Below are 56285 nucleotides of genomic sequence, written 5' to 3'. Positions count from 1 at the left end.
CTCGCCCGTCTCGCGCGCGCTGCTCACCGCCTGGCTCGTCGGATGCCGCACCGGCGATGCACGGCTGCGCGCCGGCCTGCCGAAGGAGTGGCGGATCGGCGACAAGACCGGGTCCGGCGAATACGACACCGCCAACGACGTCGCCGTGATCTGGCCTCCGCGCCGGGCGCCCCTCGTCCTGACGGTCTACCTGACCGAAGCGAAGGCCTCGCCGGAGGCGCGCAGCGCCGCCATCGCGTCGGTGGCCCGCGCCGTCGCCGCGTCCGTGACCGGATGAGGCGCCGGCCTGCGTAAGCGTCCTTTAAGCGCCTGGCTGACAAGCCTCGGGAGGGATGAAGGTCGTGACGAGGGCGCAAGCGCGCCGTCGCCGCTTCACCCTCGGTTCGAAAGGGCGGATGATGAGTGAGGATCGTGGGCATCGCGTCGCTGTCGGACCGAGACGTGCGATGAGTTCGCGGCGTGCCGCTCTTGCCATCGGGATGGCGGTGATGAGCCTTCTTCCGCATCCGGCATCCGCCACCGAGCGGCCGCGCTATGATGCGTTCCATCAGGGCACCTTTCTGTCCTATCTCAACGCGCCGGAGAAAGGTGCCGACATGACGCGCTCGCCGCGTCTCGGCCTGTCCTTCGGCGGAGAGGTGCGGCCGGTGCTGATGGATACCGGCTCCACCGGCATCGTCGTCTCGGCGAGCCGGATCCCCGGCTTCGAGGCGATGCCGTCGCTGCCGGGGCGGCTCACCTACAGCAGCTCGGGGCGAATCATGATCGGGCGCTGGGTGACGCTGCCCGTCACCCTCGTCGGCCGCGACGAGGCCAGCGTCACCACCGCGCCGATCCCCGTCCTGGCGGTGACGCGGATCGAGTGCACGGACGGCGCGCGCGACTGCTCTCCGCAGACGATGCCGGAACACGTCGCGATGATGGGCGTCGGCTTCGGGCGGGAGGGCGATGCGCAGAGCCAGAGCACGCCCGACACCAACCCGCTCCTCAACCTCGCGCCGGATGGCCGGAGCCCCGTCCGCCGCGGCTACGTGGTGACGCGGGACGGTGTCCATGTCGGTCTCACCGGCGCCAATACGCGCGGCGACTTTCGCGTTCTGAAACTCGATCCGCACCCGGACATTCCCGGCGAATGGCAGGGCGTCCCCGTCTGCATCACGATCGACGGGCAGGCTCCCGGCGCCTGCGGCCGGGCGCTCGTCGATACGGGCGTGTCGGTCATGTACCTCACCCTGCCGAAGGACGGCGTGAGCGGCGCCGTCGCCGCCGATGACGATGGGCGGAATCGATTCCTGCCCGGCACCCGGCTCGGCTTCTCCTTCCCCGGGCAAGGCTCGGCGCCAGCGGCGGCCTACGACATCGTCGTCGGCGAGGATTCTCCGCTCGCGCCGGACAAGGTGACCCTCAATACCCGGCGCCCGGAGCCGTTCGTGAATACCGGCCTGCGCTTCCTCAACGGCTTCGACGTGCTTTACGATGCCGATGGCGGGTATTTCGGTTTTCGTCGGCGGTAGCGTGACGACCGGGCGATACTTTCCGCCGGCAACGATTGCCGAACGTATCCCGGATACCGGCCTGAAACAGACGATTACAATTCGACCCGCCCGGCCCCCTTCGAATCCCTCCGCTCCGGCGTCATAAACGGCCACCGGATGGACGAGACATGACGCAGACGAACTCCGCCACGCCCCACATCCTCGTGGTCGAGGACGACCGCGAGATCAGCGCCCTGGTGGCGCGCTATCTCCGTGCCAACGAATGCCGGGTCACCCTGGCGGGCGATGGCCGCGAGATGGACAAGGTGCTGACCGATGCGCGCGTCGACCTCATCGTGCTCGACCTGATGCTGCCGGGCGAGGACGGTTTGAGCCTGTGCCGGCGCCTGCGCGCGGGCTCGTCGATCCCGATCCTGATGCTCACCGCCAAGGCCGAGGAGATCGACCGGATCGTCGGCCTCGAGATCGGCGCGGACGATTACCTCGCCAAGCCGTTCAACCCGCGCGAGCTCCTCGCCCGCATCCGCGCGATCCTGAGGCGCGGCGCCGGCGCGGAGGCGGCCGGCGACGACGGCGCCCGCCGGCTGCGCTTCCTCGACTGGACCCTCGACGTGTCGCTGCGCCAGCTCCTCAGCCCGGACGACGCCCGTATCACCATCACCGGCGCGGAATTCGACCTGCTGCACGTGCTCTGCCTGCGCCCCGGCCGGGTGCTCTCGCGCGACCAGCTGCTCGACCTGACGCAAGGTCGTGCCGCCGGCCCGTTCGAGCGCAGCATCGACGTCCTCATCAGCCGGATCCGCCAGAAGATCGAGGCCGACCCGCGCAATCCGGAGATCATCCGCACGATCCGCTCGGGCGGCTACCTGTTCACCCCGGCGGTGACCCGCTCATGAGCACGCGCGCGAAAGGGCGCTGGCGGCGCCTCGTCGGTTATCCGCCGCGCAGCATCGCCGGCCAGATCGCGATCCTCAGCGTGGCCGCCATCGTCGTCACCCATGCGGTGGCGACCCTCGCATTCTTCCTGCTGCGCGAGCCCTGGAATCCGGAGAACCATCCGGGCGTCGCCGCGACCCGCCTCGCCACCATCGTCCGCCTGCTCGATGCCGCCACGCCGGAGGATCGGCCGCGCCTGTTGCAGGATGCAGCGCGCAGCATGCCCGCCCTGCAGATCGAACCGGCCCCGGCCATGTCCGAGCCGGCGACCGCGCCCGATCAGGCAGCCTCGCCCGGTCGGAACGGACGACACGACCATCCCATGGTCCAACGCATGCGCGAAGGGGTCGGCCGCCCCCTCACGATCACCCATCTGTCCCCTCCGCCCCGGGCGCCCGGAGCGGGAAGCAGCATCCGCATCGGCATCCTGACACCGGCGGGCGCGAGCCTGCGCGCGACGCTGCCGGACGACGACCGCCCCCCCTTCGGCGCCGTCCCCATCGTCTTCACCTTCGTCCTGCTCGGAATAACGCTGTCGCTCATGTCGATCTGGGCGACGCGGGCCCTGACCGCGCCGCTGGCGCAGCTCGCCGAGGCCGCCGACGCGTTCGGCACCGGCATGAACCTCGTGGCCTTGCCCCAGAACGGGCCGAAGGAGGTGATGGCCGTCTCCCGCGCCCTCGACACCATGCGCGGGCGCGTTCGCCGCCTGATCGACGACCGGACCCAGATGCTGGCGGCGATCAGCCACGATCTGCGCACCCCGATCACCCGCCTGCGCTTGCGGGCCGAATTCATCGAGGACGACCACGCCCGCACCATGACGCTGCGCGACCTCGACCAGATGAACGGGCTGGTGGAAGCCGCCCTGTCCTTCGTCCGCGATGGTCAGGCCGGTGGCGCGCAGACGCTCGTCGACCTCGCCTCCCTGGTCCAGACCGTCTGCGACGGGTTCGTCGATATCGGCGCCGACGTCCTCGTGGAACAGACGCGGCACGTCCTGGTGCGCGGGCGGGCGGACGATCTCCAGCGGGCCATCGTCAACCTCGTCGACAATGCGGTGAAGTACGGCGGCAGCGCGCGGCTGACGATGCACCCGTCCGAGCAGGGCGTGGCGTTGGAAGTGTCGGATGACGGCCCCGGCATCCCCGAGGCCGAGCGCGATGCCATGGTGCAGCCCTTCGTGCGCGGCGACAGGGCCCGGAACCTCAACGAGGCCAGCGGTTTCGGGCTCGGTCTGTCGATCGTGCTCGCCATCGTCGAGGGGCATGGCGGCCGGCTGACCCTGACGAACAAGCTCCCTCGCGGCCTCGTGGCCCGCATCGATCTCCCGCTCGCCGTCGCTCAAGGGGCACAGCAACGGGCAGCCGCCTCGGGGCATCGTCAGGCACCCGCACCGGCAGCATGACGATTTTCGCATCCGAATGTTTCGGAGGGGAGATCGGAAACATCGCGAAACTCTTGTGCCGGGCGCGGGAAAGGTCCGCTTAACCCTGAGAACCGCCTTCTGAGCTTCCGTCGACGGCCCCTCGCGACGGCATTCGATCGAGGCGACCGCGCCATGACTTCCGTCAGTTCCACCCAGACCTCCGCCCTGTTCCAGGCCCAGCGTCCGCCGCCGCCGAAGGGCAATCCCGTCGCGCAGGCCATCGCCAGCGAGGTGTCGACGGGCTCCATCAGCGCCACCGACGGCACCGCGCTTTCGAGCGCCCTCGATTCCATCGATTCGAGCCTGAAGAGCGGGAGCTCCAGTTCGTCCGGCAGCACGAGCACCCGCCTCGACCCGTCGCAGATCCAGGACAAGATCGGCGGCCTGATCGACGACCAGGTCTCGAGCGGCAGCCTCACCAGCGATCAGGCCGAGACGCTGAAGTCGCTGTTCGAGGCCAATGCGCCGGGCAAGGGCGGAACCAGCGGCCCCGGCGGCCCCGGAGGCCCCCCGCCCGGCCCGCCTCCGTCCGGCGACGACGGCACGAGCACATCGTCCTCCTCGACGGATTCCTCGACCAGCGTCAGCGACCTTCTCGACAGCTTCATGAAGTCGCTGCAGGCCTCTCAGACCAGCGCGTCGGGCTACGCCGCCTCCGGGACCACGGCGTCGAGCGCCAGCGCCAGCGCCCTGCTGTTCGACTTCAATACCTGACGAGCATCCTTCAGGCGGGTTGCGCACGCCCTCTCCCGGATGGGCGGAGCGTCAGCGAAACCCGATCCGGCGGGCATTCCGAGATGCCGCGACGCGTCGGAGCCTTTGCGCCGGCGAGGCGCGGCCCCTCAGAACTCCATGTCGAGTTCTTCGATCTCATCCGGCTCGGCTGCCGCCGCCTCGGTCCATTCCACCATGAGAGGCCAGGCGAGGATGGTGTCGCGATAGGCGGCGACCTTGCGCGGCAGCCAGACATCGTAGGTCTGGAACCGGGTGCAGACCGGGGCGAACATCGCGTCCGCGAGACTGGGGCGCTCGCCGAACAGGAACGGACCGTCGTAGCGGGACAGGCAATCCTCGACGATCGTGATGACCCGCTCGATATCGCCCTTGGCACCGTTGAAGATCTTGAAATCGGTGTGGCGGGCCTTGAGGTTCATCGGCAAGGCCGAGCGCAGATTGATGAAGCCGCCATGCATCTCGCCGGAGATCGAGCGGCACCGCGCCCGGGCCACGGGGTCCTTCGGCAGGAACCCGGCGTCGGGATACGTCTCGTTGAGATACTGGGCGAGCGCCAGGGTATCCCACACCTCGATCTCGCCGTGGACGAGACGCGGCACCAGAAAAGACGGCGACAGATGCAGCAACTCGGCCCGCGTGGATGCATCGTCACCCGACAAGACTTCGATCTCGAAATCGAGTCCGGCCATGCGGCAGACCAGCCATCCTCTGAGCGACCAGGACGAGTAGTTCCGGCTCGAAATCGTGAGCGTGGCGACTGGCATGTCCATCCCCTGTCTTCCTGTTCCCGGGCGATCATAGAAGTTCTGCCCGAGGAACTTCCAGGGGCATCCAAGTCTCGTGCCGCGCCGGAACGTCATTCACCGATAGAGATAATCCTTCCCTGTCGCGGGGATGGAACAGTGAGGCATTCTCACAACATTTATTATTGATCGTACTTTTCGGCGATTGCGTTGCGCGCAACCGTGGCCCAGCCTATCGGGCTGTGAGCGGCTGTTCGGGAGCGATCCCGGATCGACGTGCACATCAAAGCGAATGGCTCGCTATCTGATCGTTCGCGCAGGAGTTCGAGCTTCATGCTCTATGATGCCTTTGAAGTGCAGTCCGACCTCGCCGAGCGCACCCGCTCCTGGGGCAAGCTCGTCCATGATGCCGTGTCCCCCTGGGTCGGGTCGAGAAACGCGGCGCCGATGAACTGGTGGTCGGCCGGCGCCAAGATGATGATGCGCGCAGGCCTGACCTTCGCCCGTCCGGCTTTCGGCATCGACAGCGTCCAGGTCGGCAACCGCGAGGTTCCCGTCATCGAGGAGACGGCCTACGCGACCCCGTTCGGCACGCTGCTGCGCTTCAGGAAGGACATCGATTCCGAGCAGCCGAAGGTGCTCGTCGTGGCACCGCTCTCGGGCCATTTCGCCACGCTGCTGCGCGGCACGGTCCGCACTCTCCTCGCCGACCACGACGTCTACATCACCGACTGGCACAACGCCCGCGACGTCCCTCTCGCCGACGGTCCGTTCGGGTTCGACGATTACGTCGACCATCTGGTGACGTTTCTCGGCGTGATGGGCGAGGGGTCGCACGTGGTGGCCGTCTGCCAGCCGGCGGTCCAGGCGCTCGCCGCCGCCGCCGTCATGGCCCAGTCGAAGGACATCGCGCACCCGCGCAGCATGACGCTGATGGCCGGGCCGGTGGATTGCCGCATCAGCCCGACCGCGGTGAACAAGCTCGCCACCTCGAAGCCGATGTCGTGGTTCGAGAAGAATCTCATCGCCACCGTGCCCCAGCGCCATGCCGGTGCGGGACGGAAGGTGTATCCGGGCTTCATGCAGGTCTCGGCCTTCATCTCGATGAACGCCAAGCGGCACCAGCAGAGCCATGCCGACCTGTTCTGGCATTTCGCCAACGGCGAGACCGAGAAGGCCAACCAGATCGAGACCTTCTACGACGAGTATTTCGCCGTCCTCGACCTCGCGGCCGAATTCTATCTCGAGACCGTGCAGACGGTGTTCCAGGACTACACCCTCGCCAAGAACGAGCTGACCTATCGCGGCAACCCCATCGACATGCGTTCCATCCGCCGGACCGCGCTGATGACCGTGGAGGGCGAGCGCGACGACATCTGCGCCGTGGGCCAGACCATGGCGGCGCACGACCTGTGTACCGGCCTCGCGCCGCACATGAAGAGTCACCACCTCCAGGCGGGCGTCGGTCATTACGGCGTCTTCACCGGCCGCAAGTGGGAGGGCCAGACCTACCCGCTCGTGCGCAACTTCATTCAATCCCATGCGTGAGGTGCCTCGTTCTTGAGGTCGCTCCCGCGTGAGGCGGCACCGGCGCTTCGGCAGAGGCGCGTCGCTCGAACGCGATGACCCCGTTTCGGGCTCGGCGATTGGCGCGATGATTTAGCCGACAGCGGTTGGAACTCGTACCCGCTTGGTGTATGAGCCTGCCCCAAGTGAGTTTTCAGCGTCGATTCGAGACCGTCAGGTGAAAGGTCCCTCCCTGGAGCGATCCAGGGTATGGGGCTATTGGCGGTTTGCCCTCGTCGGACAGGCGGGGGCGTTCGGAGAGGGCGCCGTCCGACAAACATACGTCTCTAAAGGATCAATTCCGTTGCAGGTACTCGTTCGCGACAACAACGTCGACCAGGCACTCCGCGTTCTGAAGAAGAAGATGCAGCGTGAAGGCATCTTCCGCGAGATGAAGCAGCGCAAGGCCTACGAGAAGCCCTCCGTGCGCAAGGCACGCGAGAAGGCTGAAGCCGTGCGCCGCGCTCGCAAGCAGGCTCGCAAGACCGCCATCCGCGAGGGTCTGATCGCCGCTCCGAAGCCGAAGCCCCGTTTCGGTGCCGGTGCGCCGCGTCGTCCCGGTGGTTCGCCGTTCGCTCCGAGCGCCGCTCCCTCGACCAACACCGCTTCGTAAGACGGGTTTCGACGGTCGGCCTCGCGCCGATCGTCGTGTTCCTTTTCCAAGCCGACACGACTTCCAAGCCGACACGACGCCTGGCCGCCTAAGCGGCGCGGGCGTTGTTTCGTTGGTCGCTCAGGCGGCAGCGGCTCCTGCGGCGGCCGAGGCGTGTCCGGCTTCCACCAGGACGTCGAGGGCGCGCCACGGCTTCTGCATGTAGACCACCTGTTCGGGCAGGCGACCGGTGCTGCGCTCGTCGTAGCCCGAGGTCAGGACCATCCGCACGTCGGGCCAGCGGCGCTCCACCGTCCGGGCCAGGGCGATCCCGTCCATCGGGCCGCCGAGGCGGACGTCGGCGAACAGCAGTGCCACGTTCATGCCCTTGCGCTCCAGCACGCCGATGGCCGCCTCCGCGCTGTCACAGGCGATGACGTCGAGATCCGTCTCCTCCAGGATGGCGGTGGCGAGGTTGCGGACCGCTGCATCGTCCTCGACCACGAGAGCGAAAAGGCCATCGATCTGAGCCGGCAAGGCGGTATCGGCTGCGGTGAGGATGTCGCGATCCATGAGGTCTCCTTCTGGAAATGAGGGCCGGCGTGATGACGGCCATGCGGGCACCGGGCCCCGAGTTAATGATTCGTGTGTGCGAAAGGCTGCGCCGACTGACGGCTATCGGCAAGAGTTTCATCCGCGACAGCGGCCATGCGCGTCCCGCAACGAAATCGGTGGAACCGCCGCAAAACGGGCTATGTGACCCGCTAGGACCCGGAAGGCACTCGGGATGCGTGAGGTCGGCCTGCATGGAACGGAGCGTATTTGCGCATTGCCTGCGCAGACGCACAAGGTTCAGGCATGCTGCGCTGCATTAACGAACTGTTCACTGCAAAAGAACGAATGTTACAGTTCGAAGACCATCGAGCAGAAGTGTGGAACGGTTTCTGTTTCCCGGTCCGGGGATGGTTGCCGACAGAGGGGGTCGTTGCTCAGTCATGTGCCGCTTTCTCGCCTATAGCGGTGATCCGGTCTTCCTGACCGATCTCGTCTGCGCACCGACGCACTCGCTGGTGCATCAGTCGCTTCACGCCACGGAGGCGAAGACCGAGACCAATGGCGACGGTTTCGGCATCGGCTGGTACGGCGAGCGCGCCGATCCCGGCCAGTATCGCGACGTCTGCCCGGCTTGGTCGGACGAGAACCTCGTCAATCTCTGCCAGCAGGTTCGTGCGCGGATGTTCTTCGCCCATGTCCGCGCGTCCACCGGCACGGCCACCACGCGGGCGAACTGCCACCCCTTCGCCCATGGGCGGCACCTGTTCATGCATAACGGCCAGATCGGCGGCTATCACCGCATCAAGCGCCGGATCGAGGCGCTGATACCCGATTCGCTCTACGAGGCACGGCGGGGCACCACCGATTCCGAGGCGATCTTCCTGTTGGCGCTGGCCAACGGCCTCGCCGAGGACCCGGTCGGCGCCATGGCCGAGACCCTTGTCACCGTGCGCGACCTGATGCAGGCCGCCGGCATCACCGAGCCCCTGCGCTTCACCTCCGTCGTCACGGATGGCGAGACGCTGACGGCCTTTCGCTGGGCCTGCGACGGCCGCCCGCCGAGCCTGTATTACCGCCAGACCGAGAGCGGCCTCGTGGTGGTCTCCGAGCCCATAGACGATTGCAAGGATGGCTGGATCGTGATTCCCCGTGGCGGCACGCTCCAGGCGACGCGCGGCGGCACGGTGACGGTGAAGGGCGCCGACGAGGCGAGGGTTCGCATCGCCGCGTGAGACGGCGGGCCTGAATTGCGGCCACGAGGGTTGCGGCCGTTACGCGAAGGGCGGAAAACCCACGCTCCTTGAACAGCGTGAGCCGCCGATGACCTATCCGGACGTGACCCTTCACATCGCCGGGACCTGGACGCCCGGTTCCGATGCACGAACGATTCCCGTCCTCAACCCCGCCACCGGCGACACGATCGGCACCGTCGCGGTGGCGACCAAGGGTGATCTCGATCGCGCTCTGGAGGCCGCCCGGCGCGGCCTCGCGGAATGGCGCAAGGTGGCGCCGTTCGAGCGCGCCAAGATCATGCGCCGGGCCGCCGACCTCCTGCGCGCCCGCGTCGAGGACATCGCCCGGACGATGACGCTGGAACAGGGCAAGCCGCTGGCCGAAGCGCGGATGGAGACGCTGGCCGCCGCCGACGTCATCGACTGGTTCTCGGAGGAAGGGAAGCGCGCCTACGGCCGCATCATCCCGGCACGGTTCTCGGGCGTGACCCAGATGGTCCTGCGCGAGCCGGTGGGGGTCGTCGCCGCCTTCACGCCCTGGAACTTCCCGATCAACCAGGCCGTCCGCAAGCTCTCGGCGGCCCTCTGCACCGGCTGCCCGGTCATCCTGAAGGGCCCCGAGGACACGCCGGCCAGTTGCGCCGCCCTCGTCCGCGCCTTCCTCGATGCCGGCGTACCGGGAGACGTCCTATCCCTCGTCTTCGGCGATCCGGCCGAGATCTCGGCCTACCTCATCCCCCATCCGGTCGTCGCCAAGATCTCGTTCACCGGCTCGACCGTGGTGGGCAAGGAGCTCGCGGCACTGGCCGGGCGCCACATGAAGCGCGTCACCATGGAACTCGGTGGGCACGCCCCGGCCCTGATCTTCGCCGACGCGGATGTGGAGAAGGCCGTCTCGATCCTCGGCGCCAACAAGTTCCGCAATGCCGGCCAGGTCTGCGTCGCGCCGACCCGCTTCCTCATCCACGATTCCGTCTACGACCGCTTCGTCGACGGGTTCGTGGCCCATGCGCGAAGCATCAAGGTCGGCGACGGGCTCGACCCCGAGACCACGATGGGGCCGCTGATCCATGCCCGCCGGCGCGAGGCGATGGAATCCCTGGTGGCCGATGCCGTGGCGCAGGGGGCCGAGCTGCGCACCGGCGGCAAGCGCATCGGCAACCGCGGCAATTTCTTCGAACCGACCGTGCTCGCCGAGACGCCTCTCACGGCGCGGATCATGAACGAGGAGCCGTTCGGCCCCGTCGCCCTGGTCCAGCGCTTCTCAGACGACGAGGCCGCCTTCGCCGAGGCGAACCGCCTTCCCTATGGTCTGGCCGCCTACGCCTATACCCGATCGGCCTCCCGCGCGACGGAGATCGCCGCCCGCGTCGAGAGCGGCATGCTCGGCATCAACCACCACGGCCTCGCCTTTCCCGAGACCCCCTTCGGCGGCGTCAAGGATTCCGGCTACGGCAGCGAAGGCGGCTCGGAAGCGATCGAGGCCTACCTGACGACGAAGTTCGTCAGCCAGGCGAGCGCGTGAGCAAGTGAGCACATGAGAGCGACGCCGCAGGCCAACGACACGTTCAACGGTCCGGTCATCCTGTTCGATGCCGAATGCGTGCTGTGCTCGGCCAATGCCCGGTTCGTCCTGGAACGCGACAGGCACGCGGTGTTTCGTCTGGCCTCCATGCAGAGCGAGGTCGGACAGATGCTCTATCGCCAGCACGGCATGGATCCGGACGATCCGGTCAGCATGCTCGTCGTCGAAGGGGGTCGCGCGCGCCGGGACAGCGACGCCGTGCTCAGCATCTACGAGAAGCTCGGCTTTCCCTGGAGGCTGGCCGCGATCCTGAGGATCATCCCCGCCGCGATGCGCGATCCCGTCTACCGCTGGATCGCGCGCAACCGCTATCGCGTGTTCGGCGAGCGAGAAACCTGCTGGATGGCTCCGCCGCACTACAGGGACCGCATCCTGTGAGCCGACCGGATCGCGCAGGAGCCGCGACGCCGCCGCCGCACCGATGGAGCGATGACGACGCGCTGTTCCGCGATCGTGCCACCGTGTCGGGCTTCCGCGAGGACGATCGTGATGGCTCGCTCTACCGTCGGATTCTCGGCTCGGCCTTCGATGCGCTGCCGCCACGGGTCAGGGAACTGCATGACGCGTTCGAGACGCGCCGCTGGCGGGGCTCGGCGCGGGTAGAACGGGGAACCGGGTTTCTGGCGCGGATCATCGGAGTGGCGATGGGATTTCCCGACGCGACCGCCGACGTGCCCGTCACCGTGACGTTCGTGCCGGAGCGGGGAGGCGAGCGGTGGATTCGGGATTTCGGAGGAAAGGTCTTCACCTCGGTCCAGTCCGCCGGAGCGGGACGGGATCACTATCTTCTCGTCGAGCGGTTCGGGATCGTACGCGTCTCTCTCGCCCTGGTCCGGGATCGGCAGCGTCTGTTCTTCGTCCCACGGCGGTGGTCGGTCCTGGGCATTCCCATGCCCGGGCGCCTGCTGCCGTCGGGCGCGTCGTTCGAGACCGAGACGGACGGACGGTTCTCGTTCGACATCACCATCCAGGTGCCGCTCATCGGTCTGATCGTCGCCTATCGCGGCAGTCTGGAGCCATGACCGGGCCTGGATTGCCGCCTCGCGATGGGATGCCGATGTCGGCCTCTCAATACCGGACCGTCGCCCGCAAACCGAACACGGCGGCGTTCTTGATCCGGGCACCGTCGGGAACGCGCGGGTTGGGCACGCCGCCGCTCGGGCGGAAGATGTACTGGATGTCGGGCTGCACCGTCACGCCGGGCCCGAGCACGGCCTGGTAGGTCGCCTCGACCACCGCCTCGCTGCTACGCCGGGGTCCGCTGCCGCCGCCGAGGAGGATCGTATCGGTGTCGAATCCACGCGCGCTGTCCGAGATGCGGGCGAGCGCGAAGGCGATGCCGATCGTATCGTCGGACCGCCCCTTGAACAGGCCCTTATAGGCGATGCCCGCATCGGTGTAGAAATCGACGATGTTGCGGTCGGACGGTGATCCGGAGAGGCGCACGAACACGCTGGCGCCGTCGTTCGGGTCATCGGGCTCGCGGTAGATGGTCTGGTCGATGATGCCGTAGAGGCCGCTATCGCCGCGAAAGCGCCGGGCGATTCCGGTGGTGGACGGATCGGCCAGCGAGCGACCGGCATTGTCGAAGCGCTGGCTGTTGAACCGGCCGAAATGGTGCCAGCCGCCCAGGGTCACCGTGCCCGGATCGCCGACATCGCCCTGCGCGATATTGTACGCGTAGGCGGCCTCGGCGATGACCAGGGCGGGATCGCCGGTGCGGAAATTCGTGCCGGTGCGGTTGCGACGCTGCGGATCGAGATCGCTCGGGTTCGGCCCGGCCGGATCGCCGTCGAAGATGCCGACCTGCAGCGAGAAATTCTGGTTCGGCACGTATTTCGCCCGGATCGCCGGCACCGCCAGCGGATAGATCGGACCGCCGCTCGGCAGCACCTCGGCCATGATGTTGGGCCAGCCGAAGGTGGAGTTGATGAACAGCGTGCCGGTCTGGCTCACCGCGAATTCGGTATCGGCGGCGATCTGCCCGACCTTGAGCCCGAACTGCCCGTCGAAGAGCTTCTGCTCGATCCAGAGTTCGTAGAGCCGCGAGGACGGCAGCGCTTCGATGGCGCTCACCGTGATGAAGTTGTTGACGTAGTAGCGCGACAGGCCGGTGCCGTGGATGAGGTAGAGGTTGGTGTGGAAGGCCGCCCCCTGCCAGCCGAGCAGCGTGTCGAGATCGGCATCGAACTGGACGTCGAGGCGGCCCTCGTAGATCGCGCCGCGCCGCGCCCCGCCGGTCGCGTTGCCGAAGCTCTCGCCGATATAGGTGAGGCTGTACTCGATGCCCTTCGTCTTCAGGAACGAGCGCACACCGTAGGGGTCGCCATAGGGTCCGAGCGAATCCTGGATCGAGGTGTTGAGGTTGGCCGAAGGCTTGGCCGAGGTCACCGACTGCGCCACCGAGGTCTGCGGATCGCCGCCGGCGCCGCGCGCCGATCCGATGTCGAGCCCCTCGAGCGCCAGGCGCGCACGCCGCGCCGTGTCCTCCGCCGCGGTCTGGGCATGGGCTCGCGTAACGGCAAAGCCCATTATCAGCGCGGCGGCGGCGGTCGCGAGACGAAACGAGCGGCGCATCATCCCTCGGAAAAAGCGTGTTCCAGGGCGAGCTTTCCCCTCCTCGACCCCTATCATGAAGAACATGACAGGGCTGCAACCGGGCCGAGGGAGCAAGGCGACGGGTCGCTTTCCCGACCCGGTGTGTCGTGCTGCCCACATCCGCACCGGGGCGGAGCGCTTCGAAGAGCGCCTTATCTGGAAAAGCGCCTTACCGGCCGGTCCAGTTCGGCGGGCGCTTGGCGAGGAACGCCTCCATGCCCTCGCGGAAATCGGCGCTGGTGTAGCAGAGCAGGATGAGGTCGTCGTCCGGACGCTCATCCACGCTGTCCTCTTCGGCCGCGAGCCGGCGCAGACCTTCCTTGGTGGCGCGCAGGGTCAGCGGAGCGTGGCCGGCGATCAGGGTCGCGAGCTCCGAGGCCCTGGCGTGCAGGGCGGCGGCATCCTCCACCACTTCACCGACGAGGCCGGCCGCCAGCGCCTCCTCCGCGCCGAACAGACGGGCCGTGAAGATCATGTCCTTCACCCGAGCCGGACCGATGAGGCCGGACAGGCGCCGGAGGTTGGACATCGACAGGCAATTGCCCAGCGTCCGCGCGATGGGGAATCCGAACCGGGCATCGCGGGTGGCGATGCGCAGGTCGCAGGAGGCGGCGATGGCGGCCCCGCCGCCCGTGCAGGCCCCGGCGATGGCGGCGATGACGGGCACGCGCAGGCGTTCCAGCGCGCTGAGCACCCTGTCCATGAAGCGCTCGTAGCCGAGGGCATCCTCGGCGCCGGAGAAGCCGCGGAATTGGGCGATGTCGGTGCCGGCGGCGAAGGCTTTCTCACCGGCGCCGGTGATGACGACGACCTTGATCCGCTCGTCCGCCTCGATCGTCCCGCACAGGTCGATGAGGCCCTGATACATCGCGAAAGTCAGCGCGTTGCGCGCCTGCGGCCGGTTGAGAACGATGCGGGCGACACCGGCATCGTCGGTGTCGAACAGGATCTCGTCGGTGGCGTTCATGCGGGGTCCCATTGTCCGACCAGCCGGGGATCGGCCCGTTCGACAACGGGTTTTGCCGATACGGGCCGCTTTGGGCAACCGCGGCCACGGCGGGAAACTTTGCGCGGGTCCGGCCGACGATTCACCCCATCCGGTCAGAACAGGGCGGGGACGAACATCTCCGGCGCCACCGGCTGGCGCGCATAATCCTCGTGGCGCATGCGCTCGGGCAGATGCACCGGCGGGTGCTCCACGTCGCCGTAGGGGATCTGCGTCAGGAGATGGCTGATGCAGTTGAGGCGGGCCCTCTTCTTGTCCACGGCCTCGACCACCCACCAGGGCGCCTCTGGGATATGGGTGCGGGCGAGCATCACTTCCTTCGCCTTCGTGTAATCCTCCCAGCGTCGGCGGGATTCCACGTCCATGGGCGAGAGCTTCCACTGTTTCAGGGGGTCGTGGATGCGCATGTTGAAGCGCATCTCCTGCTCCTCGTCGGTGATCGAGAACCAATATTTGAGCACGATGATGCCCGAGCGCACCAGCATGCGCTCGAATTCCGGGGCGGATTGAAAGAACTCCTCGTACTGCTCCGGCGTGCAGAAGCCCATCACCCGCTCGACACCGGCCCGGTTGTACCAGGAGCGGTCGAACAGGACGATCTCGCCGCCGGCCGGCAGATGCGCGGCATAGCGCTGGAAGTACCATTGCGTGCGCTCGCGCTCGTTCGGAGCCGGAAGCGCGGCGACCCGACAGACCCGCGGGTTGAGACGCTGGGTGATCCGCTTGATCGCGCCGCCCTTGCCGGCGGAATCGCGACCCTCGAAGATCACGACCACTCGTAGCTTCTGCGCCTGGACCCAGTCCTGCAGCCGGACCAGCTCGTGCTGCAGCCGGAACAGCTCGCGAAAATACACCTTGCGATCCATCGTCGCCGGCCGCGCTTTCGTGCCGATCTCGCTGGCGAGCTGCTCAAGACGCTCGTCCTCGAGTTCCATCTCCAGCTCTTCATCGAAATCATCGGCCATTTCCCGACGGATGGCCTCGATGTCGAAAGGGCGTGTTCCGGCGCGGGTGCCGTCCATGGCGTGGTCTTCCTGAAAGTATGGAGATCGCCGGGATATTTAGACCACCCACATGACATTAGAGCGACCGCAATGGGCCACATGCGGCCTCTCCATATTCGTCCACCAAAATTTTGGCCCGACCAAAATGGCAGGATGATTGCTAGACTCATGATCAGGCGCCGAGTATCAGCTATTCATCAAGTTGTTACGACTCGGTGGGATAATAGCACATCCGGTATATGCAATATATCGTCGGTTTTCATTGCGAGAAGATCACGACGGTCGGTGGAGCGCAATTCTCAATTATTCCATCGCTGCCGATGGTCGTCACACCCGAAGGAAAATGCCATGGACCGTTATGTCGTCCGTTTTATCAAGCCCGTCGCTCTGGCCGTCGTTACCTTTTTCTCGGTCTACTTCCTGACGGAAAGTTCTTTCATCGGCTTGATCGTGAGCAGCATTCCGCTGTTGCTCGGATGGTTGGGAATCATGGAAGGTATCGCCTACGGCATGGTCGGTTCGGTGTTCATCTTCGCGGTCGTTTGGGCCGTCTTGCCGCCTCACATGAAGATCTTCGTCGGCAATCAGGCGACGGTTCTCGCGGATGAACTTCGCAAAGAGGCCGATAAGGGCATGCTCCCCCGGGATGCGGACAAGAGCGTCAAGGAAGCGGACAGGGGTTCGGTCGCCCGCTGAGAAAAGATTCCGGCCATCGATCGTCTGATCGCGGCCGTCGCACGCGGGATGTTGTCCGGCAGGTGCGTCCTGCCGTCATCACAGTGTCGCCCAGCGTTGCGATCCAGCGCGGCGGTGAGCCGGTATTTTGCCGGCCACGATCGCCGCGACCGCACCATGCCGCATCTCCTCATCGAGGAAGCGTCCCTTCCGGGACTGATCTTCGCCCTGCGCTTCACTGCGGACGGACAGGGAAGCCGTATCGAACCGGGGGACAACCTCCCCCCTCTCGAAGGCGACGATGACGGCTTCGTCTGGCTTCATTTCGATCTCGTCGATGCCCGCATCGAGGCGTTGATCGCCGAGGGACGCCTCGGTCCGCCTCGGCTCGCCGCGGCGACCTTCGCCCGCGACGATCATCAGCGCATCGTCGTCGATGGCCCTCATGCCGGATTCGTGATCGCGGATCGGGAGCGCGCCTTCGACGGCTCGTCGAGCGAGGAGCCGAACGGTCGCCTCCATTGCGTGCTCGGACCGCGCTTCCTCGTGAGCGGCCGTCGCCACGCAACGGCCTGTGCGGTGACCGCACGCGACGCGGTCCTGTCCGGCGCCCTCGTTCCGGGTCCGGCCAAGTTGTTGGAGCGCTTCGTCGGGAGCACCATCGAAGCCCTCACCGCGACGACCAATCGGCTGTCCTCGGCGCTCGATGCCATCGAGGACGACATGCTCGATGACGCCAAGGCCGACGATGCGAGGCCCCTGGGCCCGATTCGGCGCCAATCCGTGCGATCCCACCGCCAGCTCGCCGGATTGCGGGCGGTGTTTCACCGGCTCGAGGACGAGGCCGGCACGGAAGACGACCAATTGCCGGAGGCCATCGGCGCGATGGCCGCGCGGGTGGTCCAGCGCCTCGATTCGCTCCATCGCGACATGCATGTCCTGTCCGAGCGGTGTCGCCTGCTGCAGGACGAGATCGCCGCCCGCACGACGGCCTTGACCAACCGCCAGCTCTTCACGCTCTCGATCCTCACGGCCCTGTTCCTGCCGCCGACCCTGGTGACGGGCATCTTCGGCATGAACACCAAGGGGCTGTTCTTCTCGGAATCCGACAGCGGATCGCTGATCGCCCTCGGCATCGGCCTCGGCGCGGCGCTGGCCGTCTACCTCGTCATCCGCCGCCTCGGACTTTCCGGACGCCCCGGTTGATCCGGGGCGCGAACGCGCCCACACCGCCCTCCAACGACCCGACAATCCGGAGCCTACCCCCGCATGGACTTCTTTCGCCGCTTCACCGTGCTCATGTGCGCGCCGAATTTCGACCCGGACGATCTTGAGGGCGTACGCGTCCAACAGATCCTCACCTCCATCGAAAAGCTCGGCTTCGAGGTGGTGCGGGCACGGCGCGTGGAGGATGCGGCCATCGCGGTCCAGACCGATGCCGCCATCGGCTGCATGGTGGTGGATTGGGGCAAGCGCGGCCTCGACGGCAAGGCTGCCGCGCTGATCAACCTCATGAGGAAGCGCGGGCTCGAGATGCCCATCGTCATCATGGTCCGCCGCAAGCGCCTGGAGGACATCCCCGTCGAGGTGCTCGACTTCATCGACGGCTACATCTTCCTCGCCGAAGAGACCCCCGATTACATCGCCCGCGGCCTCGTGAGCCGGGTCAAGCAATATGCCGAGACCCTGAAGACGCCGTTCTTCGGCGCGCTGGTCGATTACGCCGAGCAGGGCAACCAGCTCTGGACCTGCCCCGGCCATAACGGCGGTATCTTCTACAATCGCTCACCCATCGGCCGCATCTTCGTCGAGCATCTCGGCGAAGCGGTGTTTCGCGACGATCTCGACAATTCCGTGCTCGATCTCGGCGACCTGCTGGTCCACGAGGGCCCCGCCCTGAAGGCGCAGAAGGAGGCCGCCGTCATCTTCGGCGCCGAGAAGACCTACTTCGTCCTCAACGGCACCTCGGCCTCCAACAAGATCGTGCTGTCGGCCCTGGTGGCCGAGGGCGACCTCGTGCTGTTCGACCGCAACAACCACAAGGCGGCGCATCACGGCGCCCTGTTCCTCGGCGGTGCGGTCCCGGTCTTCCTCGAGACCGACCGCAACTGTTTCGGACTGATCGGCCCGATGTACCACGAGGCCCTCGACGAGGCGGCCATCCGCGAGAAGATCCGCACCAACCCGCTGATCACCGACAAGGACGCGTGGAAGCGCGAGCGCCCGTTCCGCGTCGCCGTCGTCGAGCAATGCACCTATGACGGCACGATCTACAACGCGCAGATGATCATGGAGAAGATCGGTCACCTCTGCGACTACATCCTCTTCGACGAGGCCTGGGCGGGCTTCATGAAGTTCCACCCGCTCTTCGCCGGCAGATTCGCCATGGGCCTGAAGAATCTCGACGAGACCTCGCCGGGCATCATCGCCACGCAATCGACCCACAAGCAGCTGGCGAGCTTCTCGCAGGCGTCGCAGATCCACACCAAGGACAGCCACATTCGCGGCCAGACCCGGCGCATCGAGCACCGGCGCTTCAACGAGACCTTCCTGGTCCACGCCTCGACCTCGCCGTTCTATCCGCTCTTCGCCTCCCTCGATGTGGGCGCGCAGATGATGAAGGGCCGCTCCGGCGTGGTCCTGTGGGACGACACGATCCGCCTCGGCATCGAGTGGCGCAAGAAGGTGCGCGCCATCCGCCGCGAGTTCGAGGAGAAGGAGGGCGATCCCCTGCGCCGCTGGTTCTTCGACCCCTTCGTGCCGGACACGGTGAAGGGCCCGGAGGGCAAGGTGCCGTGGGAGAGCATCTCGACGGACGAACTCGCCAGCGATGCGAAATACTGGGAGCTGACGCCGGGCGCCGCCTGGCACGGTTTCACCCATGTGGCGTCGAACTATGCGATGACCGACCCGAACAAGCTCACCGTGCTCACCCCGGGCTTCGACCGCAAGACCGGCGAATATGCCGAGCACGGCGTGCCCGCCCCCATCGTGGCGCAGTATCTCCGCGAGAACCGCATCGTCGCCGAGAAGAACGATCTCAACTCGCTGCTCTTCCTGCTGACGCCGGGCGTCGAATCCTCGAAAGCCGGCACGCTCATCTCCGGCCTCGTCGCCTTCAAGCGCCTGCACGACGAGAACGTCCCGTTGGAGGAGGCGATGCCGGAATTCGTCCGGCGCCGGCCCAACCGCTACAAGGGCGTGCGCCTGCGCGACCTCTGCGCCGATTTTCACGCCTTCCACCGCGAGCACGGCACCAGCACGCTCCAGCGCAAGCAGTTCGAGCCGGGGCACCTGCCCGAAATGGTGATGACCCCGAAGGAGGCGGTGCAGCAGCTCACCCGCAACAACGTCGATTACGTGCCGATCGCGGAAGCGGAAGGCCGCGTGGCGACGACCTTGCTTCTGGTCTACCCGCCGGGCATCGGCACGGTGCTGCCGGGCGAGCGATTGGACGAGCGGGCGAAACCCATGCTGGACTATTTCAAGATGTTCGAGCGGTCGGCGAACCTGTTCCCGGGGTTCGAGGCCGAGATCCAGGGCGTGTTCCGCAACGTCGATCCCGATGGGACGATCCGGTTCTACACCTACGTCATGCGCGAGAATCGCCCGTGAGTCCGGACGGGCCGCCCACCGCCTCCGATCCCGAAGTGATCATCCGGCCGTCCTCTGATGCGGACGTGCCGGCCATGGTGTCGATCTACGCCCACCACATCCGGCGGGGCGTCGGCGATGTCGGCGATTTCGAGGAAGACCCGCTTCACCCCGACGATCTCAAGCGCCGCCGCAAGGCCATGCGCAAGAAGCGCCTGCCGCACCTCGTCGCCGACCGCGACGGGGTCGTGGCGGGCTATGCCTATGCCGTGCCGTTCCGCAAGCGCCCGGCCTATCGCTACACGCTCAAGCACTCGATCTACGTCCATCACGAGCACCTGAACGCGGGCATCGGCCGGCGCCTCCTGCCCGCGCTGATCGAGGCCTGCGCCGCCGGCGGCTACCGCCAGATGATCGGCTATATCGACGCGCAGAACGAGGCATCCCTTCGCCTCCACGAGGCCTGCGGCTTCACCCGCGTGGGCCTACTTCCGGCGGTGGGCTACAAATACGGCCGCTGGAGCGACAGCGTCATGGTCCAGCGTGCGCTCGGCACTGGCGCCACCGACCAGCCCGGCACCTGGACGCGCTCGGTCGAGGCGCTGGTCGCCGGGCACGAATGGATGGGCAAGTAGAGCATCGCGACCAGGGCGGCATCGGCTTGTATCACTCGGGCGAAGGCCCATTTTCGACCGGAACCCCGCTGCCGGACGTCACATCCCGAGGCAATCTCGCCATGAACATCACGCCCATCGATTCCCGCCTGTCGGTCTCCGGCCAGCCGGATGAGGCGGAGATCGCTTCCCTGCCTGCGAGCGGATTCGCCCTGCTGATCAACAACCGCCCCGACGGCGAGGAGCCGGGCCAGCCGGGGAACGCGGCCGAGGCCAAGGCGGCCGAGGCGGCGGGGCTCGCCTACCTCCACCTCCCCGTCACCGGCCCCGGCATCACCCGAGACGAAATCGCGCGGTTCCGGGAGGCCGTGGACGGCGCATCCGGCCCGGTCATCGCCCATTGCCGCAGCGGCACCCGCTCGATCACGCTCTGGGCCTTGAGCGAGGTTCTGGCGGGGCGCCTCGGCCGCGACGACCTCACGGCCTACGGACAGGAACGCGGCTTCGACCTGAGCGGCGCCGTGCGCTGGCTCGACACGCACGGCGCATAAGACCGAGGGAACGGCGGGCGCGATCCGCCCTACCCCTCCGCCACCTGATGATGGCCCATGATTTCGAGGGCACGCACCAGGGCGGAATGGTCCGCGTTGCCGGCGCCGTTGGCGGCGCAGACGGAGAAGAGCTGCTGCGCCATCGCCGTCCCCGGCAGGGCGAGACCGAGCGACCGGGCGCTCTCCAAAGCGAGGTTCAGGTCCTTCTGGTGGAGAGCGATGCGGAATCCCGGATCGAAGGTGCGCTTGATCATGCGCTCGCCGTGCAATTCGAGGATGCGCGAGGTCGCGAGACCTCCGGTGATGGCCTGGCGGACCTTGGCCGGGTTGGCCCCCGCCTTCGAGGCGAAGAGCAGCCCCTCGGCCACCGCCTCGATCGTGAGTGCCACGATGATCTGGTTGGCGACCTTGGCGACCTGACCGGCGCCGGTCTCGCCCACATGGGTCACGGTCTTGCCCATGAGGTCGAGGAGCGGCTTCACCCGCTCGAAGACCTCGTCCTTGCCCCCGACCATGATCGACAGGGCTGCGTTCTTGGCGCCGACCTCGCCACCCGAGACGGGGGCGTCGAGGTAATCGACGCCGCGCGTCGCGAGACGAGCCGCGAAATCGCGCGTGGCGATGGGCGAGATCGAGCTCATGTCGACCACCACGGCGCCGGATTTCACGCCCTCGGCCACGCCGGCCGCGCCGAACAGCACGGCCTCGACATCGGGCGTATCGGGCAGCATCAGGATGACGATGTCCGAGCGCTCGGCCAATTCGGCGGCGCTGGCGCAGGGCCGGCCGCCGGCGGTGATCAGGGTCTGCGGCACCTCGCGGCGGGTCTTCAGGTGGAGGGCGTGGCCGCCCGCGATGAGATGTCCGGCCATGGGCGCGCCCATGATGCCGAGGCCGATGAAGCCGATATCCATGTGTCTCTCCGGATGCGGGCGAAGGGTCAGCGGAAGCGTGCGGCGAGGGCCTCGGAGGTGCGGGCGAGGAGGCCCATATCCGAGCCCACCGCCGTGAAGCGTGTGCCGGCCGCGATGTAGCGATGCGCCAGTTCCTCGTTGGCGGTGAGGATGCCGGCATGCTTGCCCGAGCGACGGATGCGGGCGATCGTCTCCTCGACGATCGTCACCACGTCGGCGTGGTTCTGCCGGCCGATATAGCCGAGGCTGGTGGAGAGATCGCCGGGTCCGATGAAGACGCCGTCGACGCCCTCCACCGCGGCGATCTCCTCGAGATTGTCGAGTGCCCGGCGCGACTCGATCTGCACGGCGACGAAGATCTCCGCCTCGCAGCGGGAATGGTAATCCGGGATGCGGCCGAAGCGGGCGGCGCGCGGGGCCTGCGAGAAGCCGCGCACGCCGCGCGGGGCATAGCGGGTGGCGGCCACTGCGCGGCGGGCCTGATCGGCATCGTCGATATTGGGGATCATCAGCGACTGCACGCCGGTATCGAGGATGCGCTTGATCGCGATGGGCTCGTCGCTCGGCATCCGCACCATGGCGTTGGCCGAGCTCTCCATCATCGACTGGACCTGCGCATAGACATCGCGCAGGTCGTTGGCCGAATGCTCCATGTCGAGGAGGAGCCAGTCGAAGCCGGAGCCGGCCACGACCTCGGTGGAGATCGAGCTGGCGAGGCTGCACCACAGGCCGATCTGCTGGTGGCCCGCATTGAGCGCCGCCTTGAAGCGGTTGGTGAGGATATCGGTCATCGTCGCGTTTCCTTCAGCGCACGAGGCAAATTCAGCGGACGAGGTCGGTTCAGCGCACCAGGCACGGACGCTTGTTGTCGAAGGTCCAGTCCGGCACCAGGAACTGCATGGCCGAGGCGTCGTCCCGCGCCCCGAGGCCATGGCGCCGGTAGAGGGCATGAGCCGCCTCGACTTCGGCCCAGTCGAGTTCGATGCCGAGGCCGGGCCGCTCCGGCACCCGCACGAGGCCGCCGCGGATCTGCAGCGGCTCCTTGGTCAGACGCTGGCCGTCCTGCCAGATCCAGTGGGTGTCGATGGCGGTGACGCGGCCCGGTGCGGCGGCGGCGACATGGGTGAACATGGCGAGCGACACGTCGAAATGGTTGTTCGAATGCGAGCCCCAGGTCAGGCCGTGGTCGCGGCAGAGCTGCGCCACACGGACCGAGCCGGCCATGGTCCAGAAATGCGGGTCGGCCAGGGGGATATCGACGGAGCCGAGCTGGATCGCGTGATTCATCTGGCGCCAATCGGTGGCGATCATGTTGGTGGCGGTCGGAAGCCCGGTGGCGCGGCGAAACTCGGCCATGATCTCGCGGCCGGAGAAGCCGTCCTCGGCTCCGCACGGATCCTCGGCATAGGCGAGGACGTCGCCGCGCCCCTTGCAGAGGTCGATGGCCTCCCGCAGCGACCATGCGCCGTTGGGGTCGAGGGTGACGCGGGCCTTGGGGAAGCGCTGGTGGATCGCGGTCACCGCCGCGATCTCCTCCTCACCGGAGAGCACGCCGCCCTTCAGCTTGAAGTCGTTGAAGCCATAGGCCTCGTAGGCGGCCTCCGCCAGCCGGGCGACGGCGTCGGGCGTGAGGGCCTCCTCGTCGCGTAGGCGAAACCAGCCGTCGCGGGCTTCCGGCTCGCGGTAGTTCAGGTCGGTGCGGCGGCGATCGCCGACATAGAACAGGTAGCCGAGCATCTCGACGGCGTCGCGCTGCTGGCCCTCGCCGAGGAGGGCGGCCACCGGCACGTCGAGGAACTGGCCGAGAAGATCGAGGAAGGCGGATTCGATCGCCGTCACCGCATGGATGGTGACGCGCAGATCGAAGGTCTGAAGCCCGCGCCCGCCCGCATCGCGGTCGGCGAACCGGCTGCGCATGGCGTTGAGCACGGCCTGCCAATCGCCGATGGGGCGGCCGATCACGAGGTCGCCCGCATCCTCCAGGGTCTGGCGGATGCGCTCGCCGCCGGGCACCTCGCCGAGGCCGGTGGCGCCGGTCGAGTCGGTGAGAATGACGAGGTTGCGGGTGAAGAAGGGGCCGTGCGCGCCGCTGAGGTTGAGCAACATGCTGTCGCGACCGGCGACGGGCACGACCTTGATGGCGGTGACGGTCGGCGTGCGCGAGAGGCCGCGCGAGGCATTTGGCGTGGATTCGACCTGCATGAGCGTTCTCCCGAACTGGATGCAGCGGCGTCTGCGCACCGTCTTGCCGGTCCTGTTCTAGAAAGTCCGGCGATGCCGGTCCAAGCTAAAGGCTGGATCGATCGATGCACGAGAAGCATCGATCGACGAGTTCAGGCCGGCATTTCTCTCAGGATCGCCCGCAACGGGGTGAGGAGCGGCACGTCGCTTCCGCGCCGCCATGCGAGGTGAAGCTCGGCCGGCTGCGGCTGCGCCAGAGCGAGCGGGCGAAACACGATGCCCTCGAAGCGCAGGCGCTCGGCCGCCGCCGGCACCAAGGCGAGGCCGATCCCGGCGCGGACGAGGGCCAGGATCGAGTGGATCTGCGTCAATTGCTGGAGGATGCGCGGCTGGACGCCGGCGCCCACGAACAGGCTGTCGAGAAGATGGTGGAAGTAGCTCGCCTCGTGCGAGGCATAGGCGATGAAGGGTTCGCCGTGGAGGTCGCGCAGCGTGATCGCCTCTCGTCCAACCAGCGGATGATCGGCGGGAAGCGCCGCCACCAGCGGCTCGGCCAGGGCGCGCTCGGAGTCGAGTTCGGCATGGCTCACCGGCGGGCGGATCAACCCGGCATCGATCTGGCCCGACAGGATCGCCTCGACCTGATCCTTCGTCACCAACTCGCGCAGGGACAGGGTGACGTCGGGCATCGCGTTGCGGCAGGCGATGACGAGGCGGGGCAGGAAATCGTAGGCCGAGGCCGCCGTGAATCCGAGTTTGAGCACGCCGGCCCTGCCGGCCGCCACCTGCCGCGTGACGTAGGTGGCGGTTTCGGCCAGCCGCAGGATGCGCAGGGCTTCGGGCAGGAAGCTGCGCCCGGCGGCGGTGAGGCGTACCGAGCGGCTGGTCCGGTCGAGGAGCTGCACGTCGAGGACGCGCTCCAGCACTTGGATCTGCCGCGACAGGGGCGGCTGCGTCATGTTCAGCCGGGCGGCGGCGCGGCCGAAATGCAGCTCTTCCGCCACGGCGGCAAAGCAACGGAGTTGGCCGAAATCCAGCATGGCGCCTCGCAACGACGATGCGGCCGCGGGTCTCCCCACGGCCGCGCCTCTGTCCCCATCCGATCGGGTGACGTGATCAGCGCAGCTCCACCCGTTTGATCTCGCCGACGATGACGAGATAGCAGAACACCGCCACCAGCGCGTTCAGCCCGACGAAGACGAGGGCGCCGTTGAACGATCCCGTCTGCTGGACGATGTAGCCGATGGCGATGGGCGTGGTGATGCCGGCCGTGTTGCCGAAGGTGTTGAACAGGCCGCCGTTGAGCCCGCCGGTGGAGCGCGGCGAGGTGTCGGAGACCACGGCCCAGCCGAGCGCACCGATGCCCTTGCCGAAGAAGGCCAGCGCCATCAGGCCGATCACGAGGGCATCCGCCTGGACGTAATTGCAGCCGATGATGCTCATGGAGAGCAGCATCCCGCCCACGATCGGAATCTTTCGCGACGCGGTGAGAGACCAGCCGCGCTTCAGCAGCATGTCGGAGAGCCAGCCGCCCAGGATGCCGCCGACGAAGCCGCAGAGGGCCGGAAGCACGGCGGCGAAGCCCGCCTGCAGGATCGAGAGCCCGCGCTCCTTCACGAGGTAGACCGGGAACCAGGTGAGGAAGAAGTAGGTCAGCGTGGTGATGCAGTACTGGCCGATATAGATGCCGAGCAGCATGCGGTTTGAGAGCAGTTGCTTGATGGTCTTGCCCGCATCGGCCGAGGCGCCGGCGCCGCGGCCGTCCATGTCGAGCAGCGCGCCGCCCTCGCCGATGTAATCGAGCTCGGCCTTGTTGATGGAGGGATGCTCCTTCGGGCCGTACATCACTTGCGTCCAGAGCAGCGCGAAGGCGATGCCGAGCGCGCCCATCAGGGTGAAGACGTGGTGCCAGCCGTAATGGTGGACGACGAAGCCCATGAGCGGGGTGAACAGGACGGTGGCAAAATATTGCGAGGAGTTGAAGAAGGCCGAGGCCGTGCCGCGCTCGGCGGTGGGAAACCAAGCGGCGGTGATGCGGGCATTGGCCGGGAAGACCGGCGCCTCGGCCAAGCCCACGCAGAGACGCAGGGCGAACAGCACGGCCACCGCCGTGAAGCCGGTGAAGAAGCCAACGGCGCCCTGCATCAGCGTGAAGGCGGACCACAGGAAGATCGCCCCGGCATAGACCCATTTGGCGCCGTAGCGGTCGAGCAGCCAGCCGCCGGGAAGCTGGGCGAGGACGTAGGACCAGGCGAAGGCCGAGAATACGTAGCCCATGGAGACGGCGTCGAGGCCGAGATCCTTGGCCAGCGACGGGCCGGCAATTGAGAGCGTCGCCCGATCGGCGTAGTTGATGGTGGTGGCGATAAACAGCATCGTGACGACGAGGAGCCGCACGCGGCTCCGCTTCGCCGCGGTCATGACCAGACCGGCGCTCATGGCGTCTCTCCCAGATGTCGGGCCGCCCGGTCGTTACCGAGGCGGACATCGGTCGTTCTCGCGGACGTCCTGAAGGAGTACCCCGGCAACCGTTTGCAAGATAAAGCCTAAATCCGCCCCGAACCCGGCGTCCAACTCAAAGACTGGATGGATCGATGCAGAACCGGCATCGATGACGGGCGCGGAACGGTCCCGAACGTGGATATGCCGGCTTTCTCCGGAGGCTCAGAACCGGCTCGACCGGGACTCCCGATACGGCGCATCCGCCTCGCCCGCTTCCCTGTCCGAGGCCTCGATCGTGCGGCGGTCGACCTCGTCCCTGACACGGCGGCCCGCCATCAGGATCTCGACGAGGAAGGCGACGATGGCGGCCACCGTACAGACCAAGGCCACGCCGAAGCAGCCGAACAGGACGGAAGCCGTGGCGGCATCGCGCAACGCCCCCACGAACAGCGTCAGCACCGCGATTCCGGTCATGATGCTGCCGATCGAGGCGAGGACGACCGCGACATCGAGCATGAAGGAGCGACGGCGCAGATAGGACAATTGACGCGACAGGTGAGCGGCCTCGTCCGCATCCGCCTTCTGCAGGCTGGCGGCGGCGTCATCGACCCTGTCGGCCACGCGCCCGAGCCGCGTGGAGAACACGTTGAGCAGCGTCGCCAGCGCCGTCAGCAGGAAGGCGGGCGCGAGTGCGACCTGGATGACGTGGGCGATGTCGTCGGGAGCGAGGAGAGAACCGGGAGCGACCATGGCATGCCGTTACGCCATGCCGGAAGATGCCCGCAAGGACACAACTCCGCTCTTCTCACTGCGCACTGGGGCGATGAAAGACGCGCGCCACGACGTGGCTTCCGAAGTGGAGGCGTCCCGTCGAAGCGGGCATGCCGGCTTGTTCGAGCCACGCGATGGATCGGATGGGTATCGTATCCCGCCCGACGATCTAGGCGGGGCCGAGGATCCGTTCCAGTCGCATCCGGGTGATGAGGGAGATCTCGGCCAGCGCGGCGTCCCGTTCGATGTCGCGTGGATTCCCGAGCCGTCGCTCGAACTCGGCGAGGATGGAATCCTTGGTCCGCCCACGCACGGCGATGATGAAGGGAAACCCGAATTTTTCGCGGTAGGCGGCGTTGAGCCGGTCAAACCGGTCGAAATCCGCCTCCGTCATCCGGTCGAGACCGGCGCCGCCCTGCTCGGCGGAGGAATGTGCGGTCATCCGGGCGGCTCGCGCCTCCGCGCCCGCGAGTTCGGGATGGGCATTGAGGAATGCGAGTATCTCCGCCGGAGAGGCAGCCCGTACCGCCGCCATCATCGCGGCATGCAGTGCGGCCGCAGAGGCGAACGGTCTGGCATCGACCACGCGTTCGGCGACCCATGGTGAATTCTCAAACACCCCGCCGAAGGTGCGCACGAAATCCTGCCGCGACAGGGCGTTCACGGACGCCATGTCGAGGGCCGTCTCCGCGCTCCGCTCGACCACCGGCCGAACGAGAGGCGAGGAATCGAGGGTCGTCCATGCGAGGGCGGCCAACAGGATCGCACCGGGAAGCGGCGGCATCCCTCAGCTGCCGCGATAGGTCGAGTAGCTCCAGGGGGTCGTCAGCAACGGCACATGGTAATGGGCCTTGGCATCGGCGATGGAGAACTGGACCGGCACCATGTCGAGGAAGGGTGGATCGGCCTGGGGCACGCCCTTCGCCTTGAAGTACTCGCCCACGTGGAAGACGAACTGATAGCTTCCGGCCTTCAGGGCGTCACCGACGAGGACGGGCTTGTCGGTCCGGCCATCCGCATTCGTCGTCATCTGCATCACGAGGCGGAAGGCACCGTTCTCGGAGACGTAGAAATCGATCTTCATGCCGCCGGCCGGTTTGCCGCTCAGCGTATCGAGGACGTGGGTCGAGAGCCGCCCGCCCTCGTCGGCGACGGACTTGGACACCGGAAGCACCAGTACGGCGCCGAGGCCCAGCGCCGCCATGAACATCGTGCGCCGCGATCTGTCGAAGGTCATGAATGGCCGCTCCCTGGAACATTCCGGGTGCGCCCCGGACCGTAAGATCTGCCTGCAGAATGCGTGCCCGATGGGCGTGCCACCTTTCGCGGCGGCCTGAGATCGATCTCACGACACGGCAAAGCCCCGCAACGACGGATTGCGGGGCTTATCGGTTGCGGCTCTTGCCAAGCGATCGTGGCTCAGGCGTTTCCGCCTGAGCGCCGGATGCTATTGCGGGCAGCGATGACGCAGGCCGTCATTGCCGAGATAGGTCCCCGAGCGCTGATCGTAGGAACGGAAGCGCTGGATGCAGTAGGCGACATCCTGATCGGACCCGCCGACATCCTGCTGAACCTCCACGGCACCACCGTAATAGGCCGGAGCGTAGCCGCCGCCGTAGCCGCCGCCACCGTAATAGCCGTTGCCGTAATAACCGCTGCCGTAACCGTAGCCGACACCGGCACCCGCGAGGCCAAGGCCCAGCCCAAGCCCGAGGCCGCCGTAACCGTAGCCCCGGCCATATCCGCGATTGTAGCCATAACCCCGATTGAAGCCGCCGCCGCCGCGACCGTAGCCGCCTCCGACCACAGTCGGGCCGGTGACGACACCGCCTCGACCGCCACCGAAGCCGCGATTACCGGCGAACCCGCCGCCGCCTACGACCGGTCCGCGGAAGACGCCGGCACCGCCACCGCCCATCTTGCCACCGCTGAACCCTCCGCCGCCGAAGCCGCGTCCGCCGCCGCCGCCGCCACCCATCGTCGGGCCATGGAAGACGCCGGCTCCGCCGCCGCCGCCCTTGCCGGGACGCGCATCGGCCGTCGCCGGTAGGAACGCGACGGCGCCGATGAGCGCCGCGGATGCAAGAACGAGCCTGTTCATGAGAAACCAGCCTGACTGTCGAATGGGAAATCAGAATTTACAACGCACAGCGCCTCGATAAAGCTCCATCGGATCCTTTGTTTTGTGTTTCACAGGCCTAATGCAAATAATAAGCTGCCGGCATGGATTAAAAACAATGCTTTGACAGCAATCGGTCGCTCATCATGTCGGCGCCCGGCGCTCCCCCGTGAGGACGGGCGTCTTTCACTCCGGCGTGGATGTTTCTCCTCCCGATTGACAAAGCGACCGCGAACGCAGACTTTCGAATGGTTCCGAGGGGAGCCCCGTGAAGGGGGCTGAGAGAGGGCTGGAGCCCTGACCCTTGAACCTGATCCGGCTCATACCGGCGGAGGGACGGGAACTGCGCTTGGGTCTTCTGCTCCGATCGAGTGGGTGCCCGTCGTCCTGACGTACCGTTGCGAACCGGATCGCCTCCCACGCCAGGAGCGAATCCGACATGAACGCACCCGTCCTTCCCAAAGATCTTTCCGGACAAGACCCCGCCAAAGGCCAGCCGCAGGCCGTGACCACCGGCCCGATCATGGGCTCGCGCAAGGTCTATGCGAGCGTTGCCGGCCGCGACGACATCCGGGTGCCGTTCCGCGAGGTCACGCTGAGCGATCCGAAGGAGGCCCCGGTGCGGGTCTACGATCCGTCCGGTCCCTACACCGAGACCGACGCCCGGATCGATCTCAACGGCGGCCTGCCGCTGCTGCGCGATCCGTGGATCGCCAAGCGCGGCTACGCCACGATCACGCCGCGCGCGGTCAAGCCCGAAGACAATGGCTTCGTCCCCGAGGACAAGCTCGTCGCCCCTTGTCCGGCGACGCGCCAGATCCGCAAGGCAGGCCCCGGCCAGCTGGTGACACAGTACGAATTCGCCAAGGCCGGGATCATCACCGAGGAGATGATCTACGTCGCCCACCGCGAGAACCTCGCTCGCGAGACGATGCTCGAGGGGGCGCAGACCGCCCTGGCCGACGGCAACAGCTTCGGCGCGTCCCTTCCGGCCTTCATCACGCCGGAATTCGTGCGTGAGGAAGTGGCGCGCGGCCGCGCCATCATCCCGGCCAACATCAACCACCCCGAAGTCGAGCCGATGGCGATCGGCCGCAACTTCCTCGTCAAGATCAACGCCAATATCGGCAATTCCGCCGTGACCTCGTCGGCCGCCGAAGAGGTCGAGAAGCTGGTCTGGGCGACCCGCTGGGGCGCCGACACGGTGATGGACCTGTCCACCGGCCGCAACATCCACAACATCCGCTCGTGGATCGTGCGCAACTCCCCCGTCCCGATCGGCACGGTGCCGATCTACCAGGCGCTGGAGAAGGTCGGCGGCGATCCGCTCAAGCTCGATTGGGAGGTCTTCAAGGACACGCTCATCGAGCAGGCCGAGCAGGGCATCGACTATTTCACCATCCATGCCGGCGTCCGCCTCGCGCATGTGCCGCTCACGGCGCGCCGGGTCACCGGCATCGTCAGCCGAGGCGGCTCGATCATGGCGCGCTGGTGCCTCGCCGGGCACCGGGAATCGTTCCTCTACGAGCGGTTCGACGAGATCTGCGACATCATGCGGGCCTACGACGTCTCGTTCTCGCTCGGTGACGGTCTGCGTCCCGGTTCCATCGCGGATGCCAACGACGCGGCCCAGTTCGCCGAGTTGGAGACGCTGGGCGAACTCACCAAGATCGCCTGGGACAAGGGCTGCCAGACCATGATCGAGGGCCCCGGCCACGTGCCGATGCACAAGATCAAGGTGAACATGGAAAAGCAGCTGGAGGAGTGCGGCGAGGCGCCGTTCTACACCCTCGGCCCGCTGACCACCGACATCGCCCCCGGCTACGACCACATCACGTCGGGCATCGGCGCCGCCATGATCGGCTGGTTCGGCTGCGCCATGCTCTGCTACGTCACCCCGAAGGAGCATCTCGGGCTGCCCAACCGCGACGACGTCAAGGAAGGCGTGATCACCTACAAGATCGCGGCCCATGCCGCCGATCTCGCCAAGGGCCACCCGGCGGCGCAGCTGCGCGACGACGCGCTCAGCCGCGCCCGCTTCGACTTCCGCTGGGAGGACCAGTTCAACCTCTCCCTCGATCCGGACACGGCGCGCGCCTACCACGACGAGACCCTGCCGAAGGACGCCCACAAGGTCGCCCATTTCTGCTCGATGTGCGGCCCGAAATTCTGCTCGATGAAGATCACGCAGGATCTGCGCGCCGAGGTTCTGGCGATGGAAGCGGCCGGACAGGTGCTGGGCGAGGCGACGCCGATGAGCCAGGCCGAGCGCGAGGCCGGCATGGCGGCGAAATCGGCCGAGTTCCAGGCCGAGGGCGGCAAGCTCTACGTCGACGCGGCGGAATAATCCGCCTCGACCCCGCCCTCTCGCGTCTCGGCGCGAGAGGGCATTCGGCCTCGATCGCCCTGTACTCCTCGGCGATCGAAGGGGACCCGCCTCAAACGCCTCCGGCGTAGCGGCTGACCGCGAGGTCCGGGGTGGCGATATCGGGCGTGCGGTCGGAGATGAGATCGGCCAGTACCCGCCCGGAGCCGCAGGCCATGGTCCAGCCCAGGGTGCCGTGGCCGGTATTGGTGTAGAGGTTGGAGAGGCGCGTGGCGCCGACGATCGGCGTCCCGTCCGGCGTCATCGGCCGCAGGCCGGTCCAGAACTTGGCCTGGGCGACGTCGCCGCCCGCCGGGAACAGGTCGCTCACCGAGCGCACCAGGGTCTCGCGACGCGGTCCGCGCAGGATCGCGCTGAAGCCGGCGAGTTCGGCGGTGCCGCCGACCCGGATGCGGTCGCCGAGCCGCGTGATCGCGACCTTGTAGGTCTCGTCCATCACCGTGGAGACCGGAGCCGCCTCGGCATCGGTGACCGGCAGGGTGAGGGAATAGCCCTTCACCGGATAGATCGGCAGGTCGATGCCGAAGGGACGCAGCAGCGCCGGCGTGTAGCTGCCCATGGAGGCGACATAGGCATCGGCGGTCAGGATTTCGCCCGCGGCCGTCGCCACGCCGACGATCCGGTCGCCCTCGCCGCGCAGCCCGGTGATGGCCGTGCCGTAGCGGAAGACCACGCCGAGGCCTTCGCAGAGTGCGGCGAGACGCTGGGTGAAGAGGTGGGCGTCGCCGGTCTCGTCTCCCGGTAGCCGAAGGCCGCCGACGAAGGTTCCGGCCACCCGCGCCAAGGCCGGTTCGGCGGCGATGCAGCCGGCCGGGTCGAGCACCGCATAGGGCACGCCGTAAGTATCGAGGACGCGGGTGTCGTCGCCGACATGGTCGAGTTGCTTGGCGGTCCGGAACAGCTGAAGCGTGCCCTGCTCGCGGTGATCGTAGGCGATGCCGGTCTCGGCGCGCAGGTCGCGCAGCACATCGCGGCTGTATTCGGCGAGGCGCACCATCCGGCCCTTGTTGCGCTGGTAGGCCTCCTCCGTGCAATTCGCCAGCATGCGGGCGAGCCAGCCATAGAAGCGCGGCTCGAAGCTCGGCCAGACGACGAGAGGCCGGTGGCGCATCATCAGCCACTTCATCGCCTTCAACGGAATGCCGGGGGCCGCCCAGGGCGCCGAATATCCCGGCGAGACCTGACCCGCATTGGCGAAGCTGGTCTCGAGCCCGACTCCGGCCTGCCGTTCCACCACGGTGACGCGGTGGCCGGCCTTGGCCAGATAATAGGCCGCGGTGACGCCGACGACACCGCCGCCGAGGATGAGGACATGCATGGTCGGCGTTCCGCCAGTAAAGCAGGCTGGGAGCGGTGCGGGCGGGAGCCCTAAAGCTCACCGGTGAGGAACTGCGCCCGGCCGTGACCGAAGGACCAATCCTCGTCGGTATTCTCCACGGTCGAGACCATGACATCGGCCGGAGCGATACCGCAGGCGGCTTCGAGCTTCTCGGTCAGCAGCCGGTAGAACAGCTGCTTCTTCTCCTTGCCGCGCGGCCGGGTGATCATCTGGACCACCACCACGTCCTTGGTGCGCGGGATGTCGAGCCCGGTATCCTCGACGATCATCCGCGAGGGCTTGTGCTCGGTGACGATCTGGTAGCGGTCGCCCGGCGGAACGTTGAACGCCTCCAGCATCGCCTCGTGCGCGGCATCGAGCAGCGTCTTCAGTTCGGCATCCGTGCGGCCTTCCAGAATATCGAAGCGCATGAGGGGCATGGTCTGAATGTTCCTTGTGTCGAGGGAGGGGATCGGGCGCGGCTCGGGGGCCGTCCGCATCGGGCCGCTTTTCCCGCTCGGACATCGAACCATGCTCGCCTTCGCGAGCACGGTCGACGGGACGATCAGGCTTCGGCGCGGATGAGGCCGCGCAGCATCTCGATCATGCCGGTGATCTCGGCGGGGGTCGAGATGAAGGGTGGTCCCATCGCGATGGTATCGCCGGTGAAGCGCAGGAGGATGCCCTCGCGCAAGCCGCGCTCGAAGATTCGCAAGGCGCGCGCTCCGGGCTGCCCCGGCGTCGGTTCGAGATCGACCGCCGCCGTGAGGCCGAAATTCCGGATGTCCTTGATACCCGGCTCGTCGCGCAGCGAATGGACGGCCGCTTCCAGGATCGGCTCGAGCTCGCGCACCCGGCCGAACAGGTCGCCCTCCTCCATCAGGTCGAGGGAGGCATGCGCCACCGCCGCCGCCAGGGGATGGCCCGAATAGGTGTAGCCGTGGAACAGCTCCACCGCCGAGGCCGGGCCGGTCATGAACGTGTCGTAGATCTCCTTGCGCACGATGACGCCGCCCATCGGCACGATGCCGTTGGTGATGCCCTTGGCGAAGGTGATCATGTCGGGGATCACGCCGAGGCGCTCGGCTCCGAAGGCCGCACCGAGCCGGCCGAAGCCCGTGATCACCTCGTCGAAGATCAGCAGGATGCCGTGGCGGTCGCAGATCTCGCGCAGGCGCTGCAGGTAGCCGAGGGGAGGCACGATGACGCCGGCCGATCCCTGCAGCGGCTCGACGATGACGCAGGCGATGGTGCCCGCATCGTGCAGGGCCACCATCCGTTCGAGATCGTCGGCGAGATGCGCGCCCCAGGCGGGCTGCCCCTTCGAGAAGGCCATCTCGGCGTAATCGTGGGTATGGCGCAGATGGTCGACGCCCTGGATCATGGCGGTGGCGAACATCTTGCGGTTGGCGACCATACCGCCCACCGACATGCCGCCGAAGCCGACGCCGTGATAGCCCTTCTCGCGGCCAATCATGCGGAAGCGGCCGGCCTCGCCGCGCAGGCGGTGGTAGCCCAGCGCGATCTTGAGGGCGGTATCCACGGCCTCGGAGCCGGAATTGGTGAAGAACACCCGGTCCAGGCCGTCCGGCGCCATGTCGGCGATGCGCTCGGCGAGCCGCAGCGTCACCGGATTGCTCATCTGGAAAGCGGGACAGTAATCCAGGGTCTCGGCCTGCCGGCGCAGGGCTTCGACGATCCGCGGCTGGGCATGGCCGAGCGGGCAGCACCACAGGCCGGACAGGCTGTCGAACAGCTCGCGACCCTCGGCCGTCCGGTAATAGGCGCCCTTGGCCGAGGTGATGATGCGCGGCGTCGGATCGGCTTTCACGTGACGGTTCGGCGTGAACGGCATCCAGTACGGCTCGACATTGAGCTGCCGGTCACCCGCCCGATCGATGATGGCCTGATCCATGTGACGCTCCGTCGATCCGCGATGCGGGATATCGCCCTTCGCTGCGATTGCTTATCGCCCGGCAGGGTTTCGCCGACTATCGACAGTTGGCGTGTTGGCGCGTGCAGCTGTATCTGTTCACCGGCATCGACAGTCGGGACGGCAACGTCGTCTCGACGGCGTCATGTCCTCGCTCACCCTCGGACGGACATGGTCCTCTCACCGGATGCAATCGCGGTCTGTCTATGATCAGTCTCGATCCCGCCAGCACCGCTCCCCTCGTCGCCCAGTTGGTCGAGGCCTTCTCCGAGCGCATCCGCAGCGGGAGCGTGGCGCCGGGCGCCCGCCTGCCCTCGGTGCGCAAACTCGCGGTCCAGTGCGGCGTGAGCACGCTGACCGTCTCGAACGCCTATAACCGGCTGGTGGCGGACGGCCTGCTCGAAGCCCGGCGCGCGAGCGGCTACTTCGTCTCGGCCCGGCTTCTGGAGCGTAAAACCGCCGCCCCCCGGCGGAAACCCGTGCAGATCTCGGTCGATTCCGGCTGGCTGCTCCAGCGGGTCTACGAGGAGGATACGTTCGCCATCAAGGCCGGCTGCGGCTGGCTTCCCGACAGCCACCTCTTCGCCGACGGCATCAAGCAGGCTCTGTCGGCCCTGGCGCGCCGGCCCGACCGGCTGGTCTCGCGCTACGGGCACCCGCTCGGCTACGCACCCTTGCGCCGCGCGATCCAACTGCTCCTGGCGCAGCGCAACATCGATTGCGACCCGGACCAGATCCTGCTCACGCACGGGGCCAGCCAGGCCCTCGACCTGACCATGCGGACCTTCCTGCAGCCGGGCGACGTCGCCTTCGTGGACGATCCCGGCTATTGCAACCTCTACCCCTCACTCCATGCCATGGGTGTGACGATCATCGGCGTCGAGCGCACCCTCCAGGGGCCATCGATCGCAGCACTCCAGGCGCTCGCGGAGCGGCACAAGCCGAAGCTGTTCTTCACCAATACCAGCTTCCACAACCCGACCGGCACATCCTGCTCGCCGGCCACCGCCCACCAGATCCTCCGCATCGCCGAGACCCACGACTTCCAGATCGTCGAGGACGACATCTATGCGAGCTTCGTCGAGGAGACGGCGCCGAGCATCGCCAGTCTCGACCAGCTTCGGCGCGTCATCCATATCAGCAGCTTCTCGAAGACGATCTCGCCGTCGCTACGGGTCGGCTATCTCGCCTGCAGTCCCGAGAACGCGCAGCGCCTCCTCCACATGAAGATGGCGGCGAGCCTGACGAGCTCGGAGATTTCCGAGAGCATCGTCCACTCGATCCTCACCGAAGGCCAGTACCGGCTGCACATCGCGCGGCTCCGCGAAAAACTCGCCGCCGAGCAGAAGACCGTCGCCGACGCCCTGCTTTCGGTGGGCCTGTCGATCTTCCACCGCCCCGCCAACGGGCTGTTCCTCTGGGCCGGATTCGGCGGCGATCTCGACACGGCCGGGCTCGCCCAGCGTGCCGCGGCCAAGGGCATCATGCTCGCCCCCGGCCATCTGTTCCGCGCCCATCACGAGCCCACACCCTGGCTTCGCTTCAACGTGGCGCATGCCAATGCGGCGCCGCTGTTCCGCTTCCTCGACGCGGAGCGTTCGTCGGGACGACGAGGAATTGATCCACCCCGAGGGTGACTCATGGCCCCGAACCGGCGAGAACGCCTCATTCCCGACGCATCCCAGCTCGAGCGGCGATGACAGACGATTTCACCCTCGACCCGCGCCTCGTCGCCGACACCGTGCCGGTGGGCGACCTCGCCCTGTGCAGCGTTCTCCTGATGGACGATGCCCGGTTTCCCTGGCTGATCCTGGTGCCGAGGCGCGCGGGCGCGAGCGAACTCACAGACCTGTCGGCGGACGATTCGCGAGACCTGATGGACGAGATCAGGATCGCCACCGGCGTGATGCTGGCCCTCGCCAAGCCCGACAAGGTCAATGTCGCGGCTTTGGGCAACGTCGTGCCGCAGCTCCACGTCCACGTGATCGGACGCTTCCTGTCCGATCCGGCATGGCCCTCGCCGGTCTGGGGCGTCGGTACGCGCCAGCCCTACCCGCTCCATGCCCGTGCCCAGATGATCGAGCGCCTCGGCGCCCTGTTCGCGGCCGCCTGATGAGCGAGCGCCTCGACGGCCTCGGCTATGCCGAAAGCCGGCTCCTTCGCCATTCGGCCGAGAGCATCGACGCCGTGCCGATGCCGGACGCACCGGACTCGCGGATCGTGCTCATGGCAGGCGACCGCATCGTCCTCGCGGGCGACACCGCGCTCCTGACATCCGGTCAGGCGGCAGCGGCCTGCCACGGCGATCTCACGCTCTTCCTCGGCCGCCTCGACGGGGCTCCGGTCTTCGCCTGCGCCATCGCCCCGGAGGCCGCCGACGCCTTCGACGCCGATCCCGGCTTCCGCACCACCGACCTGCGCAGCCTCGCCGCCGAGAACGCGGTGGCCCCGCACGAACTCGGCCTCCTCGCCACGGCGAGATCGATCCTGGCCTGGCACGCCCGCCACGGCTTCTGCGCCAATTGCGGGACGGCGACCGGATTCGCCGCAGGCGGCTTCCGCCGCGAATGCCCGACATGCGGGACGCATCACTTTCCGCGCGTCGACCCCGTCGTCATCATGCTGATCGCCCGTGGCGATCGCTGCCTCCTCGGGCGCTCGCCGCGCTTCAAGGAGGGGATGTATTCCTGCCTCGCCGGCTTCCTGGAGCCCGGCGAGACGATCGAGGACGCGGTTCGCCGCGAGACCCTCGAAGAGGCCGGACTGCGCATCGGCGCGGTGACCTACCACGCCTCGCAACCCTGGCCGTTCCCGTCCTCGCTGATGATCGGCTGCGTGGCGGAATCGCTCGACGACACCATCACGATCGACCCCGCCGAGCTCGCCGACGCACGCTGGTTCTCCCGCGAGGACGTGTCGGCGATGATCGCCGGCACGCAGGCGGAGGGATTGACCGTGCCGCCACCGATGGCGATCGCCCATCTGCTGATGCGGGCCTTCGTCGAGGAGCAAGTTTAGGCGGCTTAGGAACACGACCGCCAGCGACCCGCGAGTGACTTTTCCGCCACTCTTCCTCAGGGAATTTATGGCGACGCTTCATCGTTAAGAATTTCGTCCCTTCGTCCTCGAATTGTGTCTCCGAGGCACTATCCCGGAATCCCGGCATGGATTCACGTCGTCGGCGTCAGCGGAGGCGACGAGGGGACGATGTTGAAAATCTTGCTTGGTCTTGGCTCGATGGTTGGGCTGATGACCGGAACCGTTGCTGCGGCGGATCTTCCTCGGCGCGCATCCCCGCCGCCGTTCGTCGCGCTCGTTCCGAACTTCAGCTGGACCGGCTTCTATGCGGGTCTGCAGGCCGGATACGCCTTCACCGACGACCAGACCATCCGTACGGCAGCGACATCCGGGACCGGAGGCGGGGCCGATTTCTTCATCCAGCGTCTCGGCATTGGATCGGTGTCTTCGAGGCAGCAGGGTTTCGTGGCCGGTGGTCAGGCCGGATACAATTTCCAGCTCACCCCCGGCTCCGGCTTCGTCCTCGGTGTCGAGACCGACATCGCCTATACCGACCTCGACCGGACCAAGCGCATCAGCGGCCCCCTCTTCGGTGCGGCCGGCGGTTCTCTCCTCGCCAACACGACCCGTCAGAGCCTCGACGTCCTCGGCACCGTCCGCGGTCGTATCGGCTATGCCTTCGACCGGGTCTTGGTCTACGGCACCGGCGGTTTCGCCTACGGCAACGTGAACTACGAGAGCGCGACCACCTTCCAGGTCACGGGTGTCCCGACCCTCGATCTCTTCTCGGGACGGGCCAACCGCCTGGAGACAGGCTTTGCTTATGGAGGCGGTGTGGAATTCGCGCTGCCGACGGAGAGTGCCCTCAACGTCTTCCAGGCGTCGGCGATCACGCTGAAGGTGGAATACCTCCACTACGATCTCGGCAAGCGGAACGTCTCGCTGACGAGCTCCCTCGGCTCCGGCCAGCCCATCGCGGAGGCGACGTCTCGCTTCCGGTCCGAGGGCAACGTCGTCCGCGTTGGCCTGAACTACAAGTTCGGTACCTGATCCCCGACGTCACCGACCCCACCCCCGGGTCGGGGTCGGTAACAGAGGTCCCAGCATCGAGACCGTCCTGTGCGCCGCCACGGGACGGATCGAACGGGCTGCCCGAGACGGCCCACGGTGTGGTTCGGGGGCCGAGCGATGCGAACCGCGTCAATGCGTGACGTCGCTCGCGCCGTCGTCAGTGCCGGACGTAGTCCCAGACCTTCGAGATGACGACGGACCCCTCGCCCACCGACGATGCGACACGCTTGACCGACCCGGCGCGCACATCGCCGACGGCGAAGATTCCCGGATGGGACGTGGCGTAGGGCGAGCCTGCGCCGATCGCATCCCCGGTCAACACGAAGCCATGGCCATCGAGTTCGACGAGGCCCGAGAGCCAGGACGTATTGGGGGCGGCCCCGACCATGATGAACAGGGCACAGGTCGATATCGTGCGGGCCGTTCCATCGACGGTGTTGCGGATCGTCACGGCGTCGAGGTGATCGTCACCATGAAGTGCGGTGACCTCGGCGCCATATTCGACCGTGATCGCCGGATCTGCCTCCAGACGGCTCGACAGGTAGCTCGACATCGAGGTCGCGAGTGACGGCCCGCGCACCAGAAGACGAACATGGCCTGCGCTGCGACTGAGAAACATCGCCGCCTGGCCCGCGGAATTGCCGCCACCGATGATGATCGTCTCGGTATTCCTGCAATAGCGGGCCTCGATTTCCGTCGCCGCATAATAGACGCCCGCGCCCTCGAACGCTTCGAGACGATCGATCGGCAATCGTCGGTACTGAACGCCGGTGGCGACGACGACGGCCTGACCGCGGACGCGCTGGTCGTTGTCGAACGTCGCACAGAACGCGCCCTCATTGAGCCGCTCCAGCTTCACCACCCGGCGCGGCATCGCGAACCGCGTCCCGAATTTCATCGCCTGGACCTCGCCGCGCCAGACCAGGTCGGCACCGGAGATTCCGGTCGGGAATCCCATGTAATTCTCGATCCGGCTCGACGTGCCGGCCTGGCCGCCGATCGCGATATCCTCGACCACCAGCGCGTGGAGCCCCTCCGCCCCCGCATAGACACCGGCCGCCACGCCGGCCGGGCCACCGCCGACGATGAGCACGTCGAAGGCCTCGTCGTCGATGAGGTTGTAGTTGAGGCCGAGCAGCTGCGCGACCTTGTCGGGCGTCGGATCCGCCACGACGATCTCCCGGCCGAAGATCACGGCAGGCCGGTCGGACTGGATCGAGCAGCTGTCGGCGACGGCCACCGCTTCCGTGCTCCCGAGCGTATAGGACCTGTAGGGAAAGCGGTTGCGGCTCGCGAATTCCGCGATCCGCCGCACGGCCCGGTCGTCATCCTCGCCGATGAGCACCAATGTGCCGTCATTCGAATCGAGCTGCCGCCGCCGCCGTGCCGCCAGCACCGTGATGACGATGTCCGACATCTCGGGAATCTCGGACATCAGCCGCAGCATCTCCAGACGCGGCACTTCGATGACGACGGTATCCGTGACCGCCCGCATGGGCATCGACCAGTTGCCGCCATTCAGGAACGAGATTTCCCCCATGAACTGCGTCGGCCCGAGCGTGGACGGAAGGTGGCGCTCGTTCGTGAACGGGTTCACCACTTCGATCTCGCCTTGCTCGACGTAGACGAAGCGATCGGCCGGCTCGCCGGCGCGGGCGAGGAAGGTACCAGCCGGATAGTGCCGCTCGGCTCCAACCGCCTGAAGCGCCGCGACATGCGAGGCCGCGAGGGGGACGCGCTGCATCTCGCGCAGATCACGGCCGATGGTTTCCATGTCTCCCCCTCATCACGGTCTCGCCCACATCACGGCATCGTCCGGTGCTGCCTCACCCGACCGTCCTCGTCGGACACGACGCCCGATCTTGCAACCGGCGGCCCACCGGGTCGACACCGAGCGTGGCTTTAGCCATCGCATGGTCGTCCCGGCATGAGCCGGCGAGCCTGCCGCATGCGAGGGTCAGCTCGCGAGCGACCGAAGCTCGCCCCGTGCGATGCCAACGAGCGTGCGCAGCGCGAGACCGGCGATGATCACCGTGGCGAGAGCCAGCAAAAGCAGCGCCAACGCATCGGCCGCGATGGCCTGGACATGCCCGGCATAGCGCAGGGCCGCGACCGCCATGGCGGCACTCGGAAAGCTCACGGCCCACCACGAGACCCGAAACGGACAGCACAGCGGCAGGTCGCGCAGGCGTCCCGCGAGGACGGCGAAGACGAACAGGGCGATGAGGAACAGAGCCTCCGCGAATGCGTCGATCCGGCCGAACGTCGCGACATAGCTCGAGAAACCGACAGCGAAAGGGGCCACCAGGATCATCAATGTCGGCCGCTGTGCCGGGGCGAGCGGCTCCTCGAAGAGGAGACGGGCGAAAACCAGGGTGAAGAGCGGAATCGCGAAGAACAGCCCGACGCTCAACGAGAACATCACCACCGTCTGCGTATGCGGCAGCGACAGGGCCGGCGCGGCCAGCGGCACGTCCAGGAGGCCGACCACCGGGACGATCCAGGCCGGCGTCGCATGAGCGAGCTGGTGCCGGCTCCCCATCCAGCGGCTGACGATGAGGAGTGCGAACACGACCATTCCTCCCGTACCGAGAATCCAGATGGACGCCGCGAGCGATGGGATCAGAGGCTGAAGCACGAATGGCAACAGGAGCAGGCTGATGAGCACCGTACCGAAGAGATTCCCGGCGATCGGATGCCGGAACTCGATCAGCACACTCTGCCACGCGGTCACCGACTTGGCGGCGTAGGCCAGCGCCAGAACGACGAAGACGGCCAGGGCGCTCCATCCGATCACGTCGCCGATGAGCATGGGCAGGCCGTAGCGCGCACTCGCGAGCCGCCATCCGACGCTGAGTCCCATCAGCCCCATCACGGCGCCGAACAGGCTCACCGGCAGGTAATCGAACAGCGGTTTTTGCGCGGGGGAGGTGGATTGCGGGTCATCTTCGACAGCATGGGTCGTCATCGCCGGAGTTTCTCCGTGGAAGCGCCTCGACGGTGCTGCGCCACCGCCGCGCTTCCTCATTGTCACCGGCACCGGCATCGGGGCAACCCGATCAAGGTCAGGCGCCGGTCAGCCGGGTCTTTGCGAGGGGCAGGCTGCGGACCCGCTGACCCGTCAGTATGGCGACAGCGTTGACGACGGCCGGAGGCACGCCGGGGAGTCCCGGTTCACCGATACCGCCCATCGGCGCGCCGCTCTCGACGATGCTCACGTGGACCCGCGGCATCCGCTCGCGGTCGAGGATCGGATAGGCGTCGAAGTTCTTCGCCTGACGCTGCCCGTCCTCGTAGACGACCTGCTCCAACAGCGTCGAGGAGAGGCCGAGCGCAGCCGCGCCCTCGACCTGTCGCTTGACGATGGCCGGGTTGACCACGCTGCCCGGATCGATCGCGATCCAGAGATCGTGCACCTTGGCCTCTCCATCCTTCAGCGAGACCTCGGCGATGGTCGCGGTCTCCGAGCCGAAGGGCGAGGCCATCGAAACGCCACGGGCGCGGCGGCTGCCATCTTCCGCCTGGAACACCCCACCCTTCCAGCCTCCGGCCAGATCGGCGACGGCCTGAAGCAGATTGCGATGGCGCGGGCTATCCTTCAGCAGCGCCATGCGCAGGGCGAACGGGTCCTTGCCCCCCGCCATGGCGATCTCATCGAGGAAGCTCTCGTAGAAAAAGTCGTTCATCGAATGCCCGACCGAACGCCAGAAGGCGATCGTGACCGGATGCGGCACCTTCACGTAGTCGAGGCGCCGGTTCGGGATCGCGTAGGGCTTCTTGTCGAGACCTTCGACGACGGACGAATCGACCGGCGACTTGAACAGGGCGCCGAACCAGCGCCCGATCGGGCCTTCGCCCACGGCGGTGGTCTGCAGAGCGACCGGCATCCCATCGCTCCCGAGCGCCGCCCGAAACCGGGCGAAGCTCAAGGGGCGCACCGCATCCATGCCGAACTCCTCCTCGCGCGACCACAGCACCCGGACAGGGCGTCCGGTCGCCCTGGCCAGCAGGATCGCCTGAGGGAAGGGGTTTGCCGGGCCATAGTAGAAATGGCGCCCGAAGAACCCGCCGAGCATCGGCGAATGGATGCGCACCTGCGTCGGCTGAATCCCCGCCGTGCCTGCGGCAATCTGCTGGAACAGCTCGGGCATCTGGTTCGGCAACCAGAGATCGAGGCTGCCATCCGCCTCGAACCGGGCGACGGCCGAAGGCGGCTCGAGCTGGGCATGGGCGAGGTAGGGCGCATCGTATTCCGCCTCGATGATCGTCGCCGCTCCGGCGAAGGCGCCGGCCACGTCGCCCTCCTGTTCGGCGGAGATTCCGGGCTCGGTCGTGGATTTCAGGGCGCGCAGCATCGCGGCCGACGAGAAGGTCTTCGAGACCGTGGCGATCCCATCCGCGGCGGGGTTCGTCCAGGTCACCTGAAGCGCCTCGGCGCCTTTCCGAGCACGCCACCACGAATCCGCGACGACCGCGACGGCACCGGGCAGGCGGTGCACGGAATGGACGCCCGGCATCGCACGGACATCCGCCTCATTCGCAACCGCCTGCGGCTCGGTGCCGAGATGCGGCGCGTGCTGGACGGCTGCGTGGAGCATCCCGTCGACGCGGATGTCGATCGCGTAGGTCGCCCGCCCCGTCGACTTGTCGTGCATGTCGAGCCGGGGAACGGGCTTGCCGATCCATCGGAAGCGCTTGGGATCCTTGAGCGGCACGTCGTCCCGTGGCTGCAGGGCGAGCGCTGCGGCCGCGAGTTCGCCGTAGCCGAGCGAGCGCCCGGAATCGGCGTGAATCACACGGCCGTCATCGGTCGACAGGCTGTCCTGCCGGACACCGAGCTTCGCCGCGCCGGCGCGCAGCATCATCTCGCGGGCCGTCGCGCCGAGCCGCCGCATGGCGGCGTAGCTGGAGCGCGTCGAGAAGCTGCCTCCGGTCATGCGCAGGCCGTTGACGACCGCGTAATCCGGTCCGGGCGGCGCGCATTCCACGGTAAAGCGCGCCGGATTGAGGTCGAATTCCTCGCCGATGGTCTGAGCGAGGCCGGTATTGATGCCCTGGCCGCCCTCCACGAAGGGACTGAGCAGGCGCACCGTGCCGTCAGGTTTCATCTCCAGGAAAGCCGCCACACGCGTGCCGGGCTTCGGCGCGATGGCGGCCGCACCCTCGGTCTTCTCCTGGGCGGCGGCGGGATCGACGGGCAGGTTGACGCCGAGGACGAGGGCGCCGCCGGCGGCCCCCAGAAAGCCCCGGCGCGAGAGATTGCGGATGGGCTCGCGATTCGTCGGGGAGTGACGGTCGCTCGGCAGCGGAGGAGTGAGGTCGTTCATGGCGCGCTCTCCTCAGGCCGCGGCCTGCCGCACGGCGGCGGCAATGGCGTTGTAGGTGCCGCATCGACACAGATTGGTCATCGCCGACGCGATGTCGTCATCGGTCGGCTTCGGTGTCGTCTTGAGAAGTCCGGTCGCGGCCATGACCTGGCCCGACTGGCAGTAGCCGCATTGCGGAACCTCGATGCCGACCCAGGCCGCGACGACTTTGGCGCCCACGGGGTCCTGTTCGATTGCCTCGATGGTGGTGACGGCCTGGGTTCCGACGCTCTCCAGCGGCATCTGGCAGGACCGCGTCACCTGGCCGTCCAGCAGGACCGTGCAGGCACCGCATTGACCGATCCCGCAGCCATACTTGGTGCCGCTCAGGCCCAAAGTGTCGCGCAAGACGAACAGAAGCGGAGTATCCGGCTCGGCATCGACGGCATGGCGGCGATCATTGATCATCAGCTCAATCATGGCCGAGTTCCTCCGACTATTCCCAAAGCACTGAATGATGATTACAGGCGGAGTATCCCGTCGCAAATGTCATAAACGCAGCGTTTTCGGACACGCGTCCGCTCAGGCGACGCGCGGCAAACCCTGTCGGATCTCTTGCGGGGTGCGGCCGTAGACCAGCAGGAAGGACGGCGCGGTGACATCGATCGCCCCGTAAAGGATCGCCCGCGTCCCCTTAGAAGGCATGAGATGGAGGCTCGGAGGCGGATTTCGGCTCAGGCGGAAGATCCCCATGTCGGGATCGATCTGGGACGCACGATCGGTGAGGCCAGCCTGCGAAATCCGCCGCGCTCGATCCGTCCGGAATCGCACCGTATTGCGGTGACGGGCGAGAATTCTGGTGCCGGTGGAGAGGATTGAACTCCCGACCTTCGGTTTACAAAACCGCTGCACTACCGCTGTGCTACACCGGCCCGACGCGTTAGCTACCAGCCGGGCGCCGGGCATTCAACCGTCGATGACGCGGCTTTGGCGATCGAAGTGGCCGTGGGTGAGGCTTTTCCCCTCGGGCCGGGTTCCACATGGATCCATGTGGACAGGCGGTCTTGGCAACAAATTAATCTGTCGCCGTCATCCTCACGAATAACTCATGAATTCGGGGCGGGTGAACAACGCCATGCATATCGTCATCGTCGACACGAGCCGGGTTGTCCTGAAAGTCGTCGCGGGGATGCTTGAACCGCAGGGCCACACGGTCGACGTCTTTACCGACTCCCAGGCCGCTCTCGACTTCGTCACCTACACGCCGACCGTGCGTGTCCTGATCACGAGCCTGGAAGTGCGCCCGTTGAGCGGGCTCGAATTGTGCTGGTCGGCCCGGTTGATCGCGGAGACGAACCGGCCGCTCTACGTGATCACCATGTCGTCCGCCCGCAACTCCCGCAATCTCGCCGAGGCGCTCGACAGCGGGGCCGACGATTTCATCGAGAAGCCCCCTGGCGCCGAGGAACTCCACGCCCGCATGCGGGCGGCGGATCGCCTGACGACCATGCAGAGCGAATTGATCCGTCTCGCCGAGACCGATCCTCTCACCGGCCTCCTCAACCGCCGCGCTTTCCTGCAGCGGGTGCGGGACGCCGCCGATCGCGTGGGCAATCACGGCAACATGTCGACCATCCTCGTCGATATCGATCACTTCAAGCGCATCAACGACGAGTACGGCCACGATGTCGGCGATACGGCGATCCAGAGCGTCAGCCGCAGCATCGCCGATGAGGGAATCGTGGGTCGCCTCGGAGGCGAGGAATTCGGCATCGTGCTTCCGCACCGATCGATGGCGGAGGCCGAGGCCTTGGCGTCGCGGCTGCGCCTCCTCACCGAGGCGATGCGCATCCGCGGGGCGCGCACGCCGATCCGGCTGACCTGCAGTTTCGGCGTCAGCCAATGGTGCGAGAGCGATACGATCGAGGCGATGATCAAGCGGGCCGATATCGCCCTCTACGAGGCCAAGACCACGGGTCGCAACCGGGTGATCTCCGCGGCCTCCGATCTCCACCTCGCGCGCGCCGGCTGACCCGAACATCGGAGCATCGTCCCCGCTACGATAACCGGGACGATACTGTCCGGTCTTGCTCCGCGACAGCCTGGACGATGACGTCCGCTTTCGGGCTCGAGGCTCAATCCCGATTCGGGCCCCGTTCGAACGATGCTGTTTCTCAGCGAGACATGTTCTCGCAGCATCCGGATCGCAATTCCCCGTCTTAACCAATCCATCGGGCTCGCAATGCCTGATTCCATGAGATTCCGTGGAGTCTTGGCCGATTTTCATCCGATTTTTGCTTAACAAGATCATGGAACGAGATTTGAACTGCTCTTGACCAGCCCGATCGCGACGTTTCGCGATGGGACAGAGGGGGGAGCGGCATGAACCAAGCCGTTGGGGTCTTGATCGTCGACGAGCCGGTAGGGTTTGGGCCTATCCTGCGTGCGTTCCTGGAACATGAACCGAGCCTGCACACGGTGGGCGAGACCGACCTGCCACTCGGTGGACCGGGCACCGAGACGGTCGTCGCCTTGGTCTTCCTGCCCGAAGACGCACCGGAGGTCGGGATCGCGCGGATCGGCGCGCTCAAGCGCCATCCGAGGCTTCGGGTGCTCGCGGCATTCCAGAGCCTGGGCGCGGAAACCCTGCGCAACCTGCTCGTCGCGGGCGTCGATGGCGTGGTCGCGCAATCCGCCACCCCGCGGGAGATCAGCGCCACCATCGTCGCCCTGGCCCATGCTGCCGATCCGGACATTGAGACATCCGTTTCAGTGGAGGCCGGCGAGGGGCTGACGCCGCGCGAGGCGGAGATCCTGCGCTTCCTCAGCGCCGGGTTCAGCAACAAGGAAGTGGCACGCCGCCTCAGCCTCAGCGTCCGCACCGTCGAGACGCACCGGCTCAACCTGCGCCGCAAGACCCAGACGGGGCGGCTGAAGGACCTCGTCTGCCTCGCGAGGCAATTGGGTCTGGCCCCCGTGGTCGAGAGCGAGACACCGCGCCACGGCAACGGCGAAGGCAGCGTCCATGGCCGCCCGACGATCATGGAAGCGATGGCGCGCCATTGATGACGCACCATCGGCCTGCCTGGCCTCAGGCCGGATTTCCCTCCAGGCTTTCGTTCACGGCCGAGAGCGGGCGCTTCGGCTTGCGGTGAGTGTCTTCCCCGCGCAGGGCCTCCTCGAGGGGCTCGGGGCCTTTGCGCAGGAGCTTGGCGAGGTAGTAGCTGCCGAAGCCGAAGATGATCGCGTAGGTGACCAGGAAGCCGATCAGCGAAGCGGTCACGGCATTGACGGTGAGCGGCGAATGCGCGTCCGCCGTGCGCATGTAGCCGTAGACGATGTAGGGCTGGCGCCCGATCTCGGCCGTGAACCAGCCGAACAGGACGGCGCCAAATCCCGAGGGCGTCATCAGCATCGCCGCGTTCAGGAACCAGCGATTCGAGTAGAGCGTCCCCTTCCAGCGCAGGTACAGGCTCCACAGGCTCAGCCCCAGCATCGCCATGCCGATCGCGACCATGATGCGGAAGGAATAGAAGACCGGCCAGACCGGGGGACGCTGGTCCGCCGGCACATCCTTCAACCCCGGAACGATCCCTGAGAAATCATGGGTGAGGATGAAGCTGCCGAGCCTCGGAATGCCGATCTCGAAGTCGTTCTTCTCCTCCTTCATGTTCGGGATCGCGAACAGGAGCAGCGGCATGTTGGCCTGTCGGTCCCAGTTGGCCTCGATCGCCGCGAGCTTGGTCGGCTGCAGCTTCAGAACCGCGAGGCCGTGGGCATCGCCGATGAAGATCTGGATCGGGGTGCAGATGACCGCGAACCAGAGGGCCATCGAGAGCGACATCCTGGCGCCCGCCACCTTGGCCGGGGGTTCCTTTCGGCCACGCAGGATCATCCAGGCCGACATGCCCGCCACCGCGAAGGCCGTGGTGAGGAAACAGCCCAGCACCATATGGGCGTAGCGGATCGGAAAGGACGGGTTGAAGATCACCTGCCACCAGTCGGTGGCGACCGCCCGGCCGTTCTCGACCACGAACCCGGCCGGCGTCTGCATCCAGGAATTGGCCGAGAGGATCCAGAAGGCCGAGATCAGGGTGCCGATCGCGACCATGCAGGTCGAGACGAAGTGCAGGCGGTCGCCGACCCGCTCCCAGCCGAACAGCATGATCCCGAGGAAACCCGCCTCCAGGAAGAAGGCGGTGATGACCTCGTACTGGATCAATGGCCCCAGCACGTTGCCTGTGAAGTCGGAATAGCGCGACCAGTTGGTGCCGAGCTGGTAGCTCATGACGATGCCGGACACGACGCCGAGGCCGAACGACACGGCGAAGACCTTCACCCAGAACCGGTAGAGGTTCCGGTACATCGGGTTGCCGGTCCACAGCCACTGCCCCTCCAGCCGCGCGAGGAAGCTCGCGAGACCGATGGTGAAGGCCGGAAAGATGATGTGGAAGGCCATCGTGAAGCCGAACTGGATGCGCGAAAGGAGAAGCGCGTCAACGTCCATGGCGGTGTCCCAGAAAGGCGGCCCATCTGCGATCGGGCCTGCGATCGGTCCAGCCTAGAGCACGACCGATCGCATCCCAAGGCCGACGTGCCGAAAGGATGGCTGCAGGGGTGACATCGCGCGTGTCCAGTCAATTCTCAGACCGCGGTAGAACATCCCGCCCGTTCGGCGACCGACGATCCGGGTATCGTCGCCGCTTCCCTCCCGGGGCATGTCCGGACCGATCAGGACACGATCGTCCAGGGGCGGAACACGCAAACCTTCCGCTCGTCCCATATCGCGCGGCGTGGGTGGTTCGGACTATGCCGCCGCTGTCGCCTCCGACTTGGCGGATCGTGAGCGTGGCTTGCGCGCCGCGGCCTTCTTGCTCGCCTTGGCCTTCTTGCTTGCCTTGGCTTTCGCCGTCGTCGAAATCGTGCGCTTGGTCGAGACCTTGCCTTTTGCCGTCTCGAGACGGGCCCGCAGCAGCCCGAGAACCGCCGCCTCCTCGGGTTTCAGCCGGGCGATATCCTCGCGCAACTCGTTCTCCACGGCGTCCGTGACCTGGAGCAGCAAAGTGCCTTCCAGGTAGCCGTCGAGGACCTCCGGGTGGATGTAGCACTTGCGGCAGATGGTCGGCGTGTTGCCGAGGCGCGAAGCGACGCTCTCGATGGCCGCACGCAGGTTCTTCTTCGCCTTGGCCTCGCTGTCGAACGCCTCGAATTCCTGGAGGGCGAGGGCCGCGAGCACGGTGCCGGCCCAGGTCCGGAAGTCCTTGGCGGTGATCTCCTGGCCAGTGATCTCGCGCAGATAGGCGTTCACGTCGGCCGATGTGACGTCACGCCGGTCACCCTCCTCGTCGATATACTGGAACAGTTCCTGGCCCGGCAGATCCTGGCAGGACTTCACGATACGGGCCACGCGCCGGTCCTTCACCGACAGGTTCCATTCCTTGCCGCTCTTACCCTTGAAGCGGAAGGTCAGCTCGGGCCCCTCGATCGTCACGTGCGGATCGCGCAAAGTGGTGAGCCCGTAGCTCTTGTTGGTGCGGGCGTAATCGTCGTTGCCGACCCGGATCAGCGTCGCTTCCAGCAAGTGCACGACCGTGGCGAGCACCTTGTCGCGGCACAGGCCGCGACGGGCCATATCCTTGTCCACCCGCGCACGGATGCCCGGCAGCACGTCGGCGAAGGCCATGATGTGCTCGAACTTCGTCGAGTCACGCGCCTGTCGAAAATCGGGATGATAGCGGTACTGCTTGCGCCCTTTGGCATCCCGGCCCGTCGCCTGGATGTGGCCGCTGGCGCGCGGGCAGATCCAGACGTCGGTATAGGCAGGCGGGATCGCCAGCGAGCGAATCCGCTGGAGCATCTTGGGGTCGCGGACGGGCTCTCCCTTTGCGTCGCGATAGGAAAAACCGGTTCCGCTCCTGCGGCGCGTCAGTCCCGGACGGTCGGCATCGACATAGGTGAGGCCCGCCTCGATGGCGGCATCCCGCGGATCAGCGACGACGCCATCCTCTTCGCGATCCAGCGCCATCATCCACCTCCCGTCGAGTCAGGGAACGGTCAACCGGCCGGACCTGGAAGGCGTTCCGACCCGGCCCGGCGGCGCGATGTCTCGGCCGGATCGGCCCGGCCCCTCCCGTCCGGCGATGGCCATCTTGGTGGAGGCGACTTGATGAAGCCGACCTGCTCGATCCCGCGCAACGGCGTGCTACAGCGCCCTCATGGTCACGCCCCCTTCGCCCACGCCAGTGCCGATGCAGCGGCTCGTCTTCATCGTCACCGAGGACTGGTTCTTCGCCTCGCACTTCCTGCCGATGGCGCGGGCCGCCGTGGCGATGGGCCTGTCCGTGGCGGTCGTCACCCGCGTGCGAGCGCACCGCGCCGTGATCGAGGCGACGGGCGCACGCGTGGTCGAGCTTGAGGCCGAGCGCTCCAGCCTCAACCCGATGGCGGCGGGTTATGCAGCGGGTCAACTCGCGGCGATCCTGAAGGGGCTGAAGGCCGACATCGTCCACTGCATCGCCCTGCGCTCGATCCTCGTCGGCGGGACCGCGGCTGCGATGGCGGGCATTCCGGCCCGAATCTATGCGCTGACCGGGCTCGGCCTGATGGGCGCGCGCAGCGACGTCGCGGGACGCATGGCCCGCCTCGCCTTGCGCCAGATGATCCGCGGGCCGCTCGCCTCGAAGAAGACGCGGTTCCTGTTCGAGAATCCGGACGACGCACAGGCTCTCGGCCTCGATTCGGCCGACACGGCAGTGACCATCGTCGGAGGGGCCGGCATCGACCCTGCCCTGTTCGCGCCAAGCCCGCCACCGCCCTTCCCTCCCCTTCGCATCGCCATCGTGGCGCGGATGCTGTGGTCGAAGGGCATCGACACCGCCGTGGAGGCGGTGCGCCTGGCACGCGCCGAGGGTGCCGCTGTGGAGCTCTCGCTCTACGGCGCACCCGATGCATCGAACCGCCGGGCGATCCCCGAAGAGACGCTGCGCGCCTGGAACCGTGACGGCGTCACCTGGCACGGCCCCACCCGCGACGTGACCGGCGTCTGGGCCGAGCACCATGTCGGATGCCTGCCCTCCCGCGGCGGAGAGGGGCTGCCGCGCACGCTGCTGGAAGCGGCGGCCTGCGGGCGCGCTCTCCTCACCACCGACGTGCCCGGCTGCCGGACGTTGGTTCGCGAGGGGATCGAGGGTCTGCTGGTCCCGGCCGACGACGCGCCGGCCCTGGCCGCCGCGATGGTCAGGCTCGCCGCCGACCCGCGTCTCACGGCGCGGATGGGCGAGGCCGCGCGTCGGCGCGTCGTCGAGGACGGCTTTACCGAGGATGCCGTGATGCACGCCGTGTCGGGCCTCTACGCGGAGCTGCTCCGCCCATGACGCCTTCCGTCGATCCCCTTGGTTTCATTCGTGCCAACACGCGGCTTCTGCCCGTTCCGCACGCCCCCGAGATCGTGCTGCATGTGGCCGACGAGGCAACGGAGCTGTGGCAGAAGACCGAGGACGAACTCGACGCCATCGGCCTGCCGCCGCCGTTCTGGGCCTTCGCCTGGGCCGGAGGACAGGCCTTGGCCCGCCACATCCTCGACCGGCCGGACCTCGTCGCCGGGCAGCGAATCCTCGATTTCGCATCGGGCTCGGGGCTGGTGGCGATTGCGGCGGTTCTCGCCGGCGCCACTCACGCGACGGCCAGCGATCTCGACGCCTTCGCCATCGCAGCCATCGGTCTCAACGCCGGGGCCAACGGCGTCGGCGACCGGATCGTACCCATCCTCGACGACCTCATCGGCTCTCAGCCGGCCGATCTCGGCGCCACGGTGATCCTCGTCGCCGACATCTTCTACGAGCAGGATCTGGCCGGCCGCGTCACCGATTGGCTGGCGACCCTGCATGAGCAGGGCGCCACCATCCTCATCGGCGATCCCGGCCGCTCCTACCTGCCGAAGGATCGGCTCGACGTTCTGGCCACCTATGAAGTGCCCGTGAGCCGGTCCCTGGAGGATGCGGAGATCAAGCGCAGCAGCGTCTGGCGCTTCAGGGCTTAGGAGCCGGGGGCGTTGCTCCCGGTGACATGCCAGTGCCGGGAGCGACGCCGGTGCCGGGAGCGACGCCAGTGCCGGGTGCAGCGCCGGTGCCGGGTGCCATGGTCGAGCCGGGCGACATCGGCGCATCCGAGGAGGGGGCGGCGCCGGGTGCTGCGTCGCCCTTCAGACAGGACTTGATGAACGCGTGCCGATCGGCCTTGTCCGAACCGGCCGATTTCGCCTCGGCCTTGCAGGCCTTACGCGCGTCGGTCTTGCAGGACTTCATGAAGGTCTTGCGCTCGTCGCCCTTCAGGCCCTTGGCCTTCATCTCCTGCTTGCAGGCACCGATGCGGCCGCCGACAGCGGCGGACGCATCAGTAATGGGCAATGCCGTGAGAATCCCGAGCACCAGGACGGACCTCAACGTCGAACTCTTCATGATCGAACTCGCTTCATCGGACGGAGGGGAGTGAGGACGCAGGGCGACGGAACGGATCCGAGGGCCGTGATCGGTGTGACGACGAACCTCATGGTGTCGATCGCCCTATCTTGGCGTCAAGGTCACGTCATCGGCCATGCATGCCGGGGATGCAACGGCCGGGCATGCCGAGGCACCTGATTCACCCGGGCACATTACCGTGAACGCAGGACTTGCGAGGACACGAGGTTCAAGGTCACGAGTTGCAAGGACATGACCCGAGAGGAAGCCTGCCGTCGGCTCATCCGGCCTGCGGCATCTGGATCTGGTCGAAATCGAGCAGGGCCGTCCGGATCACGATCTGCGTGCGGCTGATGACGTCGAGCTTGCGCAGAATCTCGGAGACATGGGCCTTCACGGTGGAATCGCCGACCTGAAGTTCGTGCGCGATCTGCTTGTTGAGCTTTCCCTGTCGAATCATCAGGAGCACGCGCAATTGCTGCGGGGTCAAGCGGGCGATCCGCTCGGCCAGATGGGTCGCCGGGGATGGCAGGCCCGCGGCAGGCCCCGACAGCGCCGCGGGGATCGACAGGCCTCCACCGAGCACATCGGCGATGGCGCGGGTCAGCGTCGCCTTGTCGACCGCCTTCGGCACGAACCCGGCCGCGCCATGCTGGAGCGCCTCGCGCATGATCCGCGGGTCCTCGAGGCCGGACACGACGAGAATAGGCACGCGCGGAAAACGGGAGCGGATCGAGATCAGGCCCTCGAAGCCGACGACGCCCTGCATCGAGAGGTCCAACAGGACCAGATCGATCGCCCGGTCGGCCGCGAGAACGGCCATGGCGCCGAGGATGCCATCGGCATCGAGGATCACGGCGCTGGGAAAGGCCAGCCTGACGGCGCTCGCCAATGCATCCCGGAAGAGCGGGTGATCGTCGACGATCAAAAGATGCATGGCCGCCTCGCCTCTGCCCTCCTCAATCGGCATCGAACTCATCCCAATTCCCGCACTGGTCTGACAGGCGTGCTTTGACCGATCCTATCAGATCAAGGGTGACGGCGCCAAAGTCGGGAATCAGCGAGGCGGCGGGGACGAAACCCGCACATGTCGGCATCGACGAAAAGTCACCTGGCCGTGAGCGTGATGCCGGTTTTCTGGACTTCGGTCCGAACGGCAGTCTTCGTTTCGAGCGGCGCAATGAACCAGGCCACCGCGCAGACGAGACAAAGAGCAGCGAAGCTATAGGCCAGATTGTGCATGACCCCAACGAGGCCGAGCACAAGAGGAATCGACGCAAGCGCCGCCGACATCTCAAGATTTCCTGTCAGATAATTGACAGAAAAAAACGCAATCAGCGTCATGACGACAGACTTAACGAAATTAGACACGCACGTCTCCACCTTGGAAGTCAATTTGGCGATAGATCAGACCGCGATAACTGCTTCCAGTCAACCAGTCCATGGTTGTCTTAGTCAAATATTGTCTCTACTCAATACTGACATTCGAACCATCTTCCGTTAAAGCTCTCCGGTAGGCAGCGTACAGGTTTGGGGGTCGCAGTGGCAATTCCCCGGTCCATGACAATGCTCACGCGCCCGCCATGACAGGATGGCGAACGTCGTCGGCAGCTTGGAACGCATCGCTTTCTTTTCGGCAACCGAGGATGGGAACACAGTTTCGCTGGCATGGCCGCGCGTTGGCATCCCAAGCATGGCCGCTCGGCACCATGCGATTAGCAGGCCAATACCCGGAAGCCGCGTTGGCTCGAGCATCACCCCGCAAAGTGGGAGCCGGCTTTCAAGGTCGATGCCGTCGTGTCAGAAAGCCACCGAGACGCACGCGAACGACGCAAACCTATCCGCGCTTCATGACGCGTTCGTACTCGACCTCGGGGAGCCCGTAGGTATCTCCGGCCGCCTCGATCAGGACATCGCGGTCGCGAATGCCGATGATCCCGCGCTTGGCCGTGACGCCGCCGGCCTTGATGAGACGCTGAAGCCCCATCGTGGCACCGGAACGCCGAATTCCGAGCATCAGCGAGACGAATTCGTGCGTGAGGGGAAGATCCTCGCGATCGGAGCGATCGTGACACATCAGCAACCAGCGCGCGAGGCGCTCGTCGATCGTGAAACGTCCGTTGCAAATGACGGTTTGTGACACCTGAACGGAAAAAACATGGGCGAACCGCAGCATATAGCTCAGGAGGCTCGGGCTCTGCGCGATGGCGGCGGCGAACCGATCGGTCTCGATGCGCCATGCACGGCACGGGATCTGGACGAAAATCTCGTTCGGGGCACGTTCGATCCCGTGGATGATGGCGAGGCCGGTCATGCCTTCAGGCCCGATGACACCGGCCTCGAGCCGCTCTCCCGCCAGCGTCCGCGCCACGACGGACACCACGCCGGGCTCCGGAAAGTAGACGTGAGAGATCGGCTTCAACGGCTCCTGAACGACATATCCCTGTTCGAGAGATACCCGATCGAGATCTGGTGAAAGAATCGCGAATTCGGATTCCGTCAGAGCTCCAAGGAGCCGATTCCTTACCGTATTCTGGTCAAGGTCGTGTTTCATGCACCCGCCGGTCTACAGGCGGGAGGAAAACACTCTCAAACATCCGCAGCCCAGTATGTTTTCGGATGTCACGATTATTCTACTCCCAGTGTTGCAGAAAACAAAATTAATAAAACGGACATGAATGTACGCTTCAGGTCAAATCGGTCTATTTTGAAATTCGAGAATTTGCCGGCGCTACGAATGACCCCGCCTTCTCAGGCAGAATCTTTTGTTTTCCGGTTGCAATGAGATTGGGATGACAATCATCGGGAGGCGGCGCTTCCATCCGGATGATGGACGATCTCTCGGCCTCTCTTGACCCGACCATGGATTGCGGCTGCGACGCTCGATGGCGCATGATCCGCCCGACATGACTTGCAATTGCACAGCATCAGTGATTCGGCGGGCCGTTACTCCGATTAGGGAGCGACCATTGATAAAAACGGACACCACGATTGAAGGCGGATCGGCACCACAAGCAACGATACGCCATCCATTGCTTATAACCTCTCGGCGGATCGACCATTCGGGCCTAAACCGGACGGGTCCGGCGCCATCTACCGTACGAATTCGCACGCAATTGACCGAAACCGTGCACAAAAGGTAAGGCGGTACATATCATTTGTTGTTACTGTGGTCCTACCGATTTATGTTACGAGTACTTATCAGAGTTGATGAGCGGCAAGGCCCTTGAGCGCCGTCTCTTCGGGGCGATTACATGCTGGTTCCATCTCAGAAATACGCTCACAACAACCTTCTATCCGCGTTGCGCGCCGACGATTACGCGGCCATCCATTCCGCCCTCGAGCCTGTGAGCCTGAAGCGAAAGCAGGTTCTGGTCCAACCGGACGAGCCGTTGACCCATGTCTATTTCATGGAGAGCGGGGTCGCTTCGGTCGTGGTCGGCACACCGGAGGGAAAGC

Annotated in this window: 54 protein-coding genes, 1 tRNA gene and 1 riboswitch (2 of these 56 running past the window's edge); of the genes, 26 read left to right on the top strand and 29 right to left on the bottom strand. The window is 66.6% G+C overall.

Features of this window, described 5'->3' with window-relative positions:
* From bla to A3OK_RS0119510, 5 genes are all read left to right on the top strand, one after another.
* Nucleotides 1-277: the 3' portion of a class A beta-lactamase gene (gene bla, locus A3OK_RS0119530; RefSeq protein WP_019906586.1), read on the top strand. Its footprint begins 617 nt before the window's first position; only the last 277 of its 894 coding nucleotides appear in the window; its start codon lies off the left edge, out of view; the stop codon is at nucleotides 275-277.
* 169 nt (nucleotides 278-446) lie between these two features.
* Nucleotides 447-1514: a hypothetical protein gene (locus tag A3OK_RS23375; protein ID WP_019906585.1), complete on the top strand. Its 1068-nt coding sequence runs from the start codon at nucleotides 447-449 to the stop codon at nucleotides 1512-1514.
* A 149-nt stretch (nucleotides 1515-1663) separates the two neighbouring features.
* Nucleotides 1664-2392 carry a response regulator gene (locus tag A3OK_RS0119520; protein ID WP_019906584.1) on the top strand — a complete coding sequence of 243 codons (729 nt, stop codon included), beginning with the start codon at nucleotides 1664-1666 and terminating at the stop codon, nucleotides 2390-2392.
* Entirely contained in the window at nucleotides 2389-3840 is a 1452-nt protein-coding gene (locus A3OK_RS0119515) for an ATP-binding protein (RefSeq protein WP_019906583.1), read from the top strand. Before A3OK_RS0119520 ends, A3OK_RS0119515 begins: the two co-directional genes overlap by 4 nt.
* Before the next feature lie 153 nt (nucleotides 3841-3993).
* Nucleotides 3994-4575 carry a hypothetical protein gene (locus tag A3OK_RS0119510; RefSeq protein ID WP_019906582.1) on the top strand — a complete coding sequence of 194 codons (582 nt, stop codon included), beginning with the start codon at nucleotides 3994-3996 and terminating at the stop codon, nucleotides 4573-4575.
* Between the two features lie 128 nt (nucleotides 4576-4703).
* Here A3OK_RS0119510 and A3OK_RS0119505 read toward each other — a convergent pair whose 3' ends face one another.
* Entirely contained in the window at nucleotides 4704-5360 is a 657-nt protein-coding gene (locus tag A3OK_RS0119505; protein ID WP_026597442.1) for a glutathione S-transferase family protein, read from the bottom strand.
* Between the two features lie 312 nt (nucleotides 5361-5672).
* Between A3OK_RS0119505 and phaZ the strand changes: the two genes are divergently transcribed.
* Together phaZ and rpsU are read left to right on the top strand one after the other, a co-directional pair.
* Complete coding sequence (phaZ, locus tag A3OK_RS0119500; protein WP_019906580.1) at nucleotides 5673-6887, top strand: polyhydroxyalkanoate depolymerase; 1215 nt, start codon at nucleotides 5673-5675, stop codon at nucleotides 6885-6887.
* A gap of 322 nt (nucleotides 6888-7209) precedes the next feature.
* Nucleotides 7210-7518: a 30S ribosomal protein S21 gene (gene rpsU, locus A3OK_RS0119495; RefSeq protein ID WP_019906579.1), complete on the top strand. Its 309-nt coding sequence runs from the start codon at nucleotides 7210-7212 to the stop codon at nucleotides 7516-7518.
* A gap of 120 nt (nucleotides 7519-7638) precedes the next feature.
* Here the strand turns inward: rpsU and A3OK_RS0119490 are convergent, their stop codons facing one another.
* Nucleotides 7639-8070, bottom strand: a complete 432-nt coding sequence (locus tag A3OK_RS0119490) for a response regulator (RefSeq protein ID WP_019906578.1) — start codon at nucleotides 8068-8070, stop codon at nucleotides 7639-7641.
* A gap of 422 nt (nucleotides 8071-8492) precedes the next feature.
* Here A3OK_RS0119490 and A3OK_RS0119485 point away from each other — a divergent pair, with 422 nt between their 5' ends.
* From A3OK_RS0119485 to A3OK_RS0119470, 4 genes are all read left to right on the top strand, one after another.
* Entirely contained in the window at nucleotides 8493-9284 is a 792-nt protein-coding gene (locus A3OK_RS0119485; RefSeq protein ID WP_019906577.1) for a class II glutamine amidotransferase, read from the top strand.
* Between the two features lie 88 nt (nucleotides 9285-9372).
* On the top strand, nucleotides 9373-10809 hold the full coding sequence (locus tag A3OK_RS0119480; protein WP_019906576.1) for an NAD-dependent succinate-semialdehyde dehydrogenase: 1437 nt from the start codon (nucleotides 9373-9375) through the stop codon (nucleotides 10807-10809).
* 12 nt (nucleotides 10810-10821) lie between these two features.
* A complete protein-coding gene (locus A3OK_RS0119475) occupies nucleotides 10822-11247 on the top strand; it encodes a thiol-disulfide oxidoreductase DCC family protein (RefSeq protein ID WP_019906575.1) in 426 nt (141 codons plus the stop codon).
* Complete coding sequence (locus tag A3OK_RS0119470; protein ID WP_019906574.1) at nucleotides 11244-11891, top strand: DUF4166 domain-containing protein; 648 nt, start codon at nucleotides 11244-11246, stop codon at nucleotides 11889-11891. The genes A3OK_RS0119475 and A3OK_RS0119470 overlap by 4 nt, the downstream gene beginning before the upstream one ends.
* Before the next feature lie 46 nt (nucleotides 11892-11937).
* On the opposite strand, the gene A3OK_RS0119465 is transcribed toward A3OK_RS0119470, so the two are convergent.
* The 3 genes from A3OK_RS0119465 to ppk2 form a co-directional block, all read right to left on the bottom strand.
* The gene (locus tag A3OK_RS0119465; protein ID WP_019906573.1) at nucleotides 11938-13449 is read right to left on the bottom strand and encodes a carbohydrate porin; all 1512 of its coding nucleotides are present in this window, start codon (nucleotides 13447-13449) and stop codon (nucleotides 11938-11940) included.
* Nucleotides 13450-13636: 187 nt separating this feature from the next.
* Nucleotides 13637-14434, bottom strand: coding sequence for an enoyl-CoA hydratase/isomerase family protein (locus A3OK_RS0119460; RefSeq protein ID WP_019906572.1), 798 nt, complete (start codon nucleotides 14432-14434; stop codon nucleotides 13637-13639).
* Between the two features lie 134 nt (nucleotides 14435-14568).
* Nucleotides 14569-15495, bottom strand: coding sequence for a polyphosphate kinase 2 (ppk2, locus tag A3OK_RS0119455; RefSeq protein WP_019906571.1), 927 nt, complete (start codon nucleotides 15493-15495; stop codon nucleotides 14569-14571).
* A 330-nt stretch (nucleotides 15496-15825) separates the two neighbouring features.
* Here ppk2 and A3OK_RS0119450 point away from each other — a divergent pair, with 330 nt between their 5' ends.
* From A3OK_RS0119450 to A3OK_RS0119430, 5 genes are all read left to right on the top strand, one after another.
* On the top strand, nucleotides 15826-16173 hold the full coding sequence (locus A3OK_RS0119450) for a hypothetical protein (RefSeq protein ID WP_019906570.1): 348 nt from the start codon (nucleotides 15826-15828) through the stop codon (nucleotides 16171-16173).
* A gap of 114 nt (nucleotides 16174-16287) precedes the next feature.
* Entirely contained in the window at nucleotides 16288-17358 is a 1071-nt protein-coding gene (locus A3OK_RS0119445; RefSeq protein ID WP_196805453.1) for a CorA family divalent cation transporter, read from the top strand.
* A 63-nt stretch (nucleotides 17359-17421) separates the two neighbouring features.
* Nucleotides 17422-19767 (top strand): Orn/Lys/Arg decarboxylase N-terminal domain-containing protein, encoded by a 2346-nt coding sequence (locus A3OK_RS0119440; protein WP_019906568.1) that lies wholly within the window; start codon nucleotides 17422-17424, stop codon nucleotides 19765-19767.
* Complete coding sequence (locus A3OK_RS0119435) at nucleotides 19764-20381, top strand: GNAT family N-acetyltransferase (RefSeq protein ID WP_019906567.1); 618 nt, start codon at nucleotides 19764-19766, stop codon at nucleotides 20379-20381. Before A3OK_RS0119440 ends, A3OK_RS0119435 begins: the two co-directional genes overlap by 4 nt.
* Before the next feature lie 101 nt (nucleotides 20382-20482).
* Nucleotides 20483-20911 carry a TIGR01244 family sulfur transferase gene (locus tag A3OK_RS0119430; protein WP_019906566.1) on the top strand — a complete coding sequence of 143 codons (429 nt, stop codon included), beginning with the start codon at nucleotides 20483-20485 and terminating at the stop codon, nucleotides 20909-20911.
* Nucleotides 20912-20940: 29 nt separating this feature from the next.
* On the opposite strand, the gene A3OK_RS0119425 is transcribed toward A3OK_RS0119430, so the two are convergent.
* The 9 genes from A3OK_RS0119425 to A3OK_RS0119380 form a co-directional block, all read right to left on the bottom strand.
* Complete coding sequence (locus A3OK_RS0119425; RefSeq protein ID WP_019906565.1) at nucleotides 20941-21825, bottom strand: 2-hydroxy-3-oxopropionate reductase; 885 nt, start codon at nucleotides 21823-21825, stop codon at nucleotides 20941-20943.
* A gap of 26 nt (nucleotides 21826-21851) precedes the next feature.
* A complete protein-coding gene (locus tag A3OK_RS0119420; RefSeq protein ID WP_019906564.1) occupies nucleotides 21852-22616 on the bottom strand; it encodes an HpcH/HpaI aldolase/citrate lyase family protein in 765 nt (254 codons plus the stop codon).
* A gap of 49 nt (nucleotides 22617-22665) precedes the next feature.
* Complete coding sequence (gudD, locus tag A3OK_RS0119415; protein WP_019906563.1) at nucleotides 22666-24027, bottom strand: glucarate dehydratase; 1362 nt, start codon at nucleotides 24025-24027, stop codon at nucleotides 22666-22668.
* Between the two features lie 131 nt (nucleotides 24028-24158).
* Nucleotides 24159-25046, bottom strand: coding sequence for a LysR substrate-binding domain-containing protein (locus A3OK_RS0119410; RefSeq protein ID WP_019906562.1), 888 nt, complete (start codon nucleotides 25044-25046; stop codon nucleotides 24159-24161).
* A 76-nt stretch (nucleotides 25047-25122) separates the two neighbouring features.
* Entirely contained in the window at nucleotides 25123-26445 is a 1323-nt protein-coding gene (locus A3OK_RS0119405) for an MFS transporter (RefSeq protein WP_019906561.1), read from the bottom strand.
* A 225-nt stretch (nucleotides 26446-26670) separates the two neighbouring features.
* Complete coding sequence (locus tag A3OK_RS0119400) at nucleotides 26671-27198, bottom strand: DUF2721 domain-containing protein (protein WP_019906560.1); 528 nt, start codon at nucleotides 27196-27198, stop codon at nucleotides 26671-26673.
* Nucleotides 27199-27388: 190 nt separating this feature from the next.
* Nucleotides 27389-28003 (bottom strand): 2-oxo-4-hydroxy-4-carboxy-5-ureidoimidazoline decarboxylase, encoded by a 615-nt coding sequence (gene uraD, locus A3OK_RS0119395; RefSeq protein ID WP_019906559.1) that lies wholly within the window; start codon nucleotides 28001-28003, stop codon nucleotides 27389-27391.
* Between the two features lie 3 nt (nucleotides 28004-28006).
* On the bottom strand, nucleotides 28007-28423 hold the full coding sequence (uraH, locus tag A3OK_RS0119390; RefSeq protein ID WP_019906558.1) for a hydroxyisourate hydrolase: 417 nt from the start codon (nucleotides 28421-28423) through the stop codon (nucleotides 28007-28009).
* 243 nt (nucleotides 28424-28666) lie between these two features.
* A complete protein-coding gene (locus A3OK_RS0119380) occupies nucleotides 28667-29320 on the bottom strand; it encodes a BA14K family protein (RefSeq protein WP_019906556.1) in 654 nt (217 codons plus the stop codon).
* 265 nt (nucleotides 29321-29585) lie between these two features.
* Nucleotides 29586-29692: riboswitch (TPP riboswitch) on the top strand.
* An 85-nt stretch (nucleotides 29693-29777) separates the two neighbouring features.
* Between A3OK_RS0119380 and thiC the strand changes: the two genes are divergently transcribed.
* A complete protein-coding gene (gene thiC, locus A3OK_RS0119375) occupies nucleotides 29778-31685 on the top strand; it encodes a phosphomethylpyrimidine synthase ThiC (protein WP_019906555.1) in 1908 nt (635 codons plus the stop codon).
* A 91-nt stretch (nucleotides 31686-31776) separates the two neighbouring features.
* Here the strand turns inward: thiC and A3OK_RS0119370 are convergent, their stop codons facing one another.
* From A3OK_RS0119370 to A3OK_RS0119355, 3 genes are all read right to left on the bottom strand, one after another.
* Nucleotides 31777-33042, bottom strand: a complete 1266-nt coding sequence (locus A3OK_RS0119370; RefSeq protein ID WP_019906554.1) for a D-amino acid dehydrogenase — start codon at nucleotides 33040-33042, stop codon at nucleotides 31777-31779.
* Nucleotides 33043-33092: 50 nt separating this feature from the next.
* The gene (locus A3OK_RS0119365; protein WP_019906553.1) at nucleotides 33093-33482 is read right to left on the bottom strand and encodes a tautomerase family protein; all 390 of its coding nucleotides are present in this window, start codon (nucleotides 33480-33482) and stop codon (nucleotides 33093-33095) included.
* A 125-nt stretch (nucleotides 33483-33607) separates the two neighbouring features.
* A complete protein-coding gene (locus A3OK_RS0119355; RefSeq protein WP_019906551.1) occupies nucleotides 33608-34957 on the bottom strand; it encodes an aspartate aminotransferase family protein in 1350 nt (449 codons plus the stop codon).
* 224 nt (nucleotides 34958-35181) lie between these two features.
* Here A3OK_RS0119355 and A3OK_RS0119350 point away from each other — a divergent pair, with 224 nt between their 5' ends.
* The 4 genes from A3OK_RS0119350 (at nucleotide 35182) to A3OK_RS0119335 (ending at nucleotide 39043) form a co-directional block, all read left to right on the top strand.
* A complete protein-coding gene (locus tag A3OK_RS0119350) occupies nucleotides 35182-36612 on the top strand; it encodes a PLP-dependent aminotransferase family protein (RefSeq protein WP_019906550.1) in 1431 nt (476 codons plus the stop codon).
* A gap of 59 nt (nucleotides 36613-36671) precedes the next feature.
* Nucleotides 36672-37088 (top strand): HIT domain-containing protein, encoded by a 417-nt coding sequence (locus A3OK_RS0119345; RefSeq protein ID WP_019906549.1) that lies wholly within the window; start codon nucleotides 36672-36674, stop codon nucleotides 37086-37088.
* On the top strand, nucleotides 37088-37993 hold the full coding sequence (gene nudC / locus A3OK_RS0119340) for an NAD(+) diphosphatase (protein WP_019906548.1): 906 nt from the start codon (nucleotides 37088-37090) through the stop codon (nucleotides 37991-37993). The genes A3OK_RS0119345 and nudC overlap by 1 nt, the downstream gene beginning before the upstream one ends.
* Before the next feature lie 231 nt (nucleotides 37994-38224).
* On the top strand, nucleotides 38225-39043 hold the full coding sequence (locus A3OK_RS0119335) for an outer membrane protein (protein WP_019906547.1): 819 nt from the start codon (nucleotides 38225-38227) through the stop codon (nucleotides 39041-39043).
* A gap of 178 nt (nucleotides 39044-39221) precedes the next feature.
* Here A3OK_RS0119335 and A3OK_RS0119330 read toward each other — a convergent pair whose 3' ends face one another.
* From A3OK_RS0119330 to A3OK_RS0119305, 6 genes are all read right to left on the bottom strand, one after another.
* A complete protein-coding gene (locus A3OK_RS0119330; RefSeq protein ID WP_019906546.1) occupies nucleotides 39222-40838 on the bottom strand; it encodes an FAD-dependent oxidoreductase in 1617 nt (538 codons plus the stop codon).
* Between the two features lie 183 nt (nucleotides 40839-41021).
* Nucleotides 41022-42032: an SLAC1 anion channel family protein gene (locus tag A3OK_RS0119325; RefSeq protein WP_019906545.1), complete on the bottom strand. Its 1011-nt coding sequence runs from the start codon at nucleotides 42030-42032 to the stop codon at nucleotides 41022-41024.
* Nucleotides 42033-42129: 97 nt separating this feature from the next.
* Nucleotides 42130-44391: a xanthine dehydrogenase family protein molybdopterin-binding subunit gene (locus A3OK_RS0119320; RefSeq protein WP_019906544.1), complete on the bottom strand. Its 2262-nt coding sequence runs from the start codon at nucleotides 44389-44391 to the stop codon at nucleotides 42130-42132.
* A 12-nt stretch (nucleotides 44392-44403) separates the two neighbouring features.
* Nucleotides 44404-44850: a (2Fe-2S)-binding protein gene (locus A3OK_RS0119315; protein WP_019906543.1), complete on the bottom strand. Its 447-nt coding sequence runs from the start codon at nucleotides 44848-44850 to the stop codon at nucleotides 44404-44406.
* A 102-nt stretch (nucleotides 44851-44952) separates the two neighbouring features.
* Nucleotides 44953-45075: a hypothetical protein gene (locus A3OK_RS24765; RefSeq protein ID WP_280791125.1), complete on the bottom strand. Its 123-nt coding sequence runs from the start codon at nucleotides 45073-45075 to the stop codon at nucleotides 44953-44955.
* Nucleotides 45076-45227: 152 nt separating this feature from the next.
* Nucleotides 45228-45302 (bottom strand) — tRNA-Thr (locus A3OK_RS0119305).
* A 203-nt stretch (nucleotides 45303-45505) separates the two neighbouring features.
* On the opposite strand from A3OK_RS0119305, the gene A3OK_RS0119300 reads away from it, so the two are divergent.
* Both A3OK_RS0119300 and A3OK_RS0119295 read left to right on the top strand, forming a co-directional pair.
* Nucleotides 45506-46402: a diguanylate cyclase gene (locus tag A3OK_RS0119300; protein WP_026597437.1), complete on the top strand. Its 897-nt coding sequence runs from the start codon at nucleotides 45506-45508 to the stop codon at nucleotides 46400-46402.
* A 350-nt stretch (nucleotides 46403-46752) separates the two neighbouring features.
* Nucleotides 46753-47436, top strand: coding sequence for a response regulator transcription factor (locus A3OK_RS0119295; RefSeq protein WP_019906541.1), 684 nt, complete (start codon nucleotides 46753-46755; stop codon nucleotides 47434-47436).
* A 25-nt stretch (nucleotides 47437-47461) separates the two neighbouring features.
* Here A3OK_RS0119295 and A3OK_RS0119290 read toward each other — a convergent pair whose 3' ends face one another.
* Both A3OK_RS0119290 and A3OK_RS0119285 read right to left on the bottom strand, forming a co-directional pair.
* On the bottom strand, nucleotides 47462-48877 hold the full coding sequence (locus A3OK_RS0119290; RefSeq protein WP_019906540.1) for a cytochrome ubiquinol oxidase subunit I: 1416 nt from the start codon (nucleotides 48875-48877) through the stop codon (nucleotides 47462-47464).
* Between the two features lie 300 nt (nucleotides 48878-49177).
* The gene (locus A3OK_RS0119285) at nucleotides 49178-50395 is read right to left on the bottom strand and encodes a DNA topoisomerase IB (protein ID WP_155912189.1); all 1218 of its coding nucleotides are present in this window, start codon (nucleotides 50393-50395) and stop codon (nucleotides 49178-49180) included.
* A gap of 223 nt (nucleotides 50396-50618) precedes the next feature.
* Here A3OK_RS0119285 and A3OK_RS0119280 point away from each other — a divergent pair, with 223 nt between their 5' ends.
* Nucleotides 50619-51743, top strand: coding sequence for a glycosyltransferase (locus A3OK_RS0119280; RefSeq protein ID WP_036303188.1), 1125 nt, complete (start codon nucleotides 50619-50621; stop codon nucleotides 51741-51743).
* Nucleotides 51740-52408, top strand: a complete 669-nt coding sequence (locus A3OK_RS0119275; protein WP_019906537.1) for a methyltransferase — start codon at nucleotides 51740-51742, stop codon at nucleotides 52406-52408. Before A3OK_RS0119280 ends, A3OK_RS0119275 begins: the two co-directional genes overlap by 4 nt.
* On the opposite strand, the gene A3OK_RS0119270 is transcribed toward A3OK_RS0119275, so the two are convergent.
* From A3OK_RS0119270 to A3OK_RS0119255, 4 genes are all read right to left on the bottom strand, one after another.
* Nucleotides 52398-52826, bottom strand: coding sequence for a PsiF family protein (locus A3OK_RS0119270; protein ID WP_019906536.1), 429 nt, complete (start codon nucleotides 52824-52826; stop codon nucleotides 52398-52400). The genes A3OK_RS0119275 and A3OK_RS0119270 overlap by 11 nt on opposite strands.
* 280 nt (nucleotides 52827-53106) lie before the next feature.
* A complete protein-coding gene (locus A3OK_RS0119265) occupies nucleotides 53107-53763 on the bottom strand; it encodes a response regulator transcription factor (protein WP_026597436.1) in 657 nt (218 codons plus the stop codon).
* A 170-nt stretch (nucleotides 53764-53933) separates the two neighbouring features.
* Nucleotides 53934-54197: a hypothetical protein gene (locus A3OK_RS23370; RefSeq protein WP_155912077.1), complete on the bottom strand. Its 264-nt coding sequence runs from the start codon at nucleotides 54195-54197 to the stop codon at nucleotides 53934-53936.
* Between the two features lie 466 nt (nucleotides 54198-54663).
* On the bottom strand, nucleotides 54664-55248 hold the full coding sequence (locus A3OK_RS0119255) for a Crp/Fnr family transcriptional regulator (protein ID WP_019906533.1): 585 nt from the start codon (nucleotides 55246-55248) through the stop codon (nucleotides 54664-54666).
* Between the two features lie 880 nt (nucleotides 55249-56128).
* On the opposite strand from A3OK_RS0119255, the gene A3OK_RS0119250 reads away from it, so the two are divergent.
* Nucleotides 56129-56285, top strand: the 5' end (the start) of a protein-coding gene (locus A3OK_RS0119250; protein ID WP_245259388.1) for a Crp/Fnr family transcriptional regulator. It continues 521 nt past the right edge of the window; the window shows 157 of its 678 coding nt (coding positions 1-157); its start codon is at nucleotides 56129-56131; the stop codon falls past the right edge of the window.

Source organism: Methylobacterium sp. 77 (genome assembly GCF_000372825.1).
Taxonomy (GTDB): domain Bacteria; phylum Pseudomonadota; class Alphaproteobacteria; order Rhizobiales; family Beijerinckiaceae; genus Methylobacterium.
The sequence above is the reverse complement of the archived record's forward strand: the minus strand, read 5'-3'. Positions and strand labels throughout refer to the sequence as shown.

Bases quoted from the DNA above. Each gene is read 5' to 3' on its own strand.
- A3OK_RS23375 (WP_019906585.1), top strand. From the start codon at position 447: ATGAGTTCGCGGCGTGCCGCTCTTGCCATCGGGATGGCGGTGATGAGC.
- A3OK_RS0119520 (WP_019906584.1), top strand. From the start codon at position 1,664: ATGACGCAGACGAACTCCGCCACGCCCCACATCCTCGTGGTCGAGGAC.
- A3OK_RS0119515 (WP_019906583.1), top strand. From the start codon at position 2,389: ATGAGCACGCGCGCGAAAGGGCGCTGGCGGCGCCTCGTCGGTTATCCG.
- A3OK_RS0119510 (WP_019906582.1), top strand. From the start codon at position 3,994: ATGACTTCCGTCAGTTCCACCCAGACCTCCGCCCTGTTCCAGGCCCAG.
- A3OK_RS0119505 (WP_026597442.1), bottom strand. From the start codon at position 5,360: ATGCCAGTCGCCACGCTCACGATTTCGAGCCGGAACTACTCGTCCTGG.
- phaZ (WP_019906580.1), top strand. From the start codon at position 5,673: ATGCTCTATGATGCCTTTGAAGTGCAGTCCGACCTCGCCGAGCGCACC.
- A3OK_RS0119490 (WP_019906578.1), bottom strand. From the start codon at position 8,070: ATGGATCGCGACATCCTCACCGCAGCCGATACCGCCTTGCCGGCTCAG.
- A3OK_RS0119485 (WP_019906577.1), top strand. From the start codon at position 8,493: ATGTGCCGCTTTCTCGCCTATAGCGGTGATCCGGTCTTCCTGACCGAT.
- A3OK_RS0119480 (WP_019906576.1), top strand. From the start codon at position 9,373: ATGACCTATCCGGACGTGACCCTTCACATCGCCGGGACCTGGACGCCC.
- A3OK_RS0119475 (WP_019906575.1), top strand. From the start codon at position 10,822: ATGAGAGCGACGCCGCAGGCCAACGACACGTTCAACGGTCCGGTCATC.
- A3OK_RS0119465 (WP_019906573.1), bottom strand. From the start codon at position 13,449: ATGATGCGCCGCTCGTTTCGTCTCGCGACCGCCGCCGCCGCGCTGATA.
- A3OK_RS0119460 (WP_019906572.1), bottom strand. From the start codon at position 14,434: ATGAACGCCACCGACGAGATCCTGTTCGACACCGACGATGCCGGTGTC.
- ppk2 (WP_019906571.1), bottom strand. From the start codon at position 15,495: ATGGACGGCACCCGCGCCGGAACACGCCCTTTCGACATCGAGGCCATC.
- A3OK_RS0119450 (WP_019906570.1), top strand. From the start codon at position 15,826: ATGGACCGTTATGTCGTCCGTTTTATCAAGCCCGTCGCTCTGGCCGTC.
- A3OK_RS0119440 (WP_019906568.1), top strand. From the start codon at position 17,422: ATGGACTTCTTTCGCCGCTTCACCGTGCTCATGTGCGCGCCGAATTTC.
- A3OK_RS0119430 (WP_019906566.1), top strand. From the start codon at position 20,483: ATGAACATCACGCCCATCGATTCCCGCCTGTCGGTCTCCGGCCAGCCG.
- A3OK_RS0119425 (WP_019906565.1), bottom strand. From the start codon at position 21,825: ATGGATATCGGCTTCATCGGCCTCGGCATCATGGGCGCGCCCATGGCC.
- A3OK_RS0119420 (WP_019906564.1), bottom strand. From the start codon at position 22,616: ATGACCGATATCCTCACCAACCGCTTCAAGGCGGCGCTCAATGCGGGC.
- gudD (WP_019906563.1), bottom strand. From the start codon at position 24,027: ATGCAGGTCGAATCCACGCCAAATGCCTCGCGCGGCCTCTCGCGCACG.
- A3OK_RS0119410 (WP_019906562.1), bottom strand. From the start codon at position 25,046: ATGCTGGATTTCGGCCAACTCCGTTGCTTTGCCGCCGTGGCGGAAGAG.
- A3OK_RS0119405 (WP_019906561.1), bottom strand. From the start codon at position 26,445: ATGAGCGCCGGTCTGGTCATGACCGCGGCGAAGCGGAGCCGCGTGCGG.
- A3OK_RS0119400 (WP_019906560.1), bottom strand. From the start codon at position 27,198: ATGGTCGCTCCCGGTTCTCTCCTCGCTCCCGACGACATCGCCCACGTC.
- uraD (WP_019906559.1), bottom strand. From the start codon at position 28,003: ATGCCGCCGCTTCCCGGTGCGATCCTGTTGGCCGCCCTCGCATGGACG.
- uraH (WP_019906558.1), bottom strand. From the start codon at position 28,423: ATGGCGGCGCTGGGCCTCGGCGCCGTACTGGTGCTTCCGGTGTCCAAG.
- A3OK_RS0119380 (WP_019906556.1), bottom strand. From the start codon at position 29,320: ATGAACAGGCTCGTTCTTGCATCCGCGGCGCTCATCGGCGCCGTCGCG.
- thiC (WP_019906555.1), top strand. From the start codon at position 29,778: ATGAACGCACCCGTCCTTCCCAAAGATCTTTCCGGACAAGACCCCGCC.
- A3OK_RS0119370 (WP_019906554.1), bottom strand. From the start codon at position 33,042: ATGCATGTCCTCATCCTCGGCGGCGGTGTCGTCGGCGTCACCGCGGCC.
- A3OK_RS0119365 (WP_019906553.1), bottom strand. From the start codon at position 33,482: ATGCCCCTCATGCGCTTCGATATTCTGGAAGGCCGCACGGATGCCGAA.
- A3OK_RS0119355 (WP_019906551.1), bottom strand. From the start codon at position 34,957: ATGGATCAGGCCATCATCGATCGGGCGGGTGACCGGCAGCTCAATGTC.
- A3OK_RS0119350 (WP_019906550.1), top strand. From the start codon at position 35,182: ATGATCAGTCTCGATCCCGCCAGCACCGCTCCCCTCGTCGCCCAGTTG.
- A3OK_RS0119345 (WP_019906549.1), top strand. From the start codon at position 36,672: ATGACAGACGATTTCACCCTCGACCCGCGCCTCGTCGCCGACACCGTG.
- nudC (WP_019906548.1), top strand. From the start codon at position 37,088: ATGAGCGAGCGCCTCGACGGCCTCGGCTATGCCGAAAGCCGGCTCCTT.
- A3OK_RS0119335 (WP_019906547.1), top strand. From the start codon at position 38,225: ATGACCGGAACCGTTGCTGCGGCGGATCTTCCTCGGCGCGCATCCCCG.
- A3OK_RS0119330 (WP_019906546.1), bottom strand. From the start codon at position 40,838: ATGGAAACCATCGGCCGTGATCTGCGCGAGATGCAGCGCGTCCCCCTC.
- A3OK_RS0119325 (WP_019906545.1), bottom strand. From the start codon at position 42,032: ATGACGACCCATGCTGTCGAAGATGACCCGCAATCCACCTCCCCCGCG.
- A3OK_RS0119320 (WP_019906544.1), bottom strand. From the start codon at position 44,391: ATGAACGACCTCACTCCTCCGCTGCCGAGCGACCGTCACTCCCCGACG.
- A3OK_RS0119315 (WP_019906543.1), bottom strand. From the start codon at position 44,850: ATGATTGAGCTGATGATCAATGATCGCCGCCATGCCGTCGATGCCGAG.
- A3OK_RS24765 (WP_280791125.1), bottom strand. From the start codon at position 45,075: ATGCCTTCTAAGGGGACGCGGGCGATCCTTTACGGGGCGATCGATGTC.
- A3OK_RS0119300 (WP_026597437.1), top strand. From the start codon at position 45,506: ATGCATATCGTCATCGTCGACACGAGCCGGGTTGTCCTGAAAGTCGTC.
- A3OK_RS0119295 (WP_019906541.1), top strand. From the start codon at position 46,753: ATGAACCAAGCCGTTGGGGTCTTGATCGTCGACGAGCCGGTAGGGTTT.
- A3OK_RS0119290 (WP_019906540.1), bottom strand. From the start codon at position 48,877: ATGGACGTTGACGCGCTTCTCCTTTCGCGCATCCAGTTCGGCTTCACG.
- A3OK_RS0119285 (WP_155912189.1), bottom strand. From the start codon at position 50,395: ATGGCGCTGGATCGCGAAGAGGATGGCGTCGTCGCTGATCCGCGGGAT.
- A3OK_RS0119280 (WP_036303188.1), top strand. From the start codon at position 50,619: ATGCAGCGGCTCGTCTTCATCGTCACCGAGGACTGGTTCTTCGCCTCG.
- A3OK_RS0119275 (WP_019906537.1), top strand. From the start codon at position 51,740: ATGACGCCTTCCGTCGATCCCCTTGGTTTCATTCGTGCCAACACGCGG.
- A3OK_RS0119270 (WP_019906536.1), bottom strand. From the start codon at position 52,826: ATGAAGAGTTCGACGTTGAGGTCCGTCCTGGTGCTCGGGATTCTCACG.
- A3OK_RS0119265 (WP_026597436.1), bottom strand. From the start codon at position 53,763: ATGCATCTTTTGATCGTCGACGATCACCCGCTCTTCCGGGATGCATTG.